At 59.9% G+C, this 57,671-nt stretch carries 35 protein-coding genes (1 of these 35 running past the window's edge); 19 read left to right on the top strand and 16 right to left on the bottom strand.

Features of this window, described 5'->3' with window-relative positions:
- A protein-coding gene (locus tag AC4IHP_RS17450; protein WP_490832290.1) for a LexA family protein crosses the window boundary here: on the top strand, window positions 1-449 show its 3' portion. Its footprint begins 211 nt before the window's first position; the window shows 449 of its 660 coding nt (coding positions 212-660); the start codon falls outside the window, past its left edge; it ends in the stop codon at window positions 447-449.
- Window positions 450-491: 42 nt separating this feature from the next.
- Here AC4IHP_RS17450 and AC4IHP_RS17445 read toward each other — a convergent pair whose 3' ends face one another.
- From AC4IHP_RS17445 to AC4IHP_RS17430, 4 genes are all read right to left on the bottom strand, one after another.
- Entirely contained in the window at window positions 492-2,441 is a 1,950-nt protein-coding gene (locus tag AC4IHP_RS17445; protein WP_490832289.1) for an acetyl/propionyl/methylcrotonyl-CoA carboxylase subunit alpha, read from the bottom strand.
- Entirely contained in the window at window positions 2,441-3,253 is an 813-nt protein-coding gene (locus AC4IHP_RS17440; RefSeq protein ID WP_460120136.1) for a gamma-carboxygeranoyl-CoA hydratase, read from the bottom strand. The genes AC4IHP_RS17445 and AC4IHP_RS17440 overlap by 1 nt, the downstream gene beginning before the upstream one ends.
- 57 nt (window positions 3,254-3,310) lie before the next feature.
- Window positions 3,311-4,915 (bottom strand): carboxyl transferase domain-containing protein, encoded by a 1,605-nt coding sequence (locus AC4IHP_RS17435; RefSeq protein ID WP_490832288.1) that lies wholly within the window; start codon window positions 4,913-4,915, stop codon window positions 3,311-3,313.
- Window positions 4,916-5,015: 100 nt separating this feature from the next.
- On the bottom strand, window positions 5,016-6,179 hold the full coding sequence (locus AC4IHP_RS17430) for an isovaleryl-CoA dehydrogenase (protein WP_186622035.1): 1,164 nt from the start codon (window positions 6,177-6,179) through the stop codon (window positions 5,016-5,018).
- Between the two features lie 299 nt (window positions 6,180-6,478).
- On the opposite strand from AC4IHP_RS17430, the gene AC4IHP_RS17425 reads away from it, so the two are divergent.
- Complete coding sequence (locus AC4IHP_RS17425; protein ID WP_490832287.1) at window positions 6,479-8,176, top strand: AMP-binding protein; 1,698 nt, start codon at window positions 6,479-6,481, stop codon at window positions 8,174-8,176.
- Between the two features lie 653 nt (window positions 8,177-8,829).
- On the opposite strand, the gene AC4IHP_RS17420 is transcribed toward AC4IHP_RS17425, so the two are convergent.
- The 3 genes from AC4IHP_RS17420 to AC4IHP_RS17410 all read right to left on the bottom strand — a co-directional run bounded on the left by AC4IHP_RS17420 (window position 8,830) and on the right by AC4IHP_RS17410 (window position 11,402).
- Entirely contained in the window at window positions 8,830-9,729 is a 900-nt protein-coding gene (locus tag AC4IHP_RS17420; RefSeq protein ID WP_460120131.1) for a hydroxymethylglutaryl-CoA lyase, read from the bottom strand.
- Between the two features lie 145 nt (window positions 9,730-9,874).
- Window positions 9,875-10,273 carry a MerR family transcriptional regulator gene (locus AC4IHP_RS17415; RefSeq protein ID WP_039763349.1) on the bottom strand — a complete coding sequence of 133 codons (399 nt, stop codon included), beginning with the start codon at window positions 10,271-10,273 and terminating at the stop codon, window positions 9,875-9,877.
- Between the two features lie 199 nt (window positions 10,274-10,472).
- Window positions 10,473-11,402, bottom strand: coding sequence for a LysR family transcriptional regulator (locus AC4IHP_RS17410; RefSeq protein WP_016775308.1), 930 nt, complete (start codon window positions 11,400-11,402; stop codon window positions 10,473-10,475).
- 171 nt (window positions 11,403-11,573) lie between these two features.
- Between AC4IHP_RS17410 and AC4IHP_RS17405 the strand changes: the two genes are divergently transcribed.
- A complete protein-coding gene (locus AC4IHP_RS17405) occupies window positions 11,574-12,803 on the top strand; it encodes an acyl-CoA dehydrogenase (protein ID WP_024013435.1) in 1,230 nt (409 codons plus the stop codon).
- Window positions 12,804-12,924: 121 nt separating this feature from the next.
- Here AC4IHP_RS17405 and AC4IHP_RS17400 read toward each other — a convergent pair whose 3' ends face one another.
- Both AC4IHP_RS17400 and xthA read right to left on the bottom strand, forming a co-directional pair.
- Window positions 12,925-14,259: a substrate-binding domain-containing protein gene (locus AC4IHP_RS17400; RefSeq protein ID WP_490832286.1), complete on the bottom strand. Its 1,335-nt coding sequence runs from the start codon at window positions 14,257-14,259 to the stop codon at window positions 12,925-12,927.
- A gap of 189 nt (window positions 14,260-14,448) precedes the next feature.
- Window positions 14,449-15,261 (bottom strand): exodeoxyribonuclease III, encoded by an 813-nt coding sequence (gene xthA, locus AC4IHP_RS17395; protein ID WP_490832285.1) that lies wholly within the window; start codon window positions 15,259-15,261, stop codon window positions 14,449-14,451.
- A gap of 298 nt (window positions 15,262-15,559) precedes the next feature.
- On the opposite strand from xthA, the gene AC4IHP_RS17390 reads away from it, so the two are divergent.
- From AC4IHP_RS17390 to AC4IHP_RS17360, 7 genes are all read left to right on the top strand, one after another.
- On the top strand, window positions 15,560-16,210 hold the full coding sequence (locus tag AC4IHP_RS17390) for a GNAT family N-acetyltransferase (RefSeq protein ID WP_041477100.1): 651 nt from the start codon (window positions 15,560-15,562) through the stop codon (window positions 16,208-16,210).
- A 66-nt stretch (window positions 16,211-16,276) separates the two neighbouring features.
- Window positions 16,277-18,004 carry an autotransporter assembly complex protein TamA gene (locus tag AC4IHP_RS17385; protein ID WP_490832284.1) on the top strand — a complete coding sequence of 576 codons (1,728 nt, stop codon included), beginning with the start codon at window positions 16,277-16,279 and terminating at the stop codon, window positions 18,002-18,004.
- Window positions 18,001-21,675, top strand: coding sequence for a translocation/assembly module TamB domain-containing protein (locus tag AC4IHP_RS17380; protein ID WP_490832283.1), 3,675 nt, complete (start codon window positions 18,001-18,003; stop codon window positions 21,673-21,675). The genes AC4IHP_RS17385 and AC4IHP_RS17380 overlap by 4 nt, the downstream gene beginning before the upstream one ends.
- A 226-nt stretch (window positions 21,676-21,901) precedes the next feature.
- Window positions 21,902-22,384 (top strand): MarR family winged helix-turn-helix transcriptional regulator, encoded by a 483-nt coding sequence (locus AC4IHP_RS17375; protein ID WP_434766026.1) that lies wholly within the window; start codon window positions 21,902-21,904, stop codon window positions 22,382-22,384.
- The gene (locus AC4IHP_RS17370) at window positions 22,374-23,843 is read left to right on the top strand and encodes an efflux transporter outer membrane subunit (RefSeq protein ID WP_490832282.1); all 1,470 of its coding nucleotides are present in this window, start codon (window positions 22,374-22,376) and stop codon (window positions 23,841-23,843) included. The genes AC4IHP_RS17375 and AC4IHP_RS17370 overlap by 11 nt, the downstream gene beginning before the upstream one ends.
- Window positions 23,844-23,858: 15 nt before the next feature.
- A complete protein-coding gene (locus AC4IHP_RS17365; protein WP_490832281.1) occupies window positions 23,859-25,061 on the top strand; it encodes an EmrA/EmrK family multidrug efflux transporter periplasmic adaptor subunit in 1,203 nt (400 codons plus the stop codon).
- Window positions 25,062-25,234: 173 nt separating this feature from the next.
- Complete coding sequence (locus AC4IHP_RS17360; protein WP_490832280.1) at window positions 25,235-26,764, top strand: DHA2 family efflux MFS transporter permease subunit; 1,530 nt, start codon at window positions 25,235-25,237, stop codon at window positions 26,762-26,764.
- A gap of 102 nt (window positions 26,765-26,866) precedes the next feature.
- Here AC4IHP_RS17360 and lpxH read toward each other — a convergent pair whose 3' ends face one another.
- Together lpxH and AC4IHP_RS17350 are read right to left on the bottom strand one after the other, a co-directional pair.
- Window positions 26,867-27,619 (bottom strand): UDP-2,3-diacylglucosamine diphosphatase, encoded by a 753-nt coding sequence (lpxH, locus tag AC4IHP_RS17355; protein WP_490832279.1) that lies wholly within the window; start codon window positions 27,617-27,619, stop codon window positions 26,867-26,869.
- Window positions 27,616-28,122: a peptidylprolyl isomerase gene (locus tag AC4IHP_RS17350; protein ID WP_095189877.1), complete on the bottom strand. Its 507-nt coding sequence runs from the start codon at window positions 28,120-28,122 to the stop codon at window positions 27,616-27,618. Before AC4IHP_RS17350 ends, lpxH begins: the two co-directional genes overlap by 4 nt.
- A gap of 250 nt (window positions 28,123-28,372) precedes the next feature.
- Here AC4IHP_RS17350 and AC4IHP_RS17345 point away from each other — a divergent pair, with 250 nt between their 5' ends.
- Both AC4IHP_RS17345 and cysS read left to right on the top strand, forming a co-directional pair.
- On the top strand, window positions 28,373-30,070 hold the full coding sequence (locus AC4IHP_RS17345; protein WP_490832278.1) for a glutamine--tRNA ligase/YqeY domain fusion protein: 1,698 nt from the start codon (window positions 28,373-28,375) through the stop codon (window positions 30,068-30,070).
- 18 nt (window positions 30,071-30,088) lie between these two features.
- A complete protein-coding gene (gene cysS, locus AC4IHP_RS17340) occupies window positions 30,089-31,471 on the top strand; it encodes a cysteine--tRNA ligase (protein WP_460120108.1) in 1,383 nt (460 codons plus the stop codon).
- A 202-nt stretch (window positions 31,472-31,673) separates the two neighbouring features.
- Here cysS and AC4IHP_RS17335 read toward each other — a convergent pair whose 3' ends face one another.
- Window positions 31,674-33,509 carry a sigma-54-dependent Fis family transcriptional regulator gene (locus AC4IHP_RS17335; RefSeq protein WP_490832277.1) on the bottom strand — a complete coding sequence of 612 codons (1,836 nt, stop codon included), beginning with the start codon at window positions 33,507-33,509 and terminating at the stop codon, window positions 31,674-31,676.
- Window positions 33,510-33,856: 347 nt separating this feature from the next.
- Here AC4IHP_RS17335 and AC4IHP_RS17330 point away from each other — a divergent pair, with 347 nt between their 5' ends.
- From AC4IHP_RS17330 to AC4IHP_RS17305, 6 genes are read left to right on the top strand one after another with little or no spacing between them, the layout of a single operon-like run.
- Window positions 33,857-34,951, top strand: a complete 1,095-nt coding sequence (locus AC4IHP_RS17330; RefSeq protein WP_016775291.1) for an ABC transporter ATP-binding protein — start codon at window positions 33,857-33,859, stop codon at window positions 34,949-34,951.
- On the top strand, window positions 34,951-36,063 hold the full coding sequence (locus AC4IHP_RS17325; RefSeq protein WP_041477087.1) for an ABC transporter ATP-binding protein: 1,113 nt from the start codon (window positions 34,951-34,953) through the stop codon (window positions 36,061-36,063). Before AC4IHP_RS17330 ends, AC4IHP_RS17325 begins: the two co-directional genes overlap by 1 nt.
- Complete coding sequence (locus tag AC4IHP_RS17320) at window positions 36,060-36,926, top strand: carbohydrate ABC transporter permease (protein ID WP_490832276.1); 867 nt, start codon at window positions 36,060-36,062, stop codon at window positions 36,924-36,926. Before AC4IHP_RS17325 ends, AC4IHP_RS17320 begins: the two co-directional genes overlap by 4 nt.
- Window positions 36,927-36,935: 9 nt before the next feature.
- Window positions 36,936-37,736: a carbohydrate ABC transporter permease gene (locus AC4IHP_RS17315; RefSeq protein ID WP_041477086.1), complete on the top strand. Its 801-nt coding sequence runs from the start codon at window positions 36,936-36,938 to the stop codon at window positions 37,734-37,736.
- Window positions 37,737-37,746: 10 nt separating this feature from the next.
- Window positions 37,747-38,019, top strand: a complete 273-nt coding sequence (locus AC4IHP_RS17310; RefSeq protein ID WP_038861868.1) for a DUF2160 domain-containing protein — start codon at window positions 37,747-37,749, stop codon at window positions 38,017-38,019.
- A 47-nt stretch (window positions 38,020-38,066) separates the two neighbouring features.
- The gene (locus tag AC4IHP_RS17305) at window positions 38,067-39,809 is read left to right on the top strand and encodes an ABC transporter substrate-binding protein (RefSeq protein ID WP_460120103.1); all 1,743 of its coding nucleotides are present in this window, start codon (window positions 38,067-38,069) and stop codon (window positions 39,807-39,809) included.
- Between the two features lie 136 nt (window positions 39,810-39,945).
- On the opposite strand, the gene AC4IHP_RS17300 is transcribed toward AC4IHP_RS17305, so the two are convergent.
- From AC4IHP_RS17300 to AC4IHP_RS17285, 4 genes are read right to left on the bottom strand one after another with little or no spacing between them, the layout of a single operon-like run.
- Window positions 39,946-42,630, bottom strand: coding sequence for an RHS repeat domain-containing protein (locus AC4IHP_RS17300; protein WP_490832324.1), 2,685 nt, complete (start codon window positions 42,628-42,630; stop codon window positions 39,946-39,948).
- Window positions 42,627-47,249 carry a SpvB/TcaC N-terminal domain-containing protein gene (locus tag AC4IHP_RS17295; RefSeq protein WP_490832275.1) on the bottom strand — a complete coding sequence of 1,541 codons (4,623 nt, stop codon included), beginning with the start codon at window positions 47,247-47,249 and terminating at the stop codon, window positions 42,627-42,629. The genes AC4IHP_RS17300 and AC4IHP_RS17295 overlap by 4 nt, the downstream gene beginning before the upstream one ends.
- Entirely contained in the window at window positions 47,246-52,075 is a 4,830-nt protein-coding gene (locus AC4IHP_RS17290; protein ID WP_490832274.1) for a Tc toxin subunit A-related protein, read from the bottom strand. The genes AC4IHP_RS17295 and AC4IHP_RS17290 overlap by 4 nt, the downstream gene beginning before the upstream one ends.
- A 9-nt stretch (window positions 52,076-52,084) precedes the next feature.
- Window positions 52,085-55,678, bottom strand: coding sequence for a Tc toxin subunit A (locus AC4IHP_RS17285; RefSeq protein ID WP_490832273.1), 3,594 nt, complete (start codon window positions 55,676-55,678; stop codon window positions 52,085-52,087).
- Window positions 55,679-56,067: 389 nt separating this feature from the next.
- Between AC4IHP_RS17285 and AC4IHP_RS17280 the strand changes: the two genes are divergently transcribed.
- Window positions 56,068-57,671 (top strand): hypothetical protein (locus tag AC4IHP_RS17280; protein ID WP_490832272.1); only part of this gene is annotated, 1,604 nt, incomplete at its 3' end.

Genomic DNA, 57,671 nt, shown 5'->3' with positions numbered 1-57,671 from the left:
CCGCCGCCGATGACGAGATGCCGCTGGCGCAGAAGTACAACCCGTACTTCCGTTACCCGGTTTACGACTGGCGAGCGCCGTGCGAGGTGCGCGACGCGGCGGCGAGCTATCCCGGAGCATCAGCGAAGCAGCGCTTCGAACTCACGGATTACCACGCTCGTGGCGGTGCCGCGTTCTGGCTGACGGTAACGGGGGATTCGATGACCGCGCCCAGCGGCCAGAGCATTGCCGAGGGCATGCTGATTCTGGTTGACCCAGAGCTGGAGGCGGTGCCTGGCAAATTGGTGATCGCCCAGTGGCCGGACAGCGAAGAAGCGATTTTCCGCAAACTCGACGAGCAGGCCGGCCAGCGTTACCTGGTGCCGCTCAATCCAACCTGGCCGAAAACCCTGCTCACCGATGAATGCCGGCTTATCGGCGTGGTGGTTCAGGCAACGGCGCGTTACTGAGTGGATCGATCTTCGCTCAACGCCAGGATCGATCCTTTCATTTCACTCTTCTTCGAGCTCCACCAAAGCGCTGCCTTCACTGACCATATCGCCTTCCCGGCAGTACAGCGCTTTGATCACCCCGGCGTGCGGCGCGCGGATGCTGTGTTCCATCTTCATGGCTTCGAGCACCACCAGTTGCGCCCCGGCCTCGACCGACTGGCCCAGTTCGACCAACACACGCACGATGCTGCCGTTCATTGGCGCGGTCAGACCGCCCTGATGGCTGTGGCTGGCTTCAACGGCACTGATCGGATCGAACGCATCGATGCGCCGTAATTCGCCGTCCCATTGCAGATACAACGAACCACCCTGACGAATCGCCCGCAACGGGCGGCGCACGCCGTCATGCTCGACGACCAGCGCTTCGCCCAGCAGTGTCGCAGAGGCCGCAGAGCCCAAAGTCAGCGCGCGATCCTGTCCCTCGCAACTCAAATGCAAAGTGATTTCCGCCGGCAAACCTGCTCGCAATCCGCCAGCTGAAGCCCACGGCGAAGCGGGATCATCTGCCCGCGCACGCTTGGGCGAACTCTGCGCAAACGCCTGCGCCGCCACCTGCCAGAACTCATCGCTCAACGCGCCTGGTGCTGGCCGCAACTGCTCCTGATAACGCGGAATGAACCCGGTATCCAGCTCTGCCGCTGCAAACGCCGGATGCGCGATGATCCGGCGCAGGAAATTGATGTTGGTCTTCAGCCCGCCAATCGCAAACTCGTCGAGCATGCTCAACAGACGCAAGCGTGCCTGCTCGCGATCTTCACCCCAGGCGATCAGTTTGCCGAGCATCGGGTCGTAGAAGGGCGATATCTCGTCACCTTCCTCAACGCCGCTGTCGACCCGCCGCCCCGGCCCTTGCGCCGATTCGCGGTACAAGTCCAGACGCCCGGTGGCCGGGAGGAAATCATTCGCCGGATCTTCGGCATACAGGCGTACTTCAATCGCGTGACCATTGAGCGGTACCTGCGCCTGGGTGATCGGCAGCACTTCACCACGGGCGACGCGGATCTGCCAGGCGACCAGATCGAGCCCGGTGATCGCTTCGGTCACCGGGTGCTCGACCTGCAATCGGGTATTCATCTCCATGAAGAAAAATTCGCCGCGCGCATCCAGCAAAAACTCCACGGTGCCGGCGCCGACATAACCGATCGCCTGCGCCGAACGTACAGCCGCTTCGCCCATCGCCCGGCGCAATGCCGGCGTCAGTCCCGGTGCTGGAGCTTCTTCGACGACTTTCTGGTGCCGACGCTGAATCGAGCAATCGCGTTCGTTGAGATACAGGCAGTTGCCGTGCTGATCGGCGAACACCTGAATCTCGACATGACGCGGCTTGAGCAGATACTTCTCCACCAGCATTCGCGAGTCGCCAAATGACGATTGCGCTTCGCGCTGTGCCGAGGCGAGGGCTTCGGCCAATTGGCTGACATCCTCGACGACTTTCATGCCTTTACCACCGCCGCCGGCCGTAGCCTTGAGCAGCACCGGATAACCGATGCATTCGCAGGCTTCGCGGAAGGTGTCGAAATCCTGCGCTTCGCCGTGATAGCCCGGCACCAATGGCACGCCGGCCTTCTCCATCAGCGCTTTGGCGGCGGATTTGCTGCCCATCGCATCGATGGCCGAGGCGGGCGGGCCGAGGAAGATCAGTCCGGCGCCTTCAATGGCGCGGGCGAATCCGGCGTTTTCCGAGAGAAAGCCGTAGCCGGGATGAATCGCCTGGGCGCCGCTGGCTTTGGCAGCGGCGATCAATTTGTCGATTTGCAGATAACTCTCAGCGGCCTTGCTGCCGCCCAGGTCAACGCGAATATCGGCTTCACGGCTGTGCCGCGCATCGCGGTCGGTGGCGCTGTGCACGGCGACGGTGGTCAGGCCCAGTGCCTTGGCAGTGCGCATGACCCGGCAGGCGATTTCGCCACGGTTGGCCACCAGCACAGTGGTAATCACAGGTGCGCTCATCAACGCGACTCCTTGGTGGATGCGGCTTGCCAGTTCGGTGGGCGTTTCTGCAGGAAGGCGCGCAAGCCTTCCTGGCCTTCAGGGCTGACGCGAATCCGCGCGATGGCATTTTCGGTGTAGCGGCGCAGGGCCGGGGTCAGCGCGCCGTTGCCGACTTCGCGCAGCAAGTCCTTGCTGGCGCGCATCGCGGCGGGGCTGTTGAGCAGCAGGTTGTCGATCCACTGTTCGACCTGTTGCTCCAGCTCAGCGGCAGGATAACTCTCGGCGAGCAAGCCGATTTCACGCGCCCGCTGGCCGCCGAAGCGCTCGGCCGTCAGCGCGTAACGCCGCGCCGCCCGTTCACCGATCGCCTGCACCACGAACGGACTGATCACCGCCGGCGCCAGGCCGATGCGCACTTCCGACAGGCAGAACTGCGCGTCATCGGCGCCGATCGCCATGTCACAGCAACTGATCAAGCCCAGCGCGCCACCGAACGCCGCACCCTGAACCACGGCCAGCGTGGGGATTTTCAGTTTGGCGAGGTTGTACATCAGCTCGGCCAGTTCGCGGGCATCGTCAAGATTGGTGTGGTAATCGAGTTCCGCCGATTGCTGCATCCAGGCCAGATCGGCGCCGGCACTGAAATGCTTGCCGCGCCCACGCAGCAGCAGGAAACGCAGACTCGAATCGCTGGCGACCTTGTCGAGGGCGAGGATCAGTTCGCGGATCATCTCGGCGTTGAAGGCGTTGTTTTTCTCGGCGCGGTTGAGCCACAGCGTCGCGAAACCGCGTGGGTCGTTTTGCAGTTCGAGGGTATTGAAGTCGCTCATATTCATCCGTCTCCACGGTTCTTGTGGGAGCGAGCAGGCTCGCTCCCACAAAAAGCATCACATCCGGAACACGCCGAAGCGGCTCGGTTCGATTGGCGCGTTCAGCGACGCGGACAAGGCCAGGGCCAGCACATCGCGGGTCTGCGCCGGGTCGATGACGCCGTCGTCCCACAGTCGTGCGCTGGAGTAGTAGGGGTGACCCTGTTCTTCGTACTGGTCGAGAATCGGCTGCTTGATCTCGGTCTCCTGCTCGGCGCTGAACGCCTGACCGCTGCGTTCGGCCTGTTCGCGCTTGACCTGCACCAAGACGCCGGCGGCCTGTTCGGCGCCCATCACGCCAATCCGCGCATTCGGCCACATCCACAAGAAACGCGGATCGTAAGCGCGACCGCACATGCCGTAGTTGCCGGCACCGAAGCTGCCGCCGATGATCACGGTGAATTTCGGCACCTTGGCGCAGGCCACCGCGGTCACCAGTTTCGCGCCGTGCTTGGCGATACCGCCGGCCTCGTATTTCTGCCCGACCATGAAGCCAGTGATGTTCTGCAGAAACAGCAGCGGGATGCCGCGTTGGCAGGCCAGCTCGATGAAATGCGCGCCTTTTTGCGCGGCTTCGGCGAAGAGAATGCCGTTGTTTGCCAGAATCGCGATCGGGTAGCCGTGCAAGTGCGCGAAACCGCAGACCAGCGTGGTGCCGAACAGCGCTTTGAATTCATCGAACACCGAGCCGTCGACCAGCCGCGCAATCACTTCGCGCACATCGAATGGCTGCTTGGCGTCGGCCGGAATCACGCCGTACAGCTCGTCGCTGGCGTATAGCGGCGCGATCGGCGTGCGTTGCTGCACCTCGCCGAGCTTGCGCCAGTTGAGGTTGGCGACGCTGCGGCGGGCGAGGGCGAGGGCGTGTTCGTCGTTCTCGGCGTAATGGTCGGCCACGCCGGAGGTCTTGCAGTGCACATCGGCGCCGCCCAGATCTTCGGCACTGACCACTTCGCCGGTCGCGGCTTTTACCAGCGGCGGGCCGGCGAGGAAAATCGTCGCCTGGTTGCGCACCATGATCGCCTCGTCCGCCATCGCCGGCACATACGCGCCGCCAGCGGTGCACGAGCCCATGACCACGGCGATCTGCGGGATGCCCATGGCGCTCATGTTGGCCTGATTGAAGAAGATCCGCCCGAAGTGCTCGCGATCCGGAAACACTTCGTCCTGCCGAGGCAGGTTGGCGCCGCCCGAGTCCACCAGATAAATGCATGGCAGGCGATTCTGCTGGGCGATGGTCTGAGCGCGCAGGTGTTTCTTCACGGTCAGCGGGTAATACGAGCCGCCTTTAACCGTCGCATCATTGGCGACGATCATGCACTCGACGCCTTCGACGCGGCCGATCCCGGCGATCACCCCGGCAGCCGGGACGTCTTCGCCGTAAACCGCATGGGCGGCCAGTTGGCTGATTTCGAGAAACGGTGAGCCCGGATCAAGCAAGCGATTGATGCGCTCGCGCGGCAGCAATTTACCCCGCGAGGTATGGCGTTCCTGAGCCTTCGCACCGCCACCCTGCGCCACTTGGGCGAGCAGGGTGTGCAGCGCGTCGACCTGTTTGAGCATCGCCGCGCTGTTGGCGGCGAACTCCGCTGAACGCGGGTTGAGCTGAGTGTGCAGAATCATGGGGCTTACTCCGTAAGCAGCTTCTAGCTACAAGCGGCAAGCTGCAAGTTGGGGCAAGAGCGTGGTTCTCTTGTAGCTTGCGGCTTGCAGCTGACGAAATTCATTTCGTCTCGTTGAACAGTTCACGGCCGATCAGCATGCGGCGGATTTCGCTGGTGCCGGCGCCGATTTCGTAGAGCTTGGCGTCGCGCAGCAGGCGGCCGGCCGGGAATTCGTTGATGTAGCCGTTGCCGCCGAGAATCTGGATCGCGTCGAGGGCCATTTGCGTGGCGCGTTCGGCGGTGTAGAGGATCACCCCGGCCGCGTCCTTGCGCGTGGTTTCGCCGCGCTCACAGGCCTGGGCCACCGCGTACAGATAAGCGCGGCTGGCGTTGAGCTGGGTGTACATGTCGGCGACTTTGCCCTGGATCAGCTGGAACTCGCCGATGCTCTGGCCGAACTGCTTGCGGTCGTGGATGTACGGCACGATCAGGTCCATGCACGACTGCATGATTCCGGTCGGCCCGCCCGACAGCACTACGCGCTCATAATCGAGGCCGCTCATCAGCACTTTCACGCCACCGTTGAGCACGCCGAGAATGTTCTCTTCCGGTACTTCGACGTCATCGAAAAACAGCTCGCAGGTGTTGGAGCCGCGCATGCCCAGCTTGTCGAACTTGTTGCTGCGGCTGAAGCCTTTCCAGTCGCGCTCGACGATGAATGCAGTGATGCCGTGCGGGCCTTTTTCCAGATCGGTCTTGGCGTAGATCACGTAGGTGTTGGCGTCGGGGCCGTTGGTGATCCAGGTTTTGCTGCCGTTGAGGACGAAGCGGTCGCCGCGTTTATCGGCGCGCAGTTTCATCGAAACCACGTCGGAACCAGCGTTGGGCTCGCTCATCGCCAGGGCGCCAACGTGCTCGCCGCTGATCAGTTTTGGCAGGTATTTGGTTTTCTGTTCGTGGTTGCCGTTGCGGTTGATCTGGTTGACGCAGAGGTTGGAGTGCGCGCCGTAGGACAACGCCACCGACGCCGAGCCACGGCTGATTTCTTCCATCGCCACCACGTGCGCCAGATAACCCAGACCGGCGCCGCCGTACTCTTCCGGCACGGTGATGCCGAGCAGGCCCATGTCACCGAACTTGCGCCACATGTCGGCGGGGAACAGGTTGTCCTGATCGATCTGCGCGGCACGCGGGGCGATCTGATCGGCGACAAAGGACTGCACCTGATCGCGCAGCATGTCGATGGTTTCACCGAGGGCGAAATTCAGGGATGGATAGCTCATGGGTCACCTTTTGGCTTTTTTATCGGGTGGAGCGCACGACGAATCGGCGTTCAGCTTTACGTTAACGTAAAGCTTCCACAGTTCGACTGTCAATCGGCTTTACGTAAGCGTCAACTTGGGCGAGAGTAAGGGCAGTTCAGGATCAGATATCGGTTTGTTTTTGGGGGAGCGAGCCTGTTCGCGAAAGCGCTGTAACAGTCGCCATCGAGGGTGAATGACGCAGCGTGCTCGCGAGCAGGCTCGCTCCCACAGGGATTCAAAACCGGGAAAGCCCACTAATAAAGACAATAGGGGTCGTCATGGATCAATCCAGTGCAAACCCACAGCGTAGCTACAGCCGTGGCTCTCAGGACCAAGCCCTGCTGGCGATGACCATCGGTCAGCGCTTCGATCAGACTGTCGCGCAACACCCGGACGGCGAAGCGCTGGTGGTGCGCCATCAGCAGTTGCGTTACTCCTGGCGGCAACTGGCCGAAGCAGTAGACGAGCAGGCCCGAGCCTTGCTCGCGCTGGGCTTGCAGACCGGCGATCGCCTCGGCATCTGGGCGCCGAACTGCGCGCAGTGGTGCATCACCCAGTTCGCCACGGCGAAGATCGGCGTGATCCTGGTCAACATCAATCCCGCCTATCGCAGCTCCGAACTCGAGTACGTGCTCAAGCAGTCCGGCTGCCAGTGGCTGGTCTGTGCCGGAGCGTTCAAGACCTCGAATTACCATGAAATGCTCCAGAGCCTGGCGCCAGAATTGGCTGAACACGCCATTGGTCAGCTGCGTAGCGAACGCCTGCCGGAGTTGCGCGGTGCGATCAGCCTCGACGCAACACCGCCAGCCGGTTTTCTGCCGTGGTCGCAGCTCAGCGAACTGGCTGCCAGCGTCTCGCCCGATCAGTTGGCCGAACGCAGCGCCAGCCTGCATTTCGATCAACCGGTGAACATCCAGTACACCTCCGGCACCACCGGTTTCCCCAAAGGCGCGACCCTCAGTCACTACAACATTCTCAACAACGGCTACATGGTCGGCGAAAGCCTCGGCCTGACAGCTGCTGATCGTCTGGTGATTCCGGTGCCGCTGTATCACTGCTTCGGCATGGTCATGGGCAACCTCGGCTGCGTCACCCATGGCAGTACGATGATTTACCCCAGCGACGCCTTTGATCCGGCGGTGACTCTGCAAGCGGTAGCCGAAGAAAAAGCCACGGCGCTGTACGGTGTGCCGACCATGTTCATCGCCATGCTCGATCAGCCGCACCGGCAGACCTTCGACCTGTCGAGCCTGCGCACCGGGATCATGGCCGGCGCCACTTGTCCGATCGAGGTCATGCGCCGGGTCATCAACGAGATGCACATGAGCGAAGTGCAGATCGCCTACGGCATGACCGAAACCAGCCCGGTGTCGCTGCAGACCGGGCCGGCGGATGGGCTGGAGTTGCGCGTCACCACCGTCGGCCGCACTCAGCCGCAACTGGAAAGCAAGATCATCGACGACGCTGGCAACCTCGTGCCGCGCGGCACCATCGGCGAATTGTGCACGCGCGGCTATAGCGTGATGCTCGGTTACTGGAACAACCCGCAGGCCACCGCCGAGGCCATCGACGAGGCGGGGTGGATGCATACCGGCGACCTGGCGAGCATGAACGAGGAGGGCTATGTCAACATCGCCGGGCGAAACAAGGACATGATCATTCGTGGCGGCGAGAACGTTTATCCCCGTGAGCTGGAGGAGTTTTTCTTCACTCATCCGGCGGTGGCGGACGTGCAGGTGATCGGCATTCCGTGCCCGCGCTACGGTGAGGAAATCGTCGCCTGGATCAAATTCCACCCCGGCTTCAGCGCCTCGGAGCTGGAGCTGCAAGCGTGGTGCAAGGAGCGTATTGCGCACTTCAAGACACCGCGTTACTTCAAGTTCGTTGAAGCGTTTCCGATGACGGTGACGGGGAAGATCCAGAAATTCAGGATGCGTGAGATCAGTATCGAAGAGCTGAAAACAATCGACCGATAATCACAACTTCTGTGGGAGCGAGCCTGCTCGCGAATGCAGTGTGTCATTCAGCGCAAATCTGTCTGATACACCGTTTTCGCGAGCAGGCTCGCTCCCACAGGGATGCAGTGACAGAGAGACGAATTGCAGAAAGCACAAAGGGGAGCCGAAGCTCCCCTTTAATTTGTCGTTGCGTGCTCTTTTTATTATTGAGGCTCGGTCTATTGTTGTTTTTGGCAACCGTGGCCCTGTACAGCTTTTGGCGACCCCCATCCGGGGTCAAGAGCAAACGTATTTTTTTGAGCGCTGATCTGCTTTCTCGTTAACGATCCAACCGATTCGGGAGCTACCTGAAGGTAGTTTTATTGTTCTCTGCCCGGTTGCGGGTCACTCCTGAGAGCACCCTGAAAAGCACACCTTCTCCAAAAAAATCTGTTAGCTGCGTCTCTGCCGTGTTGTTCTTGTTATGTCAGAGTCGTTTCGTCTTGTTTTTATTGGTTTGCGGCTTTTTATTCTTGTTATGCGATAGAGATAGCAGGTGTCGTGCCAGCTTTTAAAAATCCTTATAAATCAGCTGCTTGAGATTTTCTGGCGTTTTCAGCTCTGGGCAAAGCCAGACAATTTGTTTCCGTGTTACTCGCTTTTGCCCACATCGCTGACGCAGCGGTAACACCTCAGTGCGCACTGCGCGCCTTGGCCACCCGCGAACCGCTCGGGCGACCGAGCACTGCGCTGATCTGCTGGCCTGCAGCAATCAAGGCGTCCAGATCGATACCGGTCTCGATGCCCAGGCCATTGAGCAGGTACACCACGTCTTCGGTGGCAACGTTACCGCTCGCGCCTTTGGCATAAGGGCAGCCGCCGAGGCCGGCGATAGAGCTGTCGAACACTGCAATGCCTTCGAGCAGGCTGGCGTAGATGTTGGCCATGGCCTGGCCGTAGGTGTCGTGGAAATGTCCGGCGAGCCTGTCCCGTGGCACCTGCGCCGACACCACCTCGAACAGGCGTCGGGTCGCGCCCGCCGTGCCGGTGCCGATGGTGTCGCCTAACGAAACTTCATAGCAGCCCATCGCGTACAGCTCGCGCGCGACCATCGCCACTTGCTCAGGCGCCACCGTGCCTTCATACGGACAGCCCAGCACGCAGGAAACGTAACCGCGCACGGTAACGCCGTGTTGTTTCGCCGCCTCCATGATCGGCGCGAACCGCGCCAGGCTTTCGCTGATCGAGCAATTGATGTTGCGCTGCGAGAACGCCTCGGACGCCGCAGCGAACACCGCGACTTCCTTGACCCCGGCGGCGAGCGCGTCTTCAAAGCCGCGCAGATTCGGCGCCAGCGCGCCATAGGTCACGCCGGGCTTGCGCTGGATCTGCGCAAACACCTCGGCGGACCCGGCCATCTGCGGCACCCATTTCGGCGAGACGAAACTGCCGACTTCGATATAGCCGAGCCCGGCGGCACTCAACGCGTCGACCAGTTGCACCTTGTCAGCGACGCTGATCGGCTGGGCTTCGTTCTGCAGGCCATCGCGCGGGCCGACTTCGATCAGGCGTACTTGAGAGGGGAGGGACATGGGTGGGACCTGCCTGTTTTTTCAGTTCACGAAGATCCCTGTGGGAGCGAGCCTGCTCGCGAAAGCGTAGGGTCAGTGACAGATATTCTGAATGTCAGACCGTATTCGCGAGCAGGCTCGCTCCCACAGGGGAAGTGGCGATTCGTTAGACCGCCTGCTGGCTCTTGAGCGTCTGCTCCAATGCCTGCACGCAGCGTTCTTCGGCGGTATCCAGTTCAAGCTTCATCTGTTCGATATCCAGCAATTGCTGCTCGAGCTGTTCACGACGTTCGCTGATTTTCGCCAGCATGCTGTTGAGCTGCTTGGTGTTGCCGCCGGACGGGTCGTAGAGTTCGATCAGCTCGCGACATTCAGCCAGGGAAAAGCCGATGCGCTTGCCGCGCAGGATCAGCTTCAGCGTGACCTTGTCGCGCGGTGAATAAATGCGTTCCTGGCCACGGCGCTCAGGGCTGAGCAGGCCTTGCTCTTCATAAAAGCGGATCGCCCGGGTGGTGATGTCCAGCTCGCGGGCGAGGTCGGAAATGCTGTAGGTCTGACTGCTCATGAAAGCGCTCGGAAAAGGGGCATGGCGCTAAGCTAATCGGTGGTTTACGTTTACGTCAAGCGGGATGGTTTTGGGGTGTCTGTACAGGCCTCTTCGCGAGCAGGCTCGCTCCCACATTCGACCGCGTTCCTTCAGATGAAATGCAATTCATTGTGGGAGCGAGCCTGCTCGCGAAGAACGATAACGCGGTAAAAAAGCCTTACACCTTTTCCAGCTTCTTCTCCTGCGCCGTCACCTGCTGGCACAACTCGATCATCTGCTCGCGCATCCAGCGATTCGCCGGGTCCTGGTCGGTGCTTTCGTGCCAGTACAAATGCGTTTCCACCGACGGCACATCATTCACCGGCAAATTGAACGACTGCAGATCATGGCGGCGCGCGAAGCGTTCCGGCACGGTCATGACCATGTCGGTCTGCTGCATCACCTGCGAAGCCATCAGATAGTGCTGCGAGCGCAGGGCGATCTTGCGCTGGATGCCCATTTTGCCCAGCGCCAGATCGACATAACCCAGCCCACTGCGACGGCTCGAGATATGGATGTGAGTCAGCGAAAGATAATCATCAAGGCTGAGTTTTTCCTTGCCCGCCATCGGATGGCCCTTGCGCATGGCGCAGACGTAACGGTCGTCCATCAGCTTGACGTGGCGCACCTGCGGGTCGGTGTTGAGCGGCGCATCCACGGCGAAATCCAGACGCCCGGCCGCCAGTTCCTTGGTGGTTTCCCGGCGCTTGGACAGAAAGCTTTCGATGATCACCGTTGGCGCGAGGCGGCGCAGGCGCTGGAACAGTGGCGGCAGAATGATCGCTTCCGTCAGGTCGGTCATGCTGATGCGGTAAGTCTTGACCGCCTGCGCCGGGTTGAAGATGCGGCTTTCCTGCACCGACACGCGCAGCAGCGACAGGGCGTTGCGCACCGGACCGATGATGTTCTGCGCCATCGGCGTGGGCACCATGCCCTGGGCGGTGCGCACGAAGAGCGGGTCGTTGAAGGTCTCACGCAACCGCGCCAGCGCGTTGGACACCGCCGGCTGGGTGATGCCGACAATCTGCCCGGCGCGGGTCAGGTTGGCTTCGGTGTAGATCGCGTCGAAGACGATGAAAAGGTTGAGGTCGACCTTGCTCAGGTTCATAACGCGGCTTCTCTTGTTATTAAGTGCAAGTGTTGGGGGGCTGACGATCAGCGGATCATATATTGGTGATGAATGTTTATACACGCCGAGAATAGGCTAGGTAAATGATCAGCGCTGTTCTAGCATCGATTGCATGACTTGAACAACCTCTGCCCGAGAAGGTAACGACCCATGGATTTCGCTTATTCGCCCAAGGTGCAAGAACTGCGTGAGCGCGTGACTGCGTTCATGGACACTTACGTTTATCCGGCTGAAGCGGTGTTCGAACGCCAGGTCGCCGAGGGTGATCGCTGGCAGCCGACCGCGATCATGGAAGAGCTCAAGGCCAAGGCCAAGGCCGAAGGACTGTGGAATTTGTTTCTGCCTGAGTCCGAGCTGGGCGCCGGCCTGAGCAATCTTGAATACGCGCCATTGGCGGAAATCATGGGCCGTTCCCTGCTGGGGCCGGAGCCGTTCAATTGCTCGGCGCCGGACACCGGCAACATGGAAGTGCTGGTGCGCTACGCCAACGAAGAGCAGAAACAACGCTGGCTCGAGCCGCTGCTGCGCGGCGAGATCCGTTCGGCGTTCGCCATGACCGAGCCTGATGTGGCGTCTTCCGACGCAACCAACATGGCCGCCCGGGCCGTGCGCGATGGCGATCAGTGGGTGATCAACGGCAAGAAGTGGTGGACCTCCGGCGCCTGCGATCCGCGCTGCAAGATTCTGATCTTCATGGGCCTGAGCAACCCCGACGCGCCGCGTCACGCCCAGCACTCGATGATTCTCGTGCCGGTTGATACCCCCGGCGTGAAGATCGTCCGGCCGCTGCCGGTGTTCGGTTACGACGACGCACCGCACGGTCACGCCGAAGTGCTGTTCGATAACGTGCGGGTGCCGTACGAAAATGTCCTGCTCGGTGAAGGGCGTGGCTTCGAAATCGCTCAGGGTCGCCTTGGCCCAGGCCGCATTCACCACTGCATGCGTTCGATCGGCATGGCCGAACGTGCGCTGGAACTGATGTGCAAACGCTCGGTGAGCCGCACCGCGTTCGGCAAACCGCTCGCGCGTCTGGGTGGCAACATCGACAAGATCGCCGACTCGCGGATGGAGATCGACATGGCGCGCCTGCTGACGTTGAAAGCGGCGTACATGATGGATACCGTCGGCAACAAAGTGGCGAAGAGCGAGATCGCGCAGATCAAAGTGGTTGCGCCGAACGTGGCCTTGCGGGTGATCGACCGCGCTATCCAGATGCACGGCGGGGCAGGGGTCTCGAACGATTTTCCGCTGGCTTATATGTATGCGATGCAGCGCACCCTGCGCCTGGCCGACGGCCCGGACGAAGTGCACCGCGCGGCGATCGGCAAGTTCGAGATCGGCAAGTATGTGCCGAAGGAGATGATGCGTAGCGGCCAGTAATACCGCGTCGCCTCATTCGCGAGCAGGCTCGCTCCCACAAGATTTGTGCACGCCACAGATCCAATGTGGGAGCGAGCCTGCTCGCGAAAGGGCCTGTACATTCAGCACATCGACATCAGGATCAATACACCCAAACCTCAACCCGCCGATTCTTGATCCGCCCCTCATCCGCGCTGTTGGTCGCCACCGGCATCAGCGCGCCGAAGCCGCGCACTTCGCGCATGACCACACCGTTTTTGACCAGCTCGCGGCGCACCGCCATGGCCCGTAGCTTGGACAGCAGATCAGCCCGCGCCGGGTCATCCTTCAAATCACCAAAACCCACCAGCGTCACCGCTCGCTCGGTCTTGCCATTGCGCTTTATATAGTCGAGCACCCGCGCCAGATCCTGCCGCGCCTTGTTGTCCAGACTGGCGCTGCCCTCGGCAAAACGGAAATTCACTGTCAGACGCTGGGCATGCCGGCTGAGGGATTGGTAACCCTCGGGCATCAGCGCGTTCGGCGCGACGCTCATGGCCTGCACGGTCTGGCTGACAAAACCGCTGGCCGCAACGATCGCCTGACCCCGTGGGCTCTGTGCGAACGCGGCTAACGCCTGCGCCCACGGATTGCGGCTGTCCGGCGGTAGATAAAAGAACAAGCGCCGCGACAGCGGATAATCTTCGGTGGCGATCAGACTGTTCAGCGGCAACATCGCTTGCGAGGCGCCGTCGGCAATGGCTACGGCTTTGGCCTGACGCACGTAGGGCAAGCCGATGAAGCCGATACCTTGCGCATCGGCGCTGACCGCGTCGGACAATTGCTCGCTGGACTCGAATCGTTCCGCTGCGCTGCTGAGACTTTTCCCACGCCGGCTCAGGACCAGTTCCTTGAACGTGTCGTAAGTTCCCGATTGGTCATCCCGCGCATATAAATGGATGGCGCCGCCACGGCCACCGAGCTCTTCCCAGGTTTTCACCTCGCCGGCAAAAATCCGCGCCAGTTGCTCGGTGTCCAGCTGCTGCAGTGGATTGGCCGGGTTGAGAATGATCGCCAAACCGTCGATGGCAATGACTTGCTCGGCCGTCGGGCTTTTCAGATCGCCGAGGCTTTGCAGGGCCAGTTGTTCGCTGTCCTTTATCTCGCGGGAGGATGCGGCCAGATCAGCACTGCCGTTTTTCAGCGCAGTGAAACCGGTGCTGGAACCGTGGGCGGCGACTTCGATGACCACGCGTTGGCCTTGTGCGGTCTGGCCGAGGATGCGTTGTTCGTTGGCGGTGTCCGGCGTTTCCCGGTGGACTTTCACCAGGCCTTGTTCCTGCAACAGGCCTTCGACCAACGCCGGACCGAGCTCGGCGCCGATGGTGTTGGAGCCCTGAATGCGCAATGCCGGGCCGTTTTCGGGGATCGGCAGGGCGGCGGCGGACACCGACAGCCAGCCACTCAACAGGAAAACGCAGAGAACACGCAGGGTCATGCCGGCACCGAATCAAGCCAAGGGGATTGCCGGGGAGATTAAGTCAGGCGCGTGACCGAAATATGACAGGGGATTACCTGTGGGAGCGAGCCTGCTCGCGAATGCGCCGTGTCAGTCGAAAAGTTCGTCGCTGATCCACCGCTTTCGCGAGCAGGCTCGCTCCCACAATGAAAATTCCCTCAGGCTGGATCAGCTCAGCTCAAGCCAGATCGGCGCATGGTCCGATGGTTTTTCCATGCCGCGCAGTTCGTAGTCCACGCCCGCATCCTTCACCCGTGGCAGCAGGCCATGGGACGCCAGAATCACATCGATGCGCAGGCCACGCTTCGGCTCATCTTCGAAACCACGGCTGCGGTAGTCGAACCAGCTGAACATGTCGTTCACGTCGGGGTTGAGGTGGCGATAGCTGTCGGTCAGGCCCCAGTTTTTCAGGCGCGCCATCCACTCGCGTTCTTCCGGCAGGAAGCTGCATTTGCCGGTTTTCAGCCAGCGCTTCATGTTGTCCGGGCCGATGCCGATGTCGCAGTCTTCCGGGGAAATGTTCACATCGCCCATCACCACCAGCGGCTGTTCGTTGTGGAACTGGCTTTCCAGCAGGGCTTGCAGATCGCTGTAGAAACGCTGCTTGGCGGGGAATTTGGTCGGGTGGTCGCGGCTTTCACCCTGTGGGAAATAGCCGTTCATGATCGTCACCGGCACGCCGTTGGCATCGGCGAAAGTGCCCCAGATAAAGCGCCGCTGCGCGTCTTCTTCATCGGTGGCGAAGCCTTTATGAATCGCAATCGGTTCGTTGCGCGAGAGCAGGGCGACACCGTAATGGCCCTTCTGGCCATGGAAGTGCACGTGATAGCCGAGGGCGCGGATGTCATCGAGGGGGAACTGGTCGTCGTGAACCTTGGTTTCCTGCAGGCCGATCACGTCGGGCTGATGTTTTTCGATCAGCGCTGCCAGCTGATGCGGACGCGCACGCAGTCCGTTGATGTTGAAGGAAACAATCTTCATGGTCGGCAGTCCTGGCAAAAGGGCGATGCTAGCTGACATGGTGGAGATGGGCCAGTGTGGGACAAATCATTTTGGCCTGTGGGATTTGGGTTGTTGGATCTGGCCCCTTCGCGAGCAGGCTCGCTCCCACATTCAGACCGCGGTCCCCTGTGGGAGCGAGCCTGCTCGCGAAGAGGCCGGCAAGATCGATGAAGATTCCGACTTGGTCTATACCTGTCAGGGGAACCACCACATCCGTCCAAGGTTCGTACCAACAAGCGCGCCAGCCTCCGAGCGCGCCCCGGGGAGAATCACTGCAATGCCTGAAACCCAGACCGCCGTTGCCGACATCCACATGCTCGACCGCGGCTACTCGCGCGAAGCCCGCTCGTTGCTGTATCAGGCCTATCGCCACGAGCCGACCTTCGGCTACCTGTTCGAAGCCGAACGTCCCGGGTATGAACAGCGCGTGCGCGCGACGGTGCGCGAGCTGGTCAAACAGCATTTTCTCCAGGACCTGCCGGCGATCGGCCTGTTGGTCAATGATCGCCTGATCGGCATCGCCCTGATCGCGCCGCCGCAACGGCGCCTGGGCGTCACCGAAAGCTGGGCATGGCGCTTGCGCATGGTGCTCAGCACCGGGTTTCGTTGCACCCGGCGTTATCTGGAATATCACGATGCCGTTGCCGCGTGCGTGCCCGGTGACTCGGTGCACATGCTGCCGTTGCTCGGCGTGCATCCGCAATTTCAGGGCAAGCACTACGGCGAACAATTGCTCACCGCCGTGCACAACTGGTGCGCGGTCGATGAAACCTCACAGGGCGTGGTGCTCGACACCGGTAACCCGCGCTACCTGGAATTCTATAAAAGGCAGGGTTATCAGGAGATCGGCGAGGTTGCCGTCGGGCCGGTGCGCGAACACGTATTTTTCCACGCCAATCCGCAGGTGTTACAAACAGCAACGGGATAACGATCGAACTTCTTCACAAATTACCTGTTCTATCAGGCTCCCGAGCCCGTGATAGCATCCGCGCCTATGAAGTTTCCACGAAGATTTACCAGCGGCGTGCTGATGCTGTTATCCAGCTGCGCGGCGCTGGCGCAAAGTGAATTGGATGTACGGATCAAGCCGTCCAACGATGAACTCAAGGCCAATATAGAAGGCTATATCGGCAGCCTCGGCGATCGCGACGAAGAAGCCTTGCTGCGCTTCAGTCGCGGTGCCGAAGAGCAGGCGCGCAAAGCGGCGCAGGCGCTGGGCTACTATCAGCCGCAGATCGATAGTGACGTCAAGGGCGGGGAAAAACCGCGTCTGGTGCTGAACATCGATCCCGGCGAGCCGATTCGGCTGCGCAACGTCACCGTACGTGTCGATGGCCCGGCGGCCTCGCTGAAATCGTTCCGCGTACTGAAAGGCGACCTGCTCAAATCCGGCGCCGTGCTCAACCATGGCCGTTACGAAGATGCCAAGCGGGTCATTCAGAACCAGGCCTCGCGCTTCGGTTACTTCAGTGGCCATTTCACCAGCCAGAAACTCATGGTCGACCCGCGCGCAGGTGTCGCCGATATCGAATTGATCTACGCCAGCGGCCCGCGTTATGCGCTGGGAAAAGTCAGTTTCGAGGGCGACACGCCCTTCGACGAAGACCTGCTGCAACGCATGGTGCCGTTCAAGGCAGGCGAGCCTTACGATTCGGAACTGATCGCCGAACTCAATCGCGATCTGCAATCGAGCGGCTATTTCGAAGGCGTGCGCGTCGACGCGGCACCGACGGCAGCGCAGAACGATGTGATTCCGGTCGCCGTCAAACTCGACACGCGCAAGCCGCGCACCATGGGTCTGGGCCTCGGTTATTCGACCGACGTCGGCCCACGGATCAAGGCCAACTGGACGCGTCACTGGGTCAACCCGCAGGGCGACAGCTATGGCTGGGAGGCCGAGCTCTCGGCGCCCCGGCAGAACGTCGGGCTGTTCTACGACATCCCGCTCGACCCGCCATTGACCGACAAACTGCGCTGGGCCGGCGGCTATCAGTTCGAAGACATCGAAGGCTCCGACACCCTCAGCAAGCTGCTGACTTTCGGCCCGGAATGGCACAGCAAGTTGCCCAGCGGCTGGCAGCGGGTGATATCGCTGAAATGGCAGCGCGAGGAATACGAACTCGGCGACGACTCCGGCCTGAGCACCTTGCTGATGCCCGGCATCAGTTATTCGTACCTCAAAAGCGACAACCGCATCGATCCGCGCAACGGCTATCGCCTGAGCTTCGAAAGCAAAGTGGCCAAGGAAGGTCTCGGTTCCGACAACAACCTTTTATATGGCACCGCGCTGGTCAAAGGCCTGACCACGGTGTTCGACAAGCACCGCTTGCTTGGCCGCGTGCAGGTGGGCGGCAGCGCCACCAATGGCTACAACTCGGTTCCGCCGTCGCTGCGCTTCTTTGCCGGTGGCGATCAGAGCGTGCGCGGTTACGACTATCAGAGCCTGTCGCCGAAAAACTCTGACGGCGACCGCATCGGTGGCCGCTACATGATTGCCGGCAGCGTCGAATATCAATATTCGATCGCCGAGAAATGGCGGGTCGCGACCTTCGTCGACCAGGGCAACTCTTTCAACAAACTCGAACTGCCCGACCTCAAGACCGGGGTCGGTGTGGGCGTGCGCTGGGTCTCGCCGGTCGGGCCGATCCGCCTTGACCTGGCCCACGCGCTGGACGACGACGGCGGCATCCGGCTGCACTTTTCCATGGGGCCTGAGCTGTGAAGCGTGGTGTGAAAATAACAGCGCTGACGCTGTTGGCGCTGGTCTTGTTGATCGTTTTGAGCCTCGCCGCGCTACTTGGCACGCAGGCCGGCAGTCGGTGGGCGTTGGGCCTGGTGCCGGGCCTGAGCGTGGAGAATTTCCACGGTCGCCTCGCTGGGCAGTGGAGCGCCGATCACCTGGTGTGGCAGCAGGACACCAGCCGAGTCGAGCTGAACAAGGCGATCTTCGCCTGGTCGCCGCTGTGCCTGACGCGCATGACCTTGTGCATCGATCAGCTCAAGGCCGATCAGGTGATCCTGCAATTGCCGCCGAGCGAAGAAACCACCGAAAGCGGCCCGATCACACTGCCGGACCTGCAATTGCCGTTGGCCATTGAGCTGGGCGACGTCGAGGTCGGCAGCCTGTTGTTCAACGGCAGCGAACAGCTCAAGGGCTTGCAACTGGTAGCGCACTGGACCACTCAGGGCTTGCAGATCGACAGCGTGAAATTGCAGCGTGACGAACTCAGCCTGAACCTGTCCGGCCTGCTGCAACCGAGCGGTAACTGGCCGCTGAATATTAAGGGTGATCTGACGTTGCCCGCCCCCGGCAGCGAGCCGTGGACCCTGGCGCTGAAAGTCGACGGCGACCTGCTGAAAACCCTCAACCTGCACGCCGACAGCCGTGGCTACCTCGACGGCCAGCTGAGCGGTGAACTGCAAGCGCTGGCGGAAAACCTCCCGGCCAAGCTGCGCATCACCAGCGACGCGTTCAAACCGAGTGCCGATCTGCCGGACACGCTGCAATTCAATCAGCTTGTGCTCACGGGCGAAGGCGACCTGAAAAACGGTTATCAACTGCTCGGCAACGCCACGCTGCCCGCCGAGAAATCACCGGTGGCGCTGCTACTCAAGGGCAAAGTCGACGCCAACGGCGCGCAGATCGCCGGGCTCGACCTCAACGCCAACGACACGCAAAGTCTCAAGCTCACCGGCAATGTCGACTGGAGCAAAGGCCTCAGCGCCCAGGCCAACATCCACTGGCAAGACTTCCCGTGGCATCGGCTCTATCCGGAAATCGACGAGCCGCAAGTGACGTTGCGTACTTTCACCGGCGAAGTGTCCTACACCGACGGTCAGTACCTCGGCAATTTCGACGCTGCGCTGGATGGCCCGGCCGGGGCGTTCACATTAAGCAGTCCGTTCAGCGGCAGTCTGGAACAGATCGCCTTGCCGCAACTGGTCATGCAGGCCGGGCAGGGCAAGGCCGAAGGGCACGTCAATGTGCGCTTCGCCGATGGCATCGCCTGGGATACCGCGCTGGATCTGTCGGCGCTCAACCCGGCATATTGGGTCGCGGAGCTGCCGGGCACGTTGGCCGGGCCGCTGAAGAGCAAAGGCGAGATGAAGAATGATCGACTCAGCCTCAGCGCCGACCTCGATCTCAAGGGCAAGTTGCGCGGCCAACCGGCGGTCCTCCAGGCCAAGGCTGACGGCGCGGGCGAGCGGTGGAACCTCAACACCCTGCAGATCCGCCTCGGCGACAACAGCATCAATGGCAAGGGCAGCCTGCAGGACAAACTCGGCGGACAGATCGACATCAAGCTGCCGCGTCTGGCCCAGTTGTGGCCGCAATTGCGCGGGCAGGTCAACGGTCAGATCAACGTCGCCGGTACGCTGAAGGCGCCGCAGGGCAAGCTCGATCTGCAAGGTTCGCAACTGGCCTTCCAGGACAACCGCCTGCAAAGCCTCAACCTCGACGCCACCCTCGACAGTGCGCAGCGGGCGAAGATCAATCTCAAAGGTAGCGGCATTCAGACTGGCGATACTTCGCTCGGCACCCTGACCGCCAGTGCTCAGGGCGATATCAAAAGCCAGAAACTCAACTTCGACCTGATCGGGCCGAAGCTGAAACTGGCGCTGGGTCTGGACGGCAATCTCGACAAGGGCAACTGGCGCGGACGTCTGGCCAGTGGTGACATTCAGGCCGGTGGCCAGGACTGGAGGCTGCAAAACCCGGCCAAACTGGAGCGCCTGGCGGACGGCCAGATCAATTTCGGCGCGCATTGCTGGCTGTCCGGCAGCGCCAGCCTGTGTGGCGAAGACCAGCGCCTGGCGCCGGAGCCGAAGCTGCGTTATCACCTCAAGCAATTCCCGATCGAAAGCCTTGCGCAGTGGCTGCCCAAAGACTTCGCCTGGCAGGGCCGGCTCAACGCCGACCTGCAACTGGACCTGCCAGCCAGTGGCCCGAACGGCGTGGTCAGTGTCGATGCCAGCGGCGGCACCCTGCGCGTGCGTGACAAGGATCGCTGGGTGGATTTCCCCTACCAGACGCTCAAGCTCAGCAGCAAGCTCACGCCCAAGCGCGTCGACACCGAGCTCAATTTTGTCGGCGGCAAACTCGGCGAATTGATGGTCCAGGCGCAGCTCAATCCGCTGCCGAAAAACAAACCCCTGAGCGGCTCGTTCCGCCTCTCCGGCCTCGACCTGTCGGTGGCGCGGCCATTCGTGCCGATGGTGGAAAAACTCACCGGCCGGCTCAATGGTAGCGGCACTATTTCCGGTGGCCTGCTCGCACCGCTGGTCAACGGCACGGTGCAGCTCAGCGATGGCGAAGTGTCCGGCGCCGAACTGCCGATGGAGCTGCAGAATCTGCAACTGACTGCGGCGATCGCCGGCGAATCGGTGCGCCTGGACGGTGGCTGGAACAGCGGCAAGACTGGCAAGGGCAGCCTCAACGGCAACGTCGCCTGGGGGCAGGCGCTGGTGGTCGATCTGGCGCTCAAGGGCACGCAATTGCCAGTCAGCGTCGAGCCCTACGCCAAACTGGAAATGGCTCCGGATCTGAAAATTTCCATGGCCGGCGATGAGCTGAAAGTTGCCGGCAAGGTGCTGGTGCCGAAAGGCGAAATCACCGTGCGTGAATTGCCGCCATCGACGGTAAAAGTCTCCGACGACACGATCATCGTCGGCGCGCAGACCGAGGAGGGCAAACCACCGATCGCGATGAAAATGGACATCGACGTGATCGTCGGCCAGGACAAGCTGAGCTTCGCCGGTTTTGGCCTGACCGCCAATCTGCAAGGCCAGGTGCACATCGGCGACAACATGGACACCCGTGGCGAACTGTGGCTCAACGACGGCCGCTATCGCGCCTACGGCCAGCGCCTGACGGTGCGGCGCGCGCGTCTGTTGTTCGCCGGCCCCATCGACCAGCCCTATCTCGACATCGAAGCGATCCGCCAGACCGACGACGTCATCGCCGGTATTCGCCTGAGCGGCAGCGCCGAACAGCCGACCACGCAGATCTTCTCCGAACCGGCGATGAGCCAGGAACAGGCGCTGTCGTACCTGGTGCTGGGCCGTCCGCTGAGCACCAACGGCGAAGACAACAACATGCTCGCTCAGGCCGCACTGGGCCTGGGTTTAATGGGCAGCGCCGGAGTCACCAGCGGCCTGGCCAAGGATCTGGGTATCGAGGATTTCCAGCTCGACACCCAAGGCAGCGGCAACGACACCAGCGTCGTCGCCAGCGGCAACATCTCCGAGAAACTCAGCCTGCGCTACGGCGTCGGCGTCTTCGAACCGGCCAGTACCATCGCCCTGCGCTACAAGCTGAGCAAGAAGGTCTACGTCGAAGCGGCGAGCGGCGTGGCGAGTTCGCTGGATATCTTCTACAAGCGGGATTTCTGAAGATTTTCTGAAAGATCAAAAGATCGCAGCCTTCGGCAGCTCCTACAGGGTTCACTTCAAACCCATGTAGGAGCTGCCGAAGGCTGCGATCTTTTCGCTTTACCCGCAAAACCAACTCCACTGGTCAACTAATTACCAAGCCCCCTAACTATTGCGTTGACATTCGCTGCCTAAGCAGTAACATCTCGACATACATTCACTGCCTAGGCAGTTATCAGGTCGAATCATGAAGCATTTCACCCCGGAAGAATTCAAACATTGCCACCTCGGCCTGTTGCTCGGCCGTGCCGCGTTGCTCAAGGACCGGATCATCGACACCCACATGGAACCCCACGGCATCACCGCCGCGCAGTTCAAGGTGTTGATCATCATGGCCCAGTTCGGCGTCGACACCCCGGCTGAGCTGTGCCGCCATCTGTCGCTCGATAGCGGGTCGATGACGCGCATGCTCGATCGTCTCGAGCAGAAGGCTTTTCTGATCCGCCAGCGCAGCGAAGGCGACCGTCGTCAGGTGCAGCTGAAACTGACCGAGCAGGGCCAGCAACTGGCTGATCGCCTGCCGCACATCGGTGCCGATGCGATGAATGAACTGGCCGGCGCGATCTCCCGCGAAGAGCTGAAAACCCTGGAATACATCCTCAAGAAAATCTTGCTGGCCGCCGGTGACCCGATCACCATCCAGCGTCTAGGTGAACACAATGAGCGCTAAGACCTTGCGCAGCAGCCTGACGCTGTTGCTGTCGGCGATGATCCTCGCCGGTTGCGCCAATTACAGCGGCCTCGACACTGAAGGCCAGCGTCTCGACGCGGCGCAACTGAAGACAGCGCAGTCTCTGGACGGCGTGACGCTGTCGCCGGCGGCGTGGCCGAAAAGTGATTGGTGGAGCAGCCTTGGCGATCCGCAGCTCGACGGCCTGATCCGCGAAGCCCTGCACGACAGCCCGGACATGCAGATCGCCGCAGCCCGCGCCCATCAGGCCAGTGCAGCCGCCTATGCCGCCGATGCCGAGCGTTATCCGACCCTCGACGCCAGCGCCGGCATCAGCCGTTCGCGTCTGGCTCGTGATCAGGATCCGCTGGGGCAGGGCGGTGCCTATGCGACGGTGCGCAATGTCAGCGCCGGTTTCAATTACAACTTCGACTTGTGGGGCGGTCAGCGCGCTGCCTGGGAAGCCGCACTCGGCGACGCTCGCGCTGCTGAAGTCGACCGTCAGGCCGCGCAGCTGACACTCGCCGCTGACGTCGCCCGTGCTTACAGCGATCTCGGTCAGGCGCACATCGTTTACGACCTCGCCAGCGAAGACCTCAAGCGCACCCGGCAAATGCTTGATCTCAGCCAGCGTCGCCTGAGTTCGGGGATCGACAGCCAGTACCAGTTCCAGCAAACCCAGAGTCTGGAAGCCAGTTCCCAGGCCAGCCTGATCGACGCGGAAAAACGCTTGAACAGCGCGAAAATCGCCTTGGCCGTATTGCTCGGCAAAGGCCCGGATCGCGGCAACGAGATCGCCCGACCGAAAGTCTTGCAAGCCAGCGCCGTGGCAGTGCCATCGGTGTTGCCGGCGGAACTGCTCGGCCGCCGCCCGGATCTGGTTGCGGCGCGCTGGCGTGTCGAAGCGGCGAGCAAAGACATCGATGCGGCGAAAACCCGTTTCTATCCCAACCTCAATCTGTCGGCCTCGGCCGGCGCCGAGTCGTTGCTGGGTGATGCGATGTTCGGTTCGGCCAGCCGCTTCTTCAACATCGCGCCGACCGTGTCGCTGCCGATTTTCGATGGCGGACGCCTGCGCGCCAACCTCGATGCGCGCGATGCCGATTACGATCTGGCGGTGGCGCAGTACAACAAGAGCCTGGTGAAAGCCCTGGGCGATGTCGGCGATACGATCCATCAGCTGCGCGATATCGGCCGGCAGATCGGTGCGCAGCAGCACGCCACCGACATTGCTCAGGATTCTTACAACACCGTCGTCCAGCGTTACGGTTCCGGCATCGGCAACTACCTGGACGTGCTCAGCATCGAGCAGCAATTGCTCCAGGCCCAGCGTCAGCTGGCGACCCTCAATGCCGAGCAGATCGACCTGTCGATTCAACTGATGCAAGCGCTGGGCGGCGGCTTTCAGGGTGGAAACCTGAACGCAGCCAACGCCAGCCCAGCCTCGTCGCACCCATAATTCAAGGTATTTGTCATGGCCACTGCCGAAAACACCCAAGCTCAAGACAACACCCCGGACACCGGCAACCCGCGCAAACGCAAGGTGATGCTGCTGGCCCTCGCCGTGGTCGTCCTGCTCGCCATTGCCGGCGTCTGGGCCTATCACGAGTTCATCGGGCGCTTTAATGAAAGCACCGACGATGCCTACGTCAACGGCAACGTCGTGGAGATCACGCCGCTGGTCACCGGCACCGTGGTCAGCATCGGCGCCGACGACGGGGACCTGGTCCAGGAAGGCCAGGTGCTGGTCAACTTCGACCCCAACGATGCCGAAGTCGGCCTGCAAAGTGCCAAGGCGAAACTGGCGCGCACCGTGCGTCAGGTGCGCGGTTTGTATAGCAACGTCGACGGCATGAAAGCCCAGGTCAATGCGCAGCAGGCCGAAGTGCAGAAGGCCCAGGACAACTACAACCGACGGAAAAATCTCGCCCAAGGCGGGGCGATTTCCCAGGAAGAACTGTCCCACGCCCGCGACGACCTGACCTCGGCGCAGAACGCTCTGGCCAACGCCAAACAGCAACTGAAAACCACCAGCGCACTGGTCGACGACACCGTGGTCTCGTCGCATCCAGACGTGATGTCGGCGGCTGCCGATCTGCGTCAGGCCTACTTGACCAATGCGCGCAGCACCTTGATTGCGCCGGTCACCGGTTACGTCGCCAAGCGTACCGTGCAACTCGGTCAGCGCGTGCAGCCGGGCACCGCGTTGATGGCGGTGATTCCGCTGGATCAGCTGTGGATCGACGCCAACTTCAAGGAAACCCAGCTGCGTGACATGCGCATCGGCCAGCCGGTTGATATCGAGGCCGATATCTACGGCAGCGACGTGAAATACAACGGCACCGTCGACAGCCTCGGCGCCGGTACCGGCAGCGCGTTTGCCTTGCTGCCGGCGCAGAACGCCACCGGTAACTGGATCAAGATCGTCCAGCGTGTGCCGGTGCGTATCCACATCAACGCCGAAGAGCTGGCCAAGCACCCGCTGCGTGTCGGTCTGTCGACCAATGTCGAGGTCAATCTGCACGACCAGAGCGGCCCGGTGCTGGCCCAGCAACCGCCACAAAAGGCCTCGTTCAGTACCAACGTCTACGAGCGCCAACTGGCCGAGGCGGACGCGATGATTGCTCAACTGATCCACGACAACAGCGCCGCAGCGGGCAAGACCGCGCAACGCTGACAGCGCTTTTGAAGCTGACTCACGACCCTGTGGGAGCGAGCCTGCTCGCGAAGCGGTGTGTCAGACAACATCTATGTTGGATGTCAGTCAGCATTCGCGAGCAGGCTCGCTCCCACAAAGGGCTGCTGTGTCTGTAACTGACGCAGCGCCAACCCGGTTTCATAGGATTCAGAATGAGCAATAACGCTTCTTTCACGCCGCCCAGCCTGTTGCTCAGCACCATCGGCCTGTCGCTGGCGACGTTCATGCAAGTGCTCGACACGACCATCGCCAACGTGGCACTGCCGACGATTTCCGGCAACCTCGGGGTAAGTTCGGAGCAGGGCACCTGGGTGATCACTTCGTTTGCCGTGAGCAACGCGATTGCGTTGCCGCTGACCGGTTGGCTCAGCCGCCGCTTCGGCGAGGTGAAGCTGTTTCTGTGGGCGACGATGCTGTTTGTACTGGCGTCGTTTCTTTGCGGTATCTCGACCTCAATGCCCGAGCTGATCGGCTTTCGTGTGCTGCAAGGCCTGGTGGCCGGGCCGCTGTACCCGATGACGCAGACGCTGTTGATCGCGGTGTATCCACCGGCGAAACGCGGGATGGCTCTGGCGTTACTGGCGATGGTCACCGTGGTTGCGCCGATTGCCGGGCCGATTCTCGGCGGCTGGATCACCGACAGTTACAGCTGGCCGTGGATCTTCTTTATCAACGTGCCGATCGGCATCTTTGCGGTGATGGTGGTGCGTTCGCAACTGGCGAAACGGCCGGTGGTGACCAGTCGCCAGCCGATGGACTACGTCGGCCTGATCACGCTGATCATTGGCGTCGGCGCATTGCAGGTGATCCTCGACAAGGGCAATGACCTGGACTGGTTCGAGTCGAATTTCATCATCGTCGGCGCGGCGATTTCCGTGGTCGCCCTGGCGATGTTCGTGATCTGGGAAATGACCGACCGCCACCCGGTGGTCAACCTGCGCCTGTTCGCCTATCGCAACTTCCGCATCGGCACGCTGGTGCTGGTGCTGGGTTATGCCGGGTTCTTCGGCATCAACCTGATCCTGCCGCAGTGGTTGCAGACGCAAATGGGCTACACCGCGACCTGGGCGGGACTTGCCGTGGCGCCGATCGGGATTCTGCCGGTGTTGCTGTCGCCGTTTGTCGGCAAATACGCGCACAAGTTCGACCTGCGATTGCTCGCCGGCATTGCGTTTCTGGCGATTGGCCTGAGCTGCTTCATGCGTGCCGAGTTCACCAATGAGGTCGACTTCCAGCACATCGCTCTGGTGCAGCTGTTCATGGGCATCGGTGTGGCGCTGTTCTTCATGCCGACCCTGAGCATTCTGATGTCGGACTTGCCGCCGAGCCAGATCGCTGACGGCGCAGGCCTGGCGACTTTCCTGCGGACGCTGGGCGGCAGCTTTGCGGCCTCGCTGACCACGTGGATCTGGATTCGCCGGGCCGATCAGCATCATGCGTATATGAGCGAAAGCATCAGCACGTTTGAGCCTGCCACCCGCGAGACCTTGAACCAGTTGGGCGGGGCGGGCCAGTCGGCGTATGCGCAGATGGATCAGATTCTCACCAGCCAGGCGTACATGCTCTCCACCGTGGATTACTTCACGTTGCTGGGCTGGGGGTTTATGGGGTTGATTCTGATCGTATGGCTGGCGAAACCGCCGTTTGCCGCGAAGGCCGGGCCTGCTGCATCTGGTCATTGATTTTGCGGTGACTGCTAAAAGATCGCAGCCTTCGGCAGCTCCTACAGGAGAACGCATTCCAAAGTAGGAGCTGCCTAAGGCTGCGATCTTTTGATCTTCGCTTTAAATCGGAGGGGCGGGCAGGGCTGGCGGCGGGGCGAAATCGAACGGCGCCAAGGCATACCCGCTCTCATCGACCTGCAACGCCCACCCCTGACGATCCCAATCCCCCAGCACAATCCGCTTCGCCGCTTGTTCACCAAGCTGCAACTTGTGAATCGCCGGGCGGTGGGTGTGGCCGTGGATCACGGTTTTCACGCCGAATGCCTGCATCACTCGCGGAATCTCTTCCGGGGTGACATCAACGATGTCATTGGCCTTCATCCGCGTCTGTGCACGGCTTTCGCTGCGTAACTTGCGCGCCAGTTTGTGGCGGCTGCTCAGCGGCAGATGACGGAGGATGAACAGGGTGATCGGGTTGCGCAGGTAGCGGCGCAGCTTCATGTAGCCAACGTCGCGGGTGCACAGGCTGTCGCCGTGCATCAGCAGCACTGGCTCGCCGTAGAACTGCACGACACTCGGGTCCTTCAGCAATGTGCAGCCGGCCTGTTTGCAGAAGGCCTTGCCGAGCATGAAGTCGCGATTGCCGTGCATCAGGAATATGGCCGTGCCGCTGTCGCTCAAATCGCGCAGGGCCTGGCAGATGGAACGCTGAAAGGGCGTCATGGCGTCGTCGCCAATCCATGCCTCGAAGAAGTCGCCGAGGATGTACAACGCACTCGCCGAGCGGGCGCGTCCGGCGAGCAAATCCAGAAACGCCCGGGTAATGTCCGGGCGCTCCTCTTCCAGATGCAAATCTGAAATCAGCAATATCACGCTTCGATGATCTCGGCTTTCTCGATGATCACGTCGTCTGCAGGTACGTCCTGGTGGCCGGCCTTGGAAGTGGTCGACACGCCTTTGATCTTGTCGACAACGTCGGTGCCGGCGGTCACTTTACCGAATACCGCGTAGCCCCAGCCCTGCACGTTCTTGCCGCTGTGGTTGAGGAAGGTGTTGTCGGCAACGTTGATGAAGAACTGCGCCGAAGCCGAATGCGGCTCCATGGTGCGGGCCATGGCGACGGTGTATTTGTCGTTGGAGAGACCGTTGTCCGCTTCGTTCTGGATGCTTGGACGCTTGTCTTTCTTTTCTTTCATGCCAGGCTCGAAACCGCCGCCCTGGATCATGAAGTTACCGATGACACGGTGGAATACGGTGTTGGTGTAGTGACCGGCGTTGACGTATTCGATGAAGTTGGCAACGGTGATCGGCGCCTTTTCAGCGTTCAGTTCGATGACGATGTCGCCATGGTTGGTGGTCAGTTTGACTTGAGTCATGATCGCTACTCTTCTGAGGAATTCGTGGTTCTGGGACATTGAGCCCCACAACCGGTTCAGCCTGCTTCGGCCAAGGTGCGCAGTTTAGCGTGACAGGCGCGAATTTCGAGGCGGTTTTTCAAATCCCTGCGATTAAATGCGTGCCTTTATAAGAGCTGCTCTGTCAGGCCCTTGACAGCATCGGCTATGATAGCGGCTTTGTTTTGTCTGGCCCCTCTTTGCGGCCGCGCACCTGTACGTCAAGGATCCTATGAGCAAGCCCACTGTCGACCCTACCTCGAATGCCAAGTCCGGCCCTGCCGTGCCGGTCAACTTCCTGCGGCCGATCATCCAGGCAGACCTGGACTCGGGCAAGCACACCCAGATCGTGACTCGCTTCCCGCCGGAGCCCAACGGCTACCTGCACATCGGCCACGCCAAGTCGATCTGCGTCAACTTCGGCCTGGCCCAGGAATTCGGCGGCGTCACGCACCTGCGTTTCGACGACACCAACCCGGCCAAGGAAGATCAGGAATACATCGACGCCATCGAAAGCGACGTCAAATGGCTGGGCTTCGAATGGTCCGGTGAAGTGCGCTACGCCTCGCAGTATTTCGACCAGTTGCACGACTGGGCCGTCGAGCTGATCAAGGCCGGCAAGGCCTACGTCGACGACCTGACCCCGGAGCAGGCCAAGGAATACCGTGGCAGCCTGACCGAGCCGGGCAAGAACAGCCCGTTCCGCGACCGTTCGGTAGAGGAAAACCTCGACCTGTTCGCGCGCATGAAGGCCGGTGAATTCCCCGACGGCGCGCGCGTCCTGCGGGCGAAGATCGACATGGCCTCGCCGAACATGAACCTGCGCGACCCGATCATGTATCGCATCCGCCACGCTCATCACCACCAGACCGGCGACAAGTGGTGCATCTACCCGAACTACGACTTTACCCACGGGCAGTCGGACGCCATCGAAGGCATCACTCATTCGATCTGCACCCTCGAGTTCGAAAGCCATCGTCCGCTGTACGAGTGGTTCCTGGAGAACCTGCCGGTGCCGGCGAACCCGCGCCAGTACGAGTTCAGCCGCCTGAACCTGAACTACACCATCACCAGCAAGCGCAAGCTCAAGCAGCTGGTGGACGAGAAGCACGTCAATGGCTGGGACGATCCGCGCATGTCCACGCTGTCGGGCTTCCGCCGCCGTGGCTACACGCCGAAATCGATCCGCAACTTTTGCGAAATGATCGGCACCAACCGTTCCGACGGCGTGGTCGATTTCGGCATGCTCGAATTCAGTATCCGTGACGACCTTGACCACAGCGCCCCGCGCGCCATGTGCGTGCTGCGTCCGCTGAAAGTGGTCATCACCAACTACCCGGAAGGCCAGGTCGAAAACCTCGAACTGCCACGCCACCCGAAAGAAGACATGGGCGTGCGCGCGCTGCCGTTTGCCCGGGAAATCTACATCGACCGTGAAGACTTCATGGAAGAGCCGCCGAAGGGCTACAAGCGCCTGGAACCGGCCGGTGAAGTGCGTCTGCGCGGCAGCTACGTGATCCGCGCCGACGAAGCGATCAAGGACGCCGACAACAACATCGTCGAACTGCGTTGCTCGTACGACCCGGACACCCTCGGCAATAACCCGGAAGGGCGCAAGGTCAAAGGCGTGATCCACTGGGTGCCGGCCGCCGCCAGCGTCGAATGCGAAGTGCGTCTGTACGATCGCCTGTTCCGTTCGCCGAACCCGGAGAAGGCCGAAGACAGCGCCAGCTTCCTCGACAACATCAACCCTGACTCGCTGCAAGTGCTGACCGGTTGTCGCGCTGAGCCATCGCTCGGCAACGCCCAGCCGGAAGACCGTTTCCAGTTCGAGCGCGAAGGCTACTTCGTCGCGGACCTGAAGGACTCGAAACCCGGTCAGCCGGTATTCAACCGTACCGTGACCCTGCGTGATTCGTGGGGCCAGTGAGTGAGTCAAGGAACTAACGTGCTAACGATCTACAACACGCTCACCAAGAGCAAAGAAGTCTTCAAGCCGCTGGATGGCAACAAGGTGCGCATGTACGTCTGCGGGATGACCGTGTACGACTACTGCCACCTCGGCCACGGCCGCAGCATGGTCGCGTTCGACCTGGTGACGCGCTGGCTGCGCTTCAGCGGTTATGACCTGACCTACGTGCGCAACATCACCGACATCGACGACAAGATCATCAATCGTGCGCGCGAGAACGGTGAATCGTTCGAAGCGCTGACCGAGCGCATGATCGCCGCGATGCACGAAGACGAAGCGCGCCTGAACATCCAGAAGCCGGACATGGAACCGCGCGCCACCGACCATATCGCTGGCATGCACGCGATGATCCAGACCCTGATCGACAAGGGCTACGCTTACGCCCCGGGCAACGGCGACGTGTACTACCGCGTCGCCAAATTCATGGGCTACGGCAAGCTCTCGCGCAAGAAGATCGAAGATTTGCGCATTGGCGCGCGCATCGAAGTCGATGAGTCGAAGGAAGACCCGCTCGACTTCGTCCTGTGGAAAGCCGCCAAGCCGGGCGAGCCGAGCTGGGAATCGCCTTGGGGCGCCGGGCGTCCGGGCTGGCACATCGAGTGCTCGGTGATGTCGACCTGCTGCCTCGGCGAGACCTTCGACATTCATGGCGGCGGCAGCGACCTGGAGTTCCCGCACCACGAAAACGAAATCGCCCAGAGCGAAGCGGCCACCGGCAAGACCTACGCCAACGCGTGGATGCATTGCGGGATGATTCGCATCAATGGCGAGAAGATGTCCAAGTCCTTGAACAACTTCTTCACCATCCGCGACGTGCTCGACAAGTACCACCCGGAGGTCGTGCGTTACCTGCTGGTGTCGAGCCACTACCGCAGCGCGATCAACTATTCGGAAGACAACCTCAAGGACGCCAAGGGCGCACTGGAACGTTTCTACCACGCGTTGAAAGGCCTGCCGACGGTGGCACCGGCTGGCGGCGAGGCGTTCGTCGAGCGTTTCACCACGGTGATGAACGACGACTTCGGTACCCCCGAGGCGTGCGCCGTGCTGTTCGAGATGGTGCGCGAGATCAACCGTCTGCGCGAGAGCGATCTCGATGCGGCGGCGGGGCTGGCGGCACGTCTGAAAGAGCTGGCGAGTGTGCTGGGTGTGTTGCAGCTGGAGGCCGATGACTTCCTGCAGGCGGGCGCTGAAGGGCGGGTCGATGCGGCTGAGGTTGATGCGCTGATTGCGGCGCGCCTGGCGGCGCGTGCGGGTAAGGATTGGGCTGAGTCTGATCGTATCCGTGACCAGTTGACGGCGATGGGGGTGGTGCTGGAAGACGGCAAGGGTGGGACTACCTGGCGGTTGGCTGACTGATTGCCTTACCTGTGACAGACAAAACCCGCCTAGTGCGGGTTTTGTTTTTTTTGCTTCCTCAGGACCAGCGTTGACCCAGCTGATGCCTTCGCGAGCAGGCTCGCTCCCACATCGGACTTTCGTCATGTCTGTTATTTGTGCGCGACTCGCACCTTCCTGTGGGAGCGAGCCTGCTCGCGAAGGCGTCCTCAAGGCCGAGTTGTCATTCAGCCTGCCGCAACCGCTTGTAAAGCGTATTGCGGCTCACCCCCAGCCGCCGCGCCAGATGCGAGATATTCCCTCCAGCCGCCTTCAGCTCCCTGTTCAACGCCTCAACATCATTCAAATCCAGCCCCAGCGGCGGCGCCGTCTCCACTGGCTCCATCTCCAGATCGACAAAAAAATCATCCGGAAGATGCTCCGGCCGCACCGGTTGCTCCTCGGCCATGGCCAACGCCACCTGCATCACGCTGCTGACCTGACGCAAATTCCCCGGCCACGGGTGCTTTTCAAACAGCTCCAGCACCTCCGGGCTCAGCCCCGCCCATTGCGTCGGCTCGCGATGTTGCTCCCACAGCCGTTTGAACAGCGCCTGCTTGTCACTGCGCTCGCGTAACGGCGGCAGCTCCAGGGTCAGACCGCCGATGCGGTAGTACAAATCCTCGCGAAAGCGGCCCAGTTGCACCTGCTCGCGCAACGATCGGTTGGTCGCGGAAATGATCCGCAGGTCCACCGGGAACAACTCACTGCTGCCCACCGGCTGCACGCAACGTTCCTGCAACACCCGCAACAAGCGCGCTTGGGTGGGCAGCGGCATATCACCGATCTCATCGAGAAACAGCGTGCCTTTGTCGGCCTTGCGGATCAGGCCGATGCTGCCTTTCTGGTTGGCCCCGGTGAACGCGCCTTTCTCATAACCGAACAATTCAGACTCGACCAGTTCAGCGGGGATCGCGGCGCAGTTCACCGCAATGAATGCCTGTTTTTGCCGAGAGCTGGCTTGGTGCAAGGCTTTGACGAACACTTCCTTGCCGACGCCGGTCTCACCGTGAATCAGTAACGGAATGTCTTTTTCCAGCAAGCGCTCGGCCTGGCGTACGGCTTTTTCCACGCGGCTGTCGCCGAAATGCAGCGCGTTGAGGCTGATCGCGCTGGCTGGCGCAGGCTTGTCCTCGGCGGCAAACACTCGCGCCTGCACCGGTGTCTGTTTCGGCCGCTTCAGCAAGCACTGGAAACGGTTGCGTCCGGAGGTCTGCAAGGCAAAAGGCAGACCCTCGGGCTGATTGATCAACTCCAGCAGCGACACCTTGAACAGGCTTTCAACGCTGACTCGGGACAGACGCACACCGAGCAGATTGTCGGCCCGGCGATTGGCCGACAGCACTTGACCGCTCTCGTCGAAAATCAACAACCCCGCCCATTGGCTGTCGAGGTTGTTCAACCCGGTGTTGAAGGTCAGTTGAAAATGCTGGCCATGGAACAGGTTGAGGATCAGCCGATTCTCCACGGTCTGGCTCATCATCTTGACCATGCCCAGGGTGTGCGAGGGTGGCAGGTAGCTGTCGCTGGACACGTCGAGCACGGCGATGACCTTGCGCTCGGCGTCGAAGATCGGCGCAGCGGAGCCGGTCATGAAGCGGTTGGCCTTGAGGAAGTGTTCGTCGTGTTCGATATGCACCGCCTGCTCACAGGCCAGTGCGGTGCCGATCGCGTTGGTGCCGCTGCTGCGCTCCATCCAGCTCGCCCCGGCCTGAAAACCCCGGGCCAGACTCGGTTCGATAAAGCGTTGCGTGCCCCACGAGGTCAGTACCTGGCCCTGATTGTCGGCGAGCATGATCAGGCAGTTGGAGTTGCTGAGGATGTTTTCATAGTAGGGCAGGACTTCCTGATGCGTGGTCTGCACCAGCGAGTGATGGCTGTCGAGCAACCGTGCAATGCCGGCGGCGGGTAACTGATCGAAGGCCGGCGTGCTCTGGTGGTCGAGGCCGAACGCGCGGCAACGTTGCCAGGAGGTCTGGACGATCGCATCGTGGGACAGCGGCGAAGCAGGTGCGGCCATGGGGGCGAGCCTCTGAATGCAGCGATTTTATTATTGTTATGAGGTCCACCATCCCCTGTAGGAGCTGCCGAAGGCTGCGATCTTTTGATTTTGATCTTGAAAAAGCAAAGTCAAAGTCAAAAGATCGCAGCCTTCGGCAGCTCCTACATGGGGGTGAACAGCGCATAGAGTGTTGTTCACTATTGTTCATTGTCAATCACCCCGACTGTTCAAAAGTGTTCAGCTGTGAACGCCACTTCCCTGTGTAATCACCGATTTTCACGGCAAATCAACCACTTGCCATTTCTGGCACGAATGTCGCTCTGTTGCTCCGGTCGCTTGACTCCAAAAATAAAAAAGGCCGAGCCATGTCACTCACCCTGGAGCACGTCAGCCGTACCGTCGAGGGCCAGATCTGGATCGACGATGCGTGCCTGAAATTCGAACCCGGATCCTTCAACGTTCTGCTCGGGCGCACCCTGTCCGGCAAGACCAGTCTCATGCGTCTGATGGCCGGCCTCGACAAGCCCGACAGCGGCCGCGTGCTGATGAACGGCGTCGATGTCACCCAGCGCCCTGTGCGGCTGCGCAACGTGTCGATGGTCTATCAGCAGTTCATCAATTACCCGACCATGACGGTGTTCGAAAACATCGCCTCGCCACTGCGTCAGGCCGGCATCTCGAAAGAGATCATCCACAGCAAGGTGCAGGAAACCGCACGCATGCTGCGCATCGAGAAGTTCTTGCAGCGCTATCCGCTGGAGTTGTCCGGTGGGCAGCAGCAGCGCACGGCCATGGCCCGCGCGCTGGTCAAGGATGCTGAGCTGATCCTGTTCGACGAGCCGCTGGTCAACCTCGACTACAAGCTGCGCGAAGAACTGCGTCAGGAAATGCGCGAGCTGTTCAAGGCTCGGCACACCATCGCCATCTACGCCACCACCGAGCCCAACGAAGCGCTGGCCCTCGGCGGCACCACCACCATCCTGCACGAAGGCCGGGTGATCCAGAGCGGGCCGTCGACCGAGGTCTATCACCAGCCGCAGTCGGTGCTCGCGGCTGAATTGTTCTCTGAGCCGCCGATCAACCTGATGCCGGGACGCATTGCCGGCAACGAAGTCAGTTTTGCCAATTTCGTCCACTTTCCGTTGAACGTCGACCTGCGCCCGGTGGGCGAGGGTGAGTTTCGCTTCGGCGTTCGTCCCAGCCATATTTCGTTGGTGCCAAGCAACGATGACGACCTCGAATTGGCGGTGACCGTCGAAGTCGCCGAAATCAGCGGTTCGGAAACCTTCCTGCACGTGCGCAACGAGCACTTTCTGTTGGTGCTGCACTTGCCCGGGGTTCACGAATACGACGTCGATGCGCCGATCCGCATCTATATCCCGACCCACAAACTGTTCGTTTTCGATGCGCAGGGCCGTCTGGTGCAAGCACCGGGCCGGCGTGTCGCGAGGGTTGCCTGATGGCCGAAATCCGTTTGCAGCACCTCGCCCACAGCTACAGCAAAACCCCGAGCGGCGCTGAGGATTATGCGATCCGCGAGATGGATCACGTCTGGGAGCAGGGCGGTGCCTATGCCTTGCTCGGCCCGTCCGGTTGCGGCAAGTCGACCTTGCTCAACATAATTTCCGGCCTGCTCAGCCCGTCTCAGGGCCATGTATTGTTTGACGGCAAAGCGGTCAACGACCTGACCCCGGAGAAGCGCAACATCGCCCAGGTTTTCCAGTTTCCGGTGGTCTACGACACCATGACCGTGTTCGATAACCTCGCTTTCCCGCTGCGCAACCAGGGCATGGCCGAGGCGAAAGTGCACAGCAAGGTGCAGGAAATTGCCGAAGTGCTCGACCTGCAGAATCTGCTGAGCAAGAAGGCGCGCAACCTCACCGCCGACGAAAAACAGAAAGTCTCCATGGGCCGTGGGCTGGTGCGCGACGACGTCTCGGCGATCCTGTTCGACGAGCCGCTGACGGTGATCGACCCGCACCTGAAGTGGAAGCTGCGGCGCAAGCTCAAGCAGATCCATGAGCAGTTCAACATCACCATGGTCTACGTCACCCACGACCAACTGGAGGCCTCGACCTTCGCCGACAAGATTGCGGTGATGTACGGCGGCCAGATCGTCCAGTTCGGTACGCCACGGGAATTGTTCGAGCGGCCGAGCCACACCTTTGTCGGCTATTTCATCGGCAGCCCCGGCATGAACCTGATCGAGGTACAGCCGCAACCCGGCGGCGTCGGTTTCGCCTCGACGCACTTGCCGCTGTCCGACGCCTTGCAGCGCCATATCGAGCACGGCCAGTGGAAAAATCTCAAGGTCGGCATCCGCCCCGAGTTCATTCACGTGTGGGACGAGCCGTTTGACGACGCGATGCAGGCCAAAGTCGTACACGTCGAAGACCTCGGCACCTACAAGATCATGACCCTCAACCTCGACGGCGCGCCTTTGAAGGTGCGTCTGGCCGAAGACAAACCGGTGCCCCAGGGCACGGCATACATCAGTTTCCCGGCGCAATGGCTGATGGTCTATGCCGACGAATTTCTCCTGGAAGTCAGCGACGAGGAGGTGCAGCCATGAACAAGGTGCAGAACAACAAGGCCTGGTGGCTGGTATTGCCGGTGTTCCTGCTGGTGGCGTTCAGTGCGGTGATCCCGATGATGACCGTGGTCAACTATTCGGTGCAGGACATCTTTGACCAGTCCAGCCGCTACTTCGTCGGTGCTGACTGGTACAAGCAGGTGCTGCTCGATCCGCGTCTGCATGATTCGCTGCTGCGCCAGTTCATCTATTCGGCTTGCGTGCTGCTGATCGAAATCCCGCTGGGCATTGCCGTCGCGCTGACCATGCCGACCAAAGGCCGCTGGTCGTCGGTGGTGCTGATCATTCTGGCGATTCCGTTGCTGATTCCGTGGAACGTGGTCGGCACCATCTGGCAGATTTTCGGCCGCGCCGACATCGGCCTGCTCGGTTCCAGCCTCAATGCGCTGGGCATCAGCTACAACTACGCGGCCAACACCACGGACGCCTGGGTGACGGTGCTGGTGATGGACGTCTGGCACTGGACTTCGCTGGTTGCGCTGCTGTGTTTCTCCGGCCTGCGGGCGATTCCCGACGTCTATTACCAGGCTGCGCGCATTGATCGCGCCTCGGCGTGGGCGGTGTTCCGCCACATTCAATTGCCCAAGCTGAAAAGCGTACTGCTGATCGCGGTGATGCTGCGTTTCATGGACAGTTTCATGATCTACACCGAGCCGTTCGTGCTCACCGGCGGCGGGCCGGGCAATGCCACGACCTTTTTGAGTCAGACCTTGACGCAGATGGCTGTAGGGCAATTCGACCTCGGTCCGGCAGCGGCGTTTTCGCTGGTGTACTTCCTGATCATCCTGTTGGTGTCGTGGCTGTTCTATACCGCCATGACGCACTCCGACGCCAACCGTTGAGGCCCGGCCATGAGCAAGAGAAAGCTGATTCCGTTGCTGGTGTACATCCTGTTCCTGCTGGTGCCGATCTACTGGTTGCTGAACATGTCGTTCAAGAGCAACACCGAAATCCTCGGCGGCCTGACGCTTTTCCCACAGGAATTCACGCTGGCGAACTACAAGGTGATCTTTACCGATCCGAGCTGGTACACCGGCTACTTGAACTCGCTGTATTACGTCAGCCTCAACACGGTGATTTCCCTGAGCGTGGCGTTACCGGCGGCTTACGCGTTTTCACGCTATCGTTTCCTCGGCGACAAACACCTGTTCTTCTGGCTGCTGACCAATCGCATGGCGCCGCCGGCGGTGTTCTTGCTGCCGTTCTTTCAGCTGTATTCGTCGATCGGGCTGTTCGACACACACATCGCCGTGGCCTTGGCGCACTGCCTGTTCAACGTGCCGCTGGCGGTGTGGATTCTCGAAGGTTTCATGTCCGGCGTGCCCAAGGAGATCGACGAAACGGCCTACATCGACGGCTACAGTTTCCCCAAGTTCTTCGTGAAGATTTTCATCCCGTTGATCGGCTCCGGTATCGGCGTCACGGCGTTTTTCTGCTTCATGTTTTCCTGGGTCGAACTGCTGCTGGCGCGCACGCTGACCTCGGTCAACGCCAAGCCGATTGCGGCGGTGATGACGCGTACGGTGTCGGCGTCGGGGATCGATTGGGGCGTGCTGGCAGCGGCGGGGGTGTTGACCATCCTGCCGGGCATGCTGGTGATCTGGTTTGTGCGCAACCACGTGGCCAAGGGCTTTGCCCTCGGTCGAGTCTGAGGAGCTGATGATGGAATGGATGAGCTGGACGACACCGACCGCCGCGTTCTTCATCGGCATCGGTCTGATCCTGGTGGGCATGACCACCTGGGAATTGCGCTCGCCGAGCATTCTGCGGCGCGGGTTTCTGCCGATTGCCACGACCCGTGGTGATCGCTTGTTTATCGGTCTTCTCGGCAGCGCCTACCTGCACTTGCTGGTAATCGGCGTCACCGACTGGAGCATCTGGGTGGCGTCCGCGTTGTCCCTGGTGTGGCTGTTGGCTGTGATGCGTTGGGGCTAGTCGAATCGTTCGGCAACGCGGCTCCACAACTTAAACAGGAGGTCTCTATGTTCAATAAAAACAATAAGCTGCGACATAGCATTTCATTGGCAGCCATGCTGGCACTCAGCGGTTTGAGCGCATCTGCCTGGGCCGACGCCTACGAAGATGCTGCAAAAAAATGGATTGGCAGCGAGTTCAAGCCCTCGACCCTGACGGCCGAACAGCAGCTGGAAGAGCTGAAGTGGTTCATCAAGGCCGCCGAGCCGTTTCGTGGCATGGACATCAAGGTCGTCTCCGAGACCCTGACCACCCACGAATACGAGTCCAAGGTGCTGGCCAAGGCCTTCAGCGAAATCACCGGGATCAAACTCACCCACGACCTGCTGCAGGAAGGCGACGTGGTCGAGAAGATGCAAACAGTCATGCAGTCGGACAAGAACATCTACGACGGCTGGGTCAACGACTCCGACCTGATCGGCACGCACTTTCGCTACGGCAAGACCGAGTCGATCACCGACCTGATGGCCAACGAAGGCAAGAACTTCACGTCGCCGACCCTCGACATCAAGGATTTCATCGGCATCTCCTTCACCACCGCGCCGGACGGCAAGATCTATCAACTGCCCGACCAGCAATTTGCCAACTTGTACTGGTTTCGCGCCGACTGGTTCGAGCGCGCCGACCTGAAAGCCAAATTCAAGGAAAAGTACGGTTACGAGTTGGGCGTGCCGGTGAACTGGTCGGCCTATGAAGACATCGCCAAATTCTTCAGCGAAGACGTCAAGGAAATCGATGGCAAACGCGTCTATGGCCACATGGATTACGGCAAGAAAGATCCGTCGCTGGGCTGGCGTTTCACCGATGCCTGGTTCTCCATGGCCGGTGGCGGCGACAAGGGCATCCCCAACGGTTTGCCGGTGGACGAGTGGGGCATTCGCGTCGAGGACTGCCATCCGGTCGGCTCCAGCGTGACCCGTGGCGGTGACACCAACGGCCCGGCGGCGGTGTTTGCCACCACCAAATACGTCGACTGGTTGAAGAAATACGCGCCACCGGAAGCGGCCGGCATGACCTTCTCCGAGTCTGGCCCAGTGCCGTCGCAGGGCAACATTGCCCAGCAGATTTTCTGGTACACCGCGTTCACCGCCGACATGACCAAACCGGGCCTGCCGGTGGTCAACGCCGACGGTACGCCGAAGTGGCGCATGGCGCCGTCGCCGCGCGGGCCGTACTGGGAAGAGGGCATGAAGCTCGGTTATCAGGACGTGGGTTCGTGGACGTTCATGAAGTCCACGCCTGAGAAACAGAAACTGGCGGCGTGGCTGTACGCGCAGTTCGTCACGTCGAAAACCGTGTCGCTGAAGAAAACCATCGTCGGCCTGACGCCGATTCGCGAGTCGGACATCAACTCGCAGGCGATGACCGATCTGGCACCGAAGCTCGGCGGTCTGGTCGAGTTCTACCGCAGCCCGGCCCGCGTGCAATGGACCCCGACCGGGACCAACGTGCCGGATTACCCGCGTCTGGCGCAACTGTGGTGGAGCCACATCGCCGAAGCGGCCAGCGGCGAGAAGACTCCGCAACAGGCGCTCGATGGTTTGGCCAAGGATCAGGACCGCATTATGGAACGCCTCGAACGCTCCAAGGCTCAGGCCACTTGCGCGCCGAAGATGAACCCGGAACGCGACGCCCAGTACTGGTTTGACCAACCGGGCGCACCGAAGCCGAAACTGGCCAACGAGAAGCCGAAGGGCGAAACCGTGAGCTATAGCGAACTGCTGAAATCGTGGGCGGATGCGCGTAAGTGATGTTAGAGATGTGAGAAGCGAACGGCACCGGAAGGTGCCGTTTACCTTTCTTCCCATCGATCTGAAGCAATAGCCGCCTGGCTCCCATATGTTTTGAGGCGCGCGCATTCCATCAAAGAGTTGAGGGGGATGGAAATCAGCGTTGTACGTTGTTAGCAAATTGCGTCAGCACCTTTATTTTCTTTCGGTCGTATACGTCCATCGTGTACTGGGCAAACTCAAAGGGGTGCGCTTCCATATCGACGGGGTAAACCTTGTTGTCTTTCTCGGACCAGAGGAAGTTATGGTCCTGTACATCTTGGTGGAACAAATCCTTTGCTTCCATTTCCTCAAACATGTTCAAAAGTGCATTGGCGCCGCTTGCCGGAATGGAACCTTTCTTGATGTCGCCGAGGGGGATGCCATCGAGTTTTATCATCTTGAGGTAAATCTGATTGTCTTCAATAAGTGCCGTCGCCGAGCCTGCTCCATAGTAAGCATTGAAGCTCTCGGCTTCGGATTTTACATACACCGGAATACTGTCTTGCTTGTCGGCTCCTCTGAACTTTTTATAGACATGTTTTCCGTCGGCGCTTTCGTATATTTCTCCTTCGCCCCCGCCCGCTATGGGAGGGCGACCACCAATATCATCTGCAATCGAGGTTGGCTTGTTCTCCAGCGAAGAATCTGTCAATTGCAGTTTTTCCATCAACACTTCGATGGGGTGGCTTGCGCCCGGGACTTCTGGAGACAAGGGCGGTGTCTCAGGAAATCTGAATCTCGTACCGTCATCAAATACCGAGTGTGCTGAAAATGGCGTTGATGATAACGGCGAAGGCGACGATCCCGGAGGCTCTTCAGTTGGAAGTTCCTTATTGATGCCCTCACGAATTCGCCCATCAATATCGAAGTAGGTCAACGGATTGCTTTTCACCATGCTGAACAGATTCAGACCATCAATCACCCCGGACGGATCCGGATTCAACCATCGCTGCCAACCCGCCACGTAATACCTGAACCCGTAATAATAAAGCCCGGTCGCATCCCGCTCTTTGCCTGAATAGCGCAGCGTTTTATAACTTGCCTCGATTTCGCCGCGCCCGGCAAACCACGCGGTGGTGCCGAAAGGATGGTAACGCTCATGACTGATTACCTGGCCGGCGCTATCGAGCTCCAGCGTGCAGCTACCCAAATGGTCGTTGAGGTTGTAACGCGTTTGATCGTTGTCGATGTCTTTGGGCGGTTCGGATTCCCAGTGCAACACCTGCACGCTGCTGCGCCCGGCCTGAACATTGATCACCTGGAGTATTTCCCCCGTACCACTGTGGGTACGGATTTGCAGATTCGGCAGATAACGCGTCTGAGCCATCAACGTTCGAGCGTTGGTCTGCATCAGCCGCAGTTTGTGCACGCGCATGCCGTCTGCAGCGTATCGGTATCGCTCGTTATCAGCCGAACGGTCATCCCGCAAAACCAGCTGGACTTCACGCAATTGATTGCGCAAGTCCCAGTTGAGAGTCTGTCCTGGTTGCAGATCAAGCAGATTGCCGTTGGCGTCGAAGCCGTTGCGCAAATCCGCCTCACCCGGCTCCTGGCCATTGCGCACCGGCAAACAGCGGTTGCTGTGCGCGGCGGCAATCAGACGATGGCCCTGACTTTGCGGGCCGTCGTGAGTCAGTTGGAGCAAATTGCCGCCGCGATCATAGCAATAGGTCTGGGTGTAATTGGCAATCGCTGCAGGATCGTCAATCAGCGAAAACCTTGAGGTTTGGCCCGACTCCCAACCCGTAGCCTCGATCAACTGATAGAGGCTGTCGTAACGGTAGCGATTCACCGGTTCGATGCGCTGGTTGGCGAAGTAGCGAATTGGCAGGGCGGCGTCTTCGATGCTCAGTACATTGCCTACGGGATCATAGGCATAACGCAGATCTTGGAGGATGTCGCTCCCGCGCCGGCTTTGCACGCGGATCAGCCTGCCATCGTCAGCGGCGTAGTCCAGTTCGGTGATTACACCGTTGCCAGCCCTTTCCTCGAGGGTCTGGTTCCGGGCGTTGTACTGGATGGCGCGGACCAAGGTCTTCGCCGCAGTGTCTTTCGTCAATTGCAGACGTACCTCGCGCAACTGGCCGTCGAGGGTCTGGCTGAAAAGCTGCCGATGTGCCTTGGCGTCGATCTGTTCGACGGCCTCGGCCAGGGAATTGAAAACCGTGCGACTCGTGGCACCGGCACCGTCTTCAAGCCACTCATCCCGCTCGCCCACTTCGGCAGGCCAGTCCGGCTCCTCCAGCGTGCGCAGAAAATGCCGCGTCTGCTGCATGACGCCACCGCTTAGTCCCACTTGTTCGAACAACTGCGTGCCGGCCGGATCATCGTGGCGAATGAGTTGCCCGCACTGGTTACGCGTGGCGAACGCCGAATCGCTGCCGGCATAACCATAACGCTCGGCGCACAAAGGTTCGCCATCGGCGGCGTGTTCGAACACAGCCAGTGGCCGCAACTGTTCGTCGTACTCGATTCTGCGCTGGCTGCGACGGCCATCCCAACCGTGCAGCGCTTGACGCGCCTCGCCCCACAGGCTCGCGCGCCATCCGGCGTCAACGCTGACGGTGCTCAGCACCTGAGCGGTCAGTGAATAGACCGTAGTGAGGTTGGCAGGGGCTGATGCATCGGTGAACAACCGGGGATCGTGCTGCGCCACCAGTCGCCCGGCAGCATCATGCTGACGGGCAGTTATGCGCGCCTCGGGTTCGCTGCCGTTATCGCGCCAATAGGCAATCCGCCGCACCGGCAGGCCACGGCTGTCGATGGCTACCAGGTCGGGGGTGCGCGCATGGATGTTCATGTCCACCAGTTACGGCGCCGCTGTTCCGGTGGGGGCTCGAACAGGTCGTTTTCGTCGAAGGCGACGTTACACCAGATCCAGTACCAGACTTCCCGGCGCAAAGGTTTGAGCGTCGGCGGGTTGCCTTGCAGCATTTGCTTGGCCAGCACGGTTTCGGTCGGACGGCCCGCCGCATCGTAGAACTGTTGGTCGTGGAAGGCATGCTGACGCATCGAGCGGTCGTTGATGTAACGCGGTTGATCGGCGAAGTAGGGCCGGTAAATCCGTACCGTTTGGCCTTTGTTGTTGTATTCCACCGGTTCGCTGACCCGCCAGCGTCGCTTGGCCTCGACGTCTATCGGCTTGCCATCGTCGTCGAGGACCAGTTCGCCGTTGTCATTGACTTGCCACGCCAGGCCCGGCGGGACCTCATGTTTGGTCTGCAGGGGGCGGCCAAAGCCGTCCAGGCAGACGATGCGGGTCCGCACTTGCATCTGCGGATCGCCAGGATAGCGGTCAGCCAGCAGTGTGACGGCGTACACCGGCTCTTGCTGGGCCGCGTCGATTTGTTGCTGGAGCAGTATTTCGTTGGCGTCGGGCTTTTCCAGGTCTTCAAGATGTTGACGGGCGCGGTCGCAGAGGTGCCCGTCGGGCAGAATGAAACCCTGGTTCAGCGCCCAGGCCCACCAGTCCGGGGAGGGCGGGGAGGTGCGGGAGACGCGACCCATCCAGCTGAAAGTGTCCCAAAAGCTGACACTGGCGAAATTGCCGATGGCCTGCCTCGGATAGTCGATGGCGATTGCCGGGTCGCGGTCCTCGGGCGGGATGTAAGTCTCCAGTGCATCAAACCCCACCGGTTCGCCCAATTCGGTGCCATGGAAACTGCTTACCAACGGTTCACCGAAGGCGTTATAACGCGCTTCTTGCCGGTTGCGGTTGGCGTCTTCGATGGTCGCAGGAAGGAAGGTGCGATAGTCCACATCGAGGCTGCGGGTCGTGCAACCGTCGGGCAAGGTCACGGCGGTTGTCAGACACCAATACGCGTCATAGGTGATCAGCGTCTCGCCGTGACTGCGAGTTTCGCGGTATTTCTGTACGTTAAAAAAACCGTCGAGCGAGTGGTAGATGGGGAAGCCTCGGTGCACCGACCACAGGTAGTTTTTTGCGTCGTCGGGGTCGGCTGGCGGGTCTTCTTTCACCGCCGGCAAAAACAGCGACATGATGTGGTAACCCACCTCCGGCGATTCGAGTTTTTCTTTCAGGTTGAAGGGCATGCTGCCATCCACCGCGAGTTTGTCGTATGCGCCAAGGGCGACGGCGTCCAGTTCGGCCGTCTCCAGACAGGCAGGCAATCCCTCGAAAGTCGCCTCGCCCGGTTCCAGGGTTGTGCCGCTGCGAGGGTCGATGTAGCGCTGCAACGACAATGCCGACAACCGCGCTTGCTGCGCCCATTCGCCACTGTCCTCGCTTAGCAACAGAAAGTGCTCATGGGTGACGGTTTCGCGGCTCAATGCGGTTTTATCCAGCACCAGTGCATTGCTGCGCTGGCGACAGGCCAATCCAAGGCGCCATGCCTCTTCATTCGGCAGATGAATCGGCTCGGAGCGGACTTGCGTCAAATACCATTTTTGCTGCGCATCGTCATGAGCATCTTTCCACCACTTCTGCTGATGCTCGTCGGCAAACGGCGGTGTATCGCTGCTGGTTTTGCGGCGTGCGTAGTTCACGCTGAAGGCATGCTCCACGGTCCCGTATGGGTCCCATTTCAGATTCAACTGGTGCTGGCACAACGGATCATCGGCGATGGTGGGCTCGTATTGGTAACTGATGGATTCTACGTCCAGGGGCAGTATCACCGCGTAAGGCTGGTGTTTGCCCTTCGGGCGCAGCACCCGCGCGCCGTAGCGATGCTCCTGAACCACGTAGGGCACGGCGCTCGCTGGATCGTCATCGGCCGCGAAGATTTCCGAGCGCATGACCCGGCCGCTCAGCGTGCGGGCGATCTCCCGGGCGCTGTCGTCATCGACTTCGGTCAAGGGCTGCGCGAGGCGATCATTGAAGTGGTAGTTCTGCAGCAGCGTTGATCCGAGATCGACCGCGTCAGCGTCACGGGTGTAGTACCCGGCCCTTGACGCGTCGATGATTTCGCCGGTGTGGAACCAGGTCTTGCTGAGGATCGGTGCGGTGAACCCTGCCGTCGCACGCGCGGCCGCCGACGCTTCGGTGTCACTTTGCAGGAGCAGGCGAAAACCACGGAACTCGCGCTCGCAACGGTCGTAGTAACCGCCCCGGTATTTGAAGGTCTGCTTCAAGGCGGTGCCAGTGATCTCGTCGCACTGGGTCTGCTCGCTTACCAGGTGCATAGCCATGGGCAGGGCGGACGCCGGTCTGGTGACACCGGTAGCCTGCAACTCACGTTTTTCGTCCAGCCATTCCTGGGCGGAGCTGCGGTAGTTCACGCCCGTACTGGCGCCCATGTTGTTGCAACTGCGGTTGAGCAGATACGGCTTGGCTTTGACAAAGTCGTAGCGCCAGTGCCGTGGCGACATGTGGGGTAGCGTCACGATCAGGCTGGAGCAACCCAGGCCTTGCAGATCGGCGCTGCTGACCTGCCACAGCGGATCGTAGGAAAGGCCCTCAGGCCAGGCGAGATCGACGGAGGTCTGCTGGAAGCCGCTGCCCGCATGGTTCATGAACACACGCAGGCGCTCGCTTTCCAGATAGATCAGGTCGGCAGCACCGGAACCGTCGAGGTCAGCGAGCAAGAGCTGGGACGCGTTGAATTCGCTATAGGCGAAGGGCAGGGCGCACAGTACGAAGCCCTTGCCAAAGCGGCCACGGCCAAGATTCGGCCAGCATTTGACCTCGTCATGACGAATGCGCACCAGATGTTGCTGGCCGCTGCCGAGCACATCGGCGAACGCGACGACTTCGGTCGCAGAGTTGCTGAGCACGGGCAGCTCATCGACATCGCCAGCGGCGTTTTTCTCATCGCGGAGTACATCGATGGCTTCGGCAAAACCCGTCGTGCGCCGGTTGGCGTACAAACGAACACTGCGCGGGCCGATCAGCGTCAGGTCGCTGAGACCGTCGCCTACCAGATCGCTCATTTGCGCCATCGGATGGAAGAATTCACTGGGAAACGCGTCGAAGCTCACGAAACCAGACCAGTTGCGATCCGGGTCGAGAGTGAAAAATCCGCACATGCCCGGCGTGGCGACGACCCAGTCGAGCTTGCCGTCGCCGGTCAGGTCAGTGAGGGACCGGCGCACGGGTTTGCCACGGTCGGCAGGCGGCACATGATCAAGGCGTTGCCAGTCGCTGTAGCTGACGTCGTCGCTGCCGGCTTCGCCGCGCAACGGCTCGCGGTAATACCAGGCTTGGTCATAGCGACACAGGATGCCTGCCAGCCCTTCACCGTACAGATCGACCATTTGGTATTGCTGGCCGTCGTTGAGGCCGGGCGTGTCGGGGAACTCCGTCCAGCCTTGCGGCTTCGAGGCGAGGTCGAATGCGTTGTAGCTGAACTCCGTCGGCGGTCGGTTTTCAATCTGGTCGAGTCCGTCGAAAGCTTGCTGATGAGCCGCAATCAGGTGGTTGTAGCCCAACGGACAGGTGCGGTATTGCAGCAGCACGCGCTGAACCAGTACGGGATCAGGCCCCAGTTCCTTGGGGAAATGATGAAACATCAGCACTTGTCGGCACAGACGCCGGGTGCCTGATTCGAAACCGTAGGCGTAGATCCAGAAGGGGTCGCTGCGTTCAGGCCACGGATGTTGTTCGGCGTAAGTCGGCACCTGTTCCAGATCGGTGCTGCGCTCGCCATAGTCGAACAGCAGATGAAAGTGCCAATGTTGCTTCTGCCAGCTGCCGGTGTCCCAGGCGTAGAGGTGCGGGTAAGCCTTTTCGTTGCCATAGCGCACGCAGCCGAGATAGCGCTGAGCGCGATAGTCCCGATATTGCGGAGGCACCGGTAGCTCGGTTTCCGCTTTATATTCGTAGACGATGTGCTCTCCGCGTGTATTGAGGCTTTCCTCGATCAGCCAGACGCCGACACGCTGCGGGGCGTTCGGGTCGGCCCGGCGTGAATTGGCGGTGGTGCCATAGATGTGCAGGCTGCCGTCTGCACCGTGAATCAGCCAGAAACCGGCCTTGTCTGCCGTATTCGACCAATGCTCGATCAAGGAAAATGCCCCCTCGACCCGTGGCCAGTGGCGTACCACGTCATAGGTTTGCGGCAGGGTCAGGCCGTTGTAGCTCGATGCGCTGCGCGCAATCAGCGCGCCGTCGCTTTCCTTTCGCTCGGGCATCCATACATCGCCGTCTGGCCCGACCACCTGGTCGGTACCGTCATACATCGGCACCCCTTTGACGGTGCGCAAAGTGATGGCATTCACCGTCAATTGCCAGCCGATCCCGCAGGGGCTGTTGCCCGTGCCACTGCTGTAACCGAGACCCAGCGCCGGGGCAAAACCGCGCCCCGGGGAAATCGGCAATGGTAGTTCCAGCGAGGCGGTGCCCCGGGTGCCTACGCCGGCCGATCCTTTACCGATGCTCTGAATGGCGCCGCCGCCCTTGGGCAGGCTCGGGGTGTTGATTTGTATTGTCGACTGCTGTTGTGGCGCCTGTTGTCCGTTCATAGCGAGCCGCCTTCGCATCGAGCGGTGTAATACACATGCACGATGACGTTGTGGAGGCGCTGAAGGATGTCGTCCTGGCCCTCGGGGAAGGTCAGGATCCAGCGTGAAATAGCCCCTGTGTACTCGAACGGCAGGTAGCGTTCATCCTGGAAGTTGAGCTGGAACATGCCGTTGTCTTCCAGCGATGTCGACAGGGCAATCTGCTGACTGGATCGAAGGTTTTCTTTGACACTGCTGTCGACTGTGGCAGCCATTTCGACCTTGCTATAGGTCTGTTTCAGCACTGCGCGGATATCTTGATAGGGCCCGAGGATGGTCGGCAGCGTCACGCTGATCGTCTTGATTCGACGCAGGTAATGATTCTGCCCGGCGTAATCATCGTCGAACATTTTCTGTGTCAGTTCGAACTCACACGTGCCGTTGTCCAGCAGCGATGTTTTGATCTCTGCCCACGATTTATTGATGGTTGAACTCGGGTCCCTGGCCTGCAAGTCCTTGAGCGACAGGGTTTTCCTGATTTCCAGATCGCGGCGGTTTTGTTGCACGTACTGGCTGTGCATCTGTTGCAGGCTCATCTTCAATTCTTCCCCGGCACCGAGGCCGCGGTAGGTGGCATTCCACGCGCCGGGACGGATGAAGGTTTGCGTGAAGTCGCCCATTTCGTATTGCCAGCAGGCCTCGGCGGCCTGGCACAGCGATTGTGCGGTGGTGAAGGCAGTGTGGTAGAAACCGGCGAATTTGCTGTTGAGCCAGTCGTAGGTCTGCGAGCGGCTGAAGCGATTGCTGCTCAGCAGAAAATCGTGGGTGGCCTTGGCCTGGTTGAGCGCGGTTTGCGCCTGACGCAGTTGCAGCTGGGTGGCTTTGTGTTGTTCGTCGTAGACGGCGAGCTGGGCTTTGATTTGTTCGGCTTCGAGTTTTGCCTGGTCGCGGGCCTGCGTCCATTCCTGAGAGCGACGCCGGTATTGTTCGATGCGGTCCATGGTCTGGCCTGCACCGAAGGCGAGTGTTGAACCCATTTGCATATGGGATGCAGCACCAAAAGCAGCACCCTCCAGGCGTGCACCACCGAACGACATACCAAATATGTTAGGTGCTGTTGTTAGAGCGTGGCCGATTCCCTGGGCGACGGTGGCTCCAGTCTGTGCAAGATTCCCTATCAGGTAAGCGGCTCCCGCGCCGATTTCCAAGGAGCTGACACCTTCTTTCAGCAATTCCTCGTAATAAACGACACGCCCGGCAATGACGTCCTGACTCGCCAGCAACGCCTCCTTGTTTTTTTCATCAATCTTCGCGGCCTGAACCTGTATCTCCACAGCCGCCTTCGCCAAATTCCACGCCTGTTGCTGTTGCAACTCCAAGTATTGCGCCTGCTCCTTGCGTTCGATCAGCGAAAGGATTGTCGCGCCCAACTGGGTCGCAGCTTCCGCCGCGCTCTGCGCCAGAGCGCTCATGAAACTGTAGCGGCAGTGGGGAATCTGCGGGTTCAACAAGCGGTTCAGCGCCGCACCGGACAGTCCCTGGCCCCACGCGGCCAGCAGCGCGCGCGGGTCCAGCGGCGTAGCGAACAACGGCAGGTTCAGCGCAGTGCCGGCCATGTCGAGGTTATGCCGCAAGTTGTACAAGCGGCTCTCGGCACGTTCCCAGTGCATGATCAGTTCGGGGTTGAAGGGGCGACGGAAATACGCATTGTCGACGCTTGTCAGGAACGAATCATCGCCATCAGGTCGCAGGCACAGCAGGGGGGCTGCCTGCGAAGCCGGTGCCCTGCCAATTCGCAATGGTGGCTGTTGTTGCAGCTCCTGTTGTGCGGCGATCAGGCGCAGTTCGAATTCACGCAATTGCGCATTCTTCGACGAACTCAACTCGTCGAGCGTGATCGGCAACCAATCGTCGACCTGGCGCACATCCGGGCGCGGCCCCAGCAGATCCATGATGTGAACGTAGCGCAACTTGGCGTCGGCCAGTCCGTCCGGGGTCAGCTCCGCGTAAGCCAGATCGGCCTGGCGGCTCTCGATTTCGATAAACAGTTTCCACAGTGCCTTGCGAAAGTGCACCGGAAAGCTCAGGGCAATCTGATGCGGGTCTTCCGGGTGCAACGTGGCAAGACCGGGCTCGGGTGACACGGGTTCTACCAACGGCACGGCCTGCCAATAACCGGGATGGCCGGGGGCGGCGCTCTGTCGTGTCGGGTCATACAGATACGCCAGCCACCGTTTCGCCTCGTCGTACTGCTGTTCTTCGTTCAAGCGGTAGGCCACCAGCCATGGCAAATACAGGAACAGCTCGAGGAAATACAGGTAGTAAGCGCCGGAGAAATCCATCGGCTGTGCGCCGAGGTCGTCGGGAATAGGAGGTTCTTTCATATGCTGACTGTCCCAGCTCAGCAGTGTATCCATGCCGCTTTCGGCACGATTGATCAGTTGCCTGGCGAAAACGGTGTTCATGCGGATGGGCGCGCGCGCGACTTCTGCTTCAGCATCGCTGTGCTGAATGCTTGAATTGGTAAAGTCGATGAACTGAGCCTTGCCCAGGGACGGGCTGTCACCCTGAGTCGGGTCCAGCACGCTGTCGATGCTCGGAGCAATTTGCACCGTTGTTCCTGTTTCTTCGCTCCAACTGATGGACAACGCCCTCAGGGCTCCGCCGGCAAGCGCCACTCCAGTCCAATGCCATTTATAAATCAGGACCCCGTAAATAAGCGGAATTGCGATGTCCTCTTTCTTGTCTGGCCATGTAACAGGCCAGCCATCTGGCTGGTAAGTCGTCTGATCGATCGAGAACGTATAAGACAGCTCGGCATCCTTCGCCAATCGACTGACAAGGCCAGATTCTTTCAGCGTGCGCATTTGCTCAAAATGTTCGGGCGTGACTTCGCTCACCTGCAGCGGGTGAGCGATGAACTGCTTGTAAAAATAAGGCCCGATCTGTTCCACGCCCAAGGTGTTATGGAGGAGCAATGAATGCCATCCACCCGAGTAGGTTCTGCATTCCGTGATATGGATTGGCGACCCCCCGACCATCAGCTCTTCCAGCATCTGCTTGTAGAGGCGTTTTCCCGTGAGTGACGCGGCGTCGCCCCTTTTTGTGGCAGGCAAGGCAAAAGTGTCGCCGCCTGAGCCGTCGATGATCAGGTTCTTTCTGCCCCTGCTGTCGGTGAACATGTGTGTCGCATCTTGCCGGTCCAGCCAGTCTGTGCCTGGCGTAATGGTCGATCCTTGGAGCAATGTGTAGCGTCGGTCGTGGAAGCTGGATTCGTTGATCACCAGTTTCAACTTGAAAAGCTCAAGATCAGGATTGGTCCTGTCTTTGATAGAGATCTCCAGGGTGCGCGTCTCGTTGAATTCTTCGTTCAGCTTCAATGTCAGGTTGATAGTGGAACTGCCCTTGTCATACACCAGTTCCTGGTCTTTGTTGCTTTGCTGGATGCGAGGCTGCCAGCCGCTGAAGTTCCAGTTTTCTGACGCTGGATAGGTGTCCGGGTGTTCGACGCCGCCAAACTGTAAAATCCCATTTGGAAGCCAGTATTGAAGTCGCCGGGCATTCTGTTCCTGACTGGCGAAAATGTGGCCAATCAGCAAAACATGTCCCCTGCTTTTGTCGTCCTTCGTGTCGATTGGCGCTGTGCCCAAAGATGATGGCGCAGGAACCCAGCCTCCCGCCGGATAGAGCGATGACACATGGAAATTCTTGTCGATCCGCAAGGTTCTTAAAAAGTCATAAGTGTCCTTGTCACCCGTGTTATCACCCTCAGCGGCTTCATAGCCGCTGTAAAGCGCCAAAAACATCGATTCCGGTGATGTCGAATGGTCGTATACCGCAATCGTCTGCGTCTCCCGTTCTATCTCTTCCAGTGGTTTTGCGACCAGATCGTCTGTCTGGCAATAACGCTCGATATAGACACGAGGCGTGCTCCAGGTGTCGTCGTATTTCTTGTAGCTGGCATACAACCGGAACCGTGGATACAGCCTGACGGTTTGCGCTCGTGCTCCTTCGGCAATGGCATCTGCATCCTGAAGTTCCACCTCGGCCCAGATCACGAACAGACGGTTGTTGAACCAGCACGGGCGAACGGTGTGTTCAAGCGCTTTTTCCGAAATGGGTACGTTGGCTCTTTGCCAATCCGACCAGGCATTGGGTTGCGGCTTGTCATATTTGGCCGGGGTTTCGCCTGACGCACTCGCTGGCACTTTTACCGCGCGCTGGGACATGTCGAGTGAGCGCCAGTACCAAGCGTTTTCGGCGGGGGATTTGCCGATGAAGTAATAGATGCTGTTGGCAAAGTCTTCGCCATCGATGTAGCCATTGCAGATTTTCAGGTTGGCGATTTCTTCGAACCTGGCAAGGTAAGCCAGCACGGCTGTCTGTACGGTTTCGGGCTGAATCTGCGCCTGGTTGAGGTCATTTTCCAGTTGCTCGAAACTGGCGGTCCTGCTCAGGCGCAGGGTCGGGTCCAGATAGATATCCGGGAAGGTCCGCAACTGCTGGAGGGCAGCCCAGATCGGGTAGCGATCAAGGCCGTCGCGCCAGGTCTTGACTTGCAGTGGGGTAAAGCTGCTATCGCTGTAACCGGGTTCCAGGTTGAGCATCATGCTGTTGATCAGCTGCTGATAGCTGGCAATGGCACAGGCCACCGGACTGGTCGGCACATCCTGGCTGACCAGTACATCCAGCAACCAGAATTCATAAAGATCGTTGGCGGTCTTGATGCTGTGGGCCAGCTCGTGCTCGATCAGGTAAGGATCGTTGGGTACGGCTTCGTGCAGGTACAGGGCCAGCATCGCGTCACGCAATGCCTCGTTGAGCGGGGCGTCGAAGGCAGTAGTCATGATCGTTCCTTATGCGTTGTCACGTGAAACGTCAGGAGCAGAGTGGGTCGCCATGACCGCCTCACCGACGACCTTCCAGGCCAGCAGATCGCTTGCCTCATCCAATGCTGTGGCTTGCAACAGCGTCTTGGCTGACAGGCCGCTCGCCGTGCAAGCGGCCTGGCAACGACGTACCCAGTCGACGTGGGCCATGGAAGTCGCGCGTTCAGCGGGGAGGGTGCTGGTCAGCTCGGCAATTTCCGCCTCCGGCCACTCCAGCAAACGCGCGAGGGCAGCGTTGGCCGTTTCGCTGGCGAGCTGGCGCAGGGCCTTGTTTTTCAATTGCGGCTTGGGCGGATTGGCGCAGCTGAAATAGCTCAAGACACTGTCTTCAGACTGGCTCTGACTGTGAAACCAGTGACTGAAACGTTCGAGCAGGTAGAGATCGGAAAGCGAGGGCTGGCTGTTACTGCCTTCGTATTCCGAACCTCCCAGCCACGCGGGATTGACTAAAAACAGGCGCAGCGCGCTATTGCTCAAACGTAATTGTCTGGCGATCTCGGCGTGGCGAGCTACCCGTTGATAGACCTCGATCAGCGCCGGGGAGGGCGCTGGGCCATCGAGCGCTTGCAGCAAGATGTTGTAGGTCGAGGACCACGCCCAGTGGATTACCGCCCGACAGCAATCCGGCGCCAGCTTGGCGGCTTCATGAAACAGCCCTTCGAGCAACTGCGCCTGGCGGTCGTGTACCTCGAGCAGGAACTTGATGATTTTGTCTGCGCAAGCGGCTTTCACCTGTGGAGACAGTTCGAGAAGTTTGAGTGCCTGATCCACATCGGTCCGCAACCAGACAGCGCTTTCATCCACCAGCGTCAGCGGATGATCAAGGCCGGACAGCAGGCCATCAGCACTGATCAGCTCGTGTTCGACCAGCAGCCGGAACCAGTCGATTCTTGCTTGCTTGCGTTTGCCATCGGTCTGCAGCGGCAGACCCAGCGCGGTGACTTGCGCCTCGGTCACAAGGCTTTGCCGCGTGTCGTCCTGTAACTTCTTCAGGCGCGCGAGCAGCTCATCGGGCAGCGGCGTTTGCCCAGTCAGTCTGATTTGATGTTCGCTCTGCAACGCTTCGGCAGTTACCAACGCATCGTTACCCAGGCGTTGCTGTAACTGGGGCACGGTCTGTTGGCTATCCTTGAGCCAGTCAAACGCCCAATCCAGTTGCATCAGCACATCGAGGATGTCCGGTTTTGCTTCGGCAGTCGGTGTATTCAAGCCACCGCTGGCCAGTACGGTTTTGTACGACGAGCCGCCGAGAAGTCCCGCCAGCCCCAGCAAATCTTCCACCGAGTGGCCGAACAGCCGGGCAATCCGGGCCTGGCGGTAGAGCGAGGAGACGGTGGGCAAGTCGCGCTTGAGCGTGCCCAGGTGCTTTTCGGTCTGACGGGCAATCAACAACAGCGCGTCTTCGGTCGGTTGCACACCGAGCCCGGCGCAGACTTGCAGCAGGGTTTTCTGCGTCGCGGCATCGGGGGCGGCCAAATCGATGGGCGTCTGATCGAGAATCAGCGGTGTGTCGAACAACTGCACGCGGTTGAACACCTGATCGAACATCGGCACCGCGTCCTTGCCGCTGGCATAGGGACTGAGGTCGTGCATCAGCGCCGCGAACTCTTCAGGTTCGATGCTGTAGCGCTGGCTCAGGTAACGATAGACGCCCAAGGCACGCAGGGTGTTTTCGTTGAGTTCCATGCCAAGGTTTGCCTCACCCTCAGCGCGGATGGCACTGATGATCAAAGTGTCGAGTCTGGCGAAAGGAATGCCGGTCCAGCGTTGCAGGCGAATCATCCGTTGCAGGCGATCAAGACGATCAAGTGAGGTTTTGCTCAGGCGCCATTGCTTGCTGTCGCCCGATTCGATCTGGTCCAGGCCTATGGCGGTGTCTGATTCGTCACGCAGGACTGTTTCAGATGGCGGATCCGGCTCGCTCCCGTCCGGATCGGCGCCGGGGCCGGTACCATTGACGTAACAGGCGCCGTAAAGGTTTGGATGAGGAAACTCGACAACCTCCCTGGTAACACTGCGACGTGCAACTGTGTTGGGCGTTGGATGCAGGTATGGACAGTTGGGCGACATGCGCCCTGCGTAGCTGCGGCGGGCCACAAGCTGCTCGACCTGTCCGGCGTTCAGGCCGGTGTGTTGCATGAAGTCGGTCAGCAGAATCAGTTGCCACACAGGCGAACCGCCGGTGACTTCGATGCCATAGGCTTTTCTGAAGAAATCCTGCTCGGTGGTTGTGAGGGTGTAATGGTCATCCAGGGTAAAGGCGAAGCGTTGTCTGGCCAGATGGACTGGTTTTTCGGTGGTTCCGGTGGCGGTAATCAGATCGAATCTGGCGGTGTAGCCCTGCTCGGTCGGCGTTGGAAGGTCATCAGCCTTGAAGTTCACTCTGATGGAGTGGCCTGCAGCGTGCAGGCGATTGACCAGCCATCCAGCCCCGGGCAAGGTGCTGGAGTTCAGACCGATACTGGCCGGTTCGGTCTTGTCTTCTTTACGAAACGTCAGCGAGACAACGGTTTTGCCCCCCTCTGCAACTGTTGGCCCATCCGCCAACGGATTCGCGGCCACCCCATCAGGCTGCCCCGACGGCAGCAAGTAACACTTGCTCGGCGTGGTATACGGGCGCAGATACGCGGTCAGTGGGCTTTGCCAGCCTTCGAGCAGATCACTGCGGGTCAGATAAAAATGGCTGAATACCGGAGGTTCGATCAGCAATTGCTGTTGTTGCGGACTCAACCCGCACATCAGCTGCTGGGCCTGTAGCGGCGGTTGCTGTAACTGGCCGTAGTCGTTGCTTGCCTTCTCTTTTATCGGGAGCAACAGACTGGCCCGATAGTTCAGTTCGCCCAGACGCGGCTTTTTATCGGCCAGCCCTAGTTGGCACTGGTGATGATAGAAGTTGTAGGGCAGTTCGAACGGATAGCGCCGTTCGGCCAGTACCTGGTGGGTGGATTTGCTCTTGTCGGCGGGACTGCTATCCAGATGAGTGCGCAAGTGACTCTCCAGCACCTGCGTGACAATTTCCAGCATTGGCCTTGGGGTAAAAGTACTTTCCCGGGTGATCAACAGGTCTTTCAAATCACGACGGCGCTCATCCATCAGCAGTCGCGCGGGATCTTTACTGGTCTCCTCCAACTGCCGGGAAAATCTTCGCAGTGCATCCAGATAGGCCACGGCACTGTCGTTGGCAGCAATGACCCCGACCTTGGCGAACTCGTCCCAGTTCTCATTGAACAGTCGTTGATAGGTCGCGCCTTGCGGTACCAGTGCACGAATACCACTGCGATGAGCAAGTTGTGCAGACGCGCCGGAAGAGGTCTGGTGTTCGCGGAACAAGCGTGAGATCAGCGCCGCATACTTCGACGCATTGTCGTAGGCCAGGTCGGCATCGGCGTCGCTGTACCGGGCGAGCTGGCGAGCGAACGCCGGTTTGGATAAACGCACGATATCGAAAACCGACGTGAAGCCCATTTGTTGCATGGCTGTGGGGAAGTCGCTGCGGCCTTTTTTCAATGGAGCGTCGAACTTGATGAGGGCGTTTAACAGCGAGGGGGTGTCGTCGGCCATGACAGTTGAACTCCTACCAGATGGGGCGGCATTGAAGTAATGCCTGGCAGGATCAAGCTAATGGAAAACGGGAGGGGCGTAACCTGTCAACTCTGACAGGTAAGCGAGGTTTGTTGAGAACAATTTTTGATTTCCGCTGAGTTTTAATAGCGTTTAATTCTTACGTATTAAAAATAATGCGGTGGTTAGCTCTAGATGTTTTATAGCTGAATTATTGGTTGCTCAGGCTGGTTACTTCGTTTTTGTATAATTAACTGTCAGTTCTGACAGTTGGCGAAAATGTATTGTTTCAATACGGTAAGGCTAGGTATTCGCGGTGAAGTTTTAACGTAAGTTCATTTGATATCGATGCCGAGTCCTTCAATTTTTCTTCGAAAAAGGGAAATGCGATGATTGATGAAGAAGATGGCGATAAGTATGGGTTTGTTCGGCTGTCGGAGAATTCATTAATTGGCTTTGACGGTATCGAAGCGTCGCCAAACTATGTCGATGTTGTCGAAGGAGAAGACTTTATCGAATCGTCAGGAAGTATGACTCTGGAGGCCAGGACATCTCGCGGATGTCAGGCACTTTTGCACGTGGAATATTCGTGGGACATTTCTGGCACTCTTTTCACTTGTCACGCGAGGCGTTATGCCATAGGCAATAATGGACGAAGTTCAGGTGATATAGTGCTTTTGCTAACCTCAGATAATGCGTCGCAGATAATAGAGTTAGCTGGAACTGCGATTCAAGATGGTAGATGGCATAACATAAGCGGAGGGGGGGCTGTCGCCAGTGATGGAGCGCATGTCTCTGTTAGCTTCAAGTGCATATGTGATGTGCCGTTTGAGGATGAGCTGGCGAAGCCAGTTGAATATCTTTTTATTCCACCGCCCACGATCCAGAATCCAACAGTTGTATGGGAATCCAGGCCTGTAATCAGCGGAACAGGCTTGGCTGGAGCCGAGGTTAAATTATATGAGCATAATGTCGGCTCGGTAGTGTTGGCGACGACATCGGTGAAGGAAAATAAGACGTGGAGTGTGCGTTTAGAGCATTCTTTGCTGATGGCGGACCCATTTTTTATGACGGCTACACAACAACTCTCGCTTTTGACGTCCCCTTATGCGCCTACCGTCATCTTCGCGGTGCTGTTCGCGCCGCAAATTCGGCCCATTACTTATGATGGTGATGAACTTTTCATAGAGGGTCGCGGTGGGTTAGTGGGCGCTAGGCTTGAAGTTTGGTGTGTGGAGGAGGTGCCTAACGACCCGTTGATAACGACTGTTGGGGCGCATGGTTATTGGTCTGTTTCCAGGATCACCGCATTGCCAATAGGTAAACACCGTTTTTCAGCGCGGCAGTCGGGCCCAAATACTGGCGAATATTCAGATTGGAGTGCGATCGTACCATTAGTTATAAGCCCGCCCCGGCTTTCGATCACTCCGCCACCGAACCCGGCCATGGCGAATCAGGCACTGACTATTACAGGCGTGACGACAGGGCGTCCGGTCACCCTGCGGATACTTAATGATTTTGAAACACCCGTGGATGGCACTTTCACTGGTGATGGCAGCACTCGTATTTTTAAACCAGCAAAGAACTGGGCGAATGGTACCACCCATGTAACAAGTGTCCAGATTGTGGGCGATGCAATCTCTGAGCCGAGCGCTGTGGTTGCCATTGCAGTGAAACCAGCCAAACCGGTCATTACTGCACCGCCGAACCCGGCCATGGCGAATCAGGTGCTGACCATAACCGGAGTGGCGACCACAGGTACCGTCACGCTGCAGATGTCCACCGACGGAGGCGCATTGGTGGATGGCCGTTTCACCGGTAATGGCAGCACTCGCAGTTTCACGCCAACAGCGAACTGGTCTGTGGGCATCACCCGAATCAACGTTGTGCAGACCGTGGACGGGGTAGGCTCCGATCCGAGCGCTGTGGTTGCCATTGCAGTGAAACCAGCCAAACCGGTCATTACTGCACCGCCGAACCCGGCCATGGCGAA

The organism is Pseudomonas sp. UF-293, assembly GCF_058245595.1.
The sequence above is the reverse complement of the archived record's forward strand: the minus strand, read 5'-3'. Positions and strand labels throughout refer to the sequence as shown.

Excerpts from the sequence above, each read along its gene's own strand:
- AC4IHP_RS17390 (WP_041477100.1), top strand. The coding sequence starts at position 15,560 with ATGCCTGAAACCCAGACCGCCGTTGCCGACATCCACATGCTCGACCGC.
- AC4IHP_RS17315 (WP_041477086.1), top strand. The coding sequence starts at position 36,936 with ATGAGCAAGAGAAAGCTGATTCCGTTGCTGGTGTACATCCTGTTCCTG.
- AC4IHP_RS17370 (WP_490832282.1), top strand. The coding sequence starts at position 22,374 with ATGAGCGCTAAGACCTTGCGCAGCAGCCTGACGCTGTTGCTGTCGGCG.
- AC4IHP_RS17365 (WP_490832281.1), top strand. The coding sequence starts at position 23,859 with ATGGCCACTGCCGAAAACACCCAAGCTCAAGACAACACCCCGGACACC.
- AC4IHP_RS17360 (WP_490832280.1), top strand. The coding sequence starts at position 25,235 with ATGAGCAATAACGCTTCTTTCACGCCGCCCAGCCTGTTGCTCAGCACC.
- AC4IHP_RS17445 (WP_490832289.1), bottom strand. The coding sequence starts at position 2,441 with ATGAGCGCACCTGTGATTACCACTGTGCTGGTGGCCAACCGTGGCGAA.
- AC4IHP_RS17385 (WP_490832284.1), top strand. The coding sequence starts at position 16,277 with ATGAAGTTTCCACGAAGATTTACCAGCGGCGTGCTGATGCTGTTATCC.
- AC4IHP_RS17345 (WP_490832278.1), top strand. The coding sequence starts at position 28,373 with ATGAGCAAGCCCACTGTCGACCCTACCTCGAATGCCAAGTCCGGCCCT.
- AC4IHP_RS17415 (WP_039763349.1), bottom strand. The coding sequence starts at position 10,273 with ATGAGCAGTCAGACCTACAGCATTTCCGACCTCGCCCGCGAGCTGGAC.
- AC4IHP_RS17310 (WP_038861868.1), top strand. The coding sequence starts at position 37,747 with ATGGAATGGATGAGCTGGACGACACCGACCGCCGCGTTCTTCATCGGC.
- AC4IHP_RS17325 (WP_041477087.1), top strand. The coding sequence starts at position 34,951 with ATGGCCGAAATCCGTTTGCAGCACCTCGCCCACAGCTACAGCAAAACC.
- AC4IHP_RS17420 (WP_460120131.1), bottom strand. The coding sequence starts at position 9,729 with ATGTCCCTCCCCTCTCAAGTACGCCTGATCGAAGTCGGCCCGCGCGAT.
- AC4IHP_RS17405 (WP_024013435.1), top strand. The coding sequence starts at position 11,574 with ATGGATTTCGCTTATTCGCCCAAGGTGCAAGAACTGCGTGAGCGCGTG.
- xthA (WP_490832285.1), bottom strand. The coding sequence starts at position 15,261 with ATGAAGATTGTTTCCTTCAACATCAACGGACTGCGTGCGCGTCCGCAT.
- AC4IHP_RS17435 (WP_490832288.1), bottom strand. The coding sequence starts at position 4,915 with ATGATTCTGCACACTCAGCTCAACCCGCGTTCAGCGGAGTTCGCCGCC.
- AC4IHP_RS17305 (WP_460120103.1), top strand. The coding sequence starts at position 38,067 with ATGTTCAATAAAAACAATAAGCTGCGACATAGCATTTCATTGGCAGCC.
- AC4IHP_RS17300 (WP_490832324.1), bottom strand. The coding sequence starts at position 42,630 with ATGAACATCCATGCGCGCACCCCCGACCTGGTAGCCATCGACAGCCGT.
- AC4IHP_RS17330 (WP_016775291.1), top strand. The coding sequence starts at position 33,857 with ATGTCACTCACCCTGGAGCACGTCAGCCGTACCGTCGAGGGCCAGATC.
- AC4IHP_RS17335 (WP_490832277.1), bottom strand. The coding sequence starts at position 33,509 with ATGGCCGCACCTGCTTCGCCGCTGTCCCACGATGCGATCGTCCAGACC.
- AC4IHP_RS17320 (WP_490832276.1), top strand. The coding sequence starts at position 36,060 with ATGAACAAGGTGCAGAACAACAAGGCCTGGTGGCTGGTATTGCCGGTG.
- AC4IHP_RS17350 (WP_095189877.1), bottom strand. The coding sequence starts at position 28,122 with ATGACTCAAGTCAAACTGACCACCAACCATGGCGACATCGTCATCGAA.
- AC4IHP_RS17290 (WP_490832274.1), bottom strand. The coding sequence starts at position 52,075 with ATGACTACTGCCTTCGACGCCCCGCTCAACGAGGCATTGCGTGACGCG.
- AC4IHP_RS17410 (WP_016775308.1), bottom strand. The coding sequence starts at position 11,402 with ATGAACCTGAGCAAGGTCGACCTCAACCTTTTCATCGTCTTCGACGCG.
- AC4IHP_RS17430 (WP_186622035.1), bottom strand. The coding sequence starts at position 6,179 with ATGAGCTATCCATCCCTGAATTTCGCCCTCGGTGAAACCATCGACATG.
- AC4IHP_RS17425 (WP_490832287.1), top strand. The coding sequence starts at position 6,479 with ATGGATCAATCCAGTGCAAACCCACAGCGTAGCTACAGCCGTGGCTCT.
- AC4IHP_RS17295 (WP_490832275.1), bottom strand. The coding sequence starts at position 47,249 with ATGAACGGACAACAGGCGCCACAACAGCAGTCGACAATACAAATCAAC.
- AC4IHP_RS17375 (WP_434766026.1), top strand. The coding sequence starts at position 21,902 with ATGAAGCATTTCACCCCGGAAGAATTCAAACATTGCCACCTCGGCCTG.
- AC4IHP_RS17285 (WP_490832273.1), bottom strand. The coding sequence starts at position 55,678 with ATGGCCGACGACACCCCCTCGCTGTTAAACGCCCTCATCAAGTTCGAC.
- AC4IHP_RS17400 (WP_490832286.1), bottom strand. The coding sequence starts at position 14,259 with ATGACCCTGCGTGTTCTCTGCGTTTTCCTGTTGAGTGGCTGGCTGTCG.
- AC4IHP_RS17440 (WP_460120136.1), bottom strand. The coding sequence starts at position 3,253 with ATGAGCGACTTCAATACCCTCGAACTGCAAAACGACCCACGCGGTTTC.